The organism is Rhizobium sp. BK275 (assembly GCF_014193555.1).
Classification (GTDB): Bacteria; Pseudomonadota; Alphaproteobacteria; order Rhizobiales; family Rhizobiaceae; genus Rhizobium.
Window position 1 is genome coordinate 515966 of record NZ_JACHZL010000001.1, and the last position, 57426, is coordinate 573391.

General features: G+C 61.4%; 52 protein-coding genes and 1 pseudogene (2 of these 53 only partly in view). 24 read left to right on the top strand and 29 right to left on the bottom strand.

The features are described 5' to 3' along the window. The 11 genes from hyfB to FHT82_RS02370 form a co-directional block, all read right to left on the bottom strand. A protein-coding gene (gene hyfB / locus FHT82_RS02320) for a hydrogenase 4 subunit B (protein ID WP_183725944.1) crosses the window boundary here: on the bottom strand, positions 1-1947 show its 5' portion. 75 nt of this gene lie to the left of the window's left edge; the window shows 1947 of its 2022 coding nt (coding positions 1-1947); it begins with the start codon at positions 1945-1947; its stop codon lies beyond the left edge, outside the window. Further along, positions 1944-2258, bottom strand: a complete 315-nt coding sequence (locus FHT82_RS02325) for a helix-turn-helix transcriptional regulator (RefSeq protein ID WP_348647573.1) — start codon at positions 2256-2258, stop codon at positions 1944-1946. The genes hyfB and FHT82_RS02325 overlap by 4 nt, the downstream gene beginning before the upstream one ends. 219 nt (positions 2259-2477) lie before the next feature. Beyond that, positions 2478-2954, bottom strand: coding sequence for a DUF4149 domain-containing protein (locus FHT82_RS02330; RefSeq protein ID WP_210276642.1), 477 nt, complete (start codon positions 2952-2954; stop codon positions 2478-2480). Positions 2955-2961: 7 nt separating this feature from the next. Then, a complete protein-coding gene (locus FHT82_RS02335) occupies positions 2962-3531 on the bottom strand; it encodes a DUF2478 domain-containing protein (RefSeq protein ID WP_183725946.1) in 570 nt (189 codons plus the stop codon). Positions 3532-3618: 87 nt separating this feature from the next. Beyond that, positions 3619-3903 (bottom strand): hypothetical protein, encoded by a 285-nt coding sequence (locus tag FHT82_RS02340; RefSeq protein ID WP_183725948.1) that lies wholly within the window; start codon positions 3901-3903, stop codon positions 3619-3621. Between the two features lie 9 nt (positions 3904-3912). Then, positions 3913-4800, bottom strand: a complete 888-nt coding sequence (locus tag FHT82_RS02345; protein WP_183725950.1) for a peptidylprolyl isomerase — start codon at positions 4798-4800, stop codon at positions 3913-3915. Positions 4801-4805: 5 nt separating this feature from the next. Further along, positions 4806-5537: a respiratory nitrate reductase subunit gamma gene (gene narI / locus FHT82_RS02350; protein WP_183727226.1), complete on the bottom strand. Its 732-nt coding sequence runs from the start codon at positions 5535-5537 to the stop codon at positions 4806-4808. A 13-nt stretch (positions 5538-5550) separates the two neighbouring features. Then, a complete protein-coding gene (gene narJ, locus FHT82_RS02355) occupies positions 5551-6264 on the bottom strand; it encodes a nitrate reductase molybdenum cofactor assembly chaperone (protein ID WP_246698032.1) in 714 nt (237 codons plus the stop codon). Beyond that, positions 6261-7787 (bottom strand): nitrate reductase subunit beta, encoded by a 1527-nt coding sequence (gene narH, locus FHT82_RS02360; RefSeq protein ID WP_183725952.1) that lies wholly within the window; start codon positions 7785-7787, stop codon positions 6261-6263. The genes narJ and narH overlap by 4 nt, the downstream gene beginning before the upstream one ends. Continuing rightward, positions 7784-11527, bottom strand: a complete 3744-nt coding sequence (locus FHT82_RS02365) for a nitrate reductase subunit alpha (RefSeq protein ID WP_183725954.1) — start codon at positions 11525-11527, stop codon at positions 7784-7786. The genes narH and FHT82_RS02365 overlap by 4 nt, the downstream gene beginning before the upstream one ends. A gap of 15 nt (positions 11528-11542) precedes the next feature. Next, positions 11543-14293, bottom strand: a complete 2751-nt coding sequence (locus FHT82_RS02370) for an MFS transporter (RefSeq protein WP_183725956.1) — start codon at positions 14291-14293, stop codon at positions 11543-11545. Positions 14294-14535: 242 nt separating this feature from the next. Between FHT82_RS02370 and FHT82_RS02375 the strand changes: the two genes are divergently transcribed. Then, positions 14536-15306: a cyclic nucleotide-binding domain-containing protein gene (locus tag FHT82_RS02375; protein WP_183725958.1), complete on the top strand. Its 771-nt coding sequence runs from the start codon at positions 14536-14538 to the stop codon at positions 15304-15306. 190 nt (positions 15307-15496) lie between these two features. Here the strand turns inward: FHT82_RS02375 and FHT82_RS02380 are convergent, their stop codons facing one another. Further along, the gene (locus FHT82_RS02380; protein ID WP_183725960.1) at positions 15497-17002 is read right to left on the bottom strand and encodes an acetyl-CoA hydrolase/transferase family protein; all 1506 of its coding nucleotides are present in this window, start codon (positions 17000-17002) and stop codon (positions 15497-15499) included. 10 nt (positions 17003-17012) lie between these two features. Next, complete coding sequence (locus FHT82_RS02385; RefSeq protein ID WP_210276643.1) at positions 17013-17780, bottom strand: universal stress protein; 768 nt, start codon at positions 17778-17780, stop codon at positions 17013-17015. Positions 17781-18102: 322 nt separating this feature from the next. Here FHT82_RS02385 and panC point away from each other — a divergent pair, with 322 nt between their 5' ends. From panC to FHT82_RS02405, 4 genes are all read left to right on the top strand, one after another. After that, the gene (gene panC / locus FHT82_RS02390) at positions 18103-18978 is read left to right on the top strand and encodes a pantoate--beta-alanine ligase (RefSeq protein WP_183725963.1); all 876 of its coding nucleotides are present in this window, start codon (positions 18103-18105) and stop codon (positions 18976-18978) included. Further along, positions 18975-19796 (top strand): 3-methyl-2-oxobutanoate hydroxymethyltransferase, encoded by an 822-nt coding sequence (gene panB / locus FHT82_RS02395; protein WP_183725965.1) that lies wholly within the window; start codon positions 18975-18977, stop codon positions 19794-19796. The genes panC and panB overlap by 4 nt, the downstream gene beginning before the upstream one ends. A 179-nt stretch (positions 19797-19975) precedes the next feature. Next, a complete protein-coding gene (locus tag FHT82_RS02400) occupies positions 19976-20218 on the top strand; it encodes a DUF982 domain-containing protein (RefSeq protein ID WP_183725967.1) in 243 nt (80 codons plus the stop codon). A 55-nt stretch (positions 20219-20273) separates the two neighbouring features. Continuing rightward, on the top strand, positions 20274-20510 hold the full coding sequence (locus FHT82_RS02405) for a hypothetical protein (RefSeq protein ID WP_183725969.1): 237 nt from the start codon (positions 20274-20276) through the stop codon (positions 20508-20510). A 52-nt stretch (positions 20511-20562) separates the two neighbouring features. Here the strand turns inward: FHT82_RS02405 and FHT82_RS02410 are convergent, their stop codons facing one another. Next, positions 20563-22014, bottom strand: coding sequence for an aldehyde dehydrogenase (locus tag FHT82_RS02410; RefSeq protein WP_183725971.1), 1452 nt, complete (start codon positions 22012-22014; stop codon positions 20563-20565). Positions 22015-22310: 296 nt separating this feature from the next. On the opposite strand from FHT82_RS02410, the gene FHT82_RS02415 reads away from it, so the two are divergent. Then, the gene (locus FHT82_RS02415; protein ID WP_183725973.1) at positions 22311-23207 is read left to right on the top strand and encodes an AraC family transcriptional regulator; all 897 of its coding nucleotides are present in this window, start codon (positions 22311-22313) and stop codon (positions 23205-23207) included. 29 nt (positions 23208-23236) lie between these two features. Here the strand turns inward: FHT82_RS02415 and FHT82_RS02420 are convergent, their stop codons facing one another. The 5 genes from FHT82_RS02420 to FHT82_RS02440 form a co-directional block, all read right to left on the bottom strand. Beyond that, complete coding sequence (locus FHT82_RS02420) at positions 23237-24871, bottom strand: FGGY-family carbohydrate kinase (protein WP_183725975.1); 1635 nt, start codon at positions 24869-24871, stop codon at positions 23237-23239. Positions 24872-24987: 116 nt separating this feature from the next. After that, positions 24988-25716, bottom strand: a complete 729-nt coding sequence (locus FHT82_RS02425; RefSeq protein WP_183725977.1) for an SDR family oxidoreductase — start codon at positions 25714-25716, stop codon at positions 24988-24990. Between the two features lie 25 nt (positions 25717-25741). Next, complete coding sequence (locus tag FHT82_RS02430) at positions 25742-27001, bottom strand: sugar ABC transporter permease (RefSeq protein WP_183725979.1); 1260 nt, start codon at positions 26999-27001, stop codon at positions 25742-25744. After that, entirely contained in the window at positions 26998-27819 is an 822-nt protein-coding gene (locus tag FHT82_RS02435) for an ATP-binding cassette domain-containing protein (RefSeq protein ID WP_210276645.1), read from the bottom strand. The genes FHT82_RS02430 and FHT82_RS02435 overlap by 4 nt, the downstream gene beginning before the upstream one ends. 68 nt (positions 27820-27887) lie before the next feature. Further along, complete coding sequence (locus FHT82_RS02440; RefSeq protein WP_183725981.1) at positions 27888-28934, bottom strand: sugar ABC transporter substrate-binding protein; 1047 nt, start codon at positions 28932-28934, stop codon at positions 27888-27890. Positions 28935-29207: 273 nt separating this feature from the next. Between FHT82_RS02440 and FHT82_RS02445 the strand changes: the two genes are divergently transcribed. Further along, positions 29208-30230: a LacI family DNA-binding transcriptional regulator gene (locus FHT82_RS02445; RefSeq protein WP_183725982.1), complete on the top strand. Its 1023-nt coding sequence runs from the start codon at positions 29208-29210 to the stop codon at positions 30228-30230. Between the two features lie 235 nt (positions 30231-30465). On the opposite strand, the gene hutC (FHT82_RS02450) is transcribed toward FHT82_RS02445, so the two are convergent. Both hutC (FHT82_RS02450) and FHT82_RS02455 read right to left on the bottom strand, forming a co-directional pair. Next, on the bottom strand, positions 30466-31191 hold the full coding sequence (gene hutC / locus FHT82_RS02450; RefSeq protein ID WP_183725984.1) for a histidine utilization repressor: 726 nt from the start codon (positions 31189-31191) through the stop codon (positions 30466-30468). Between the two features lie 57 nt (positions 31192-31248). Then, positions 31249-32595, bottom strand: a complete 1347-nt coding sequence (locus tag FHT82_RS02455) for a formimidoylglutamate deiminase (protein WP_183725986.1) — start codon at positions 32593-32595, stop codon at positions 31249-31251. A gap of 124 nt (positions 32596-32719) precedes the next feature. Between FHT82_RS02455 and hutI the strand changes: the two genes are divergently transcribed. Genes hutI through FHT82_RS02480 form a run of 5 tightly spaced genes read left to right on the top strand, consistent with a single transcriptional unit; the run spans position 32720 to position 38597 of the window. Next, positions 32720-33979, top strand: coding sequence for an imidazolonepropionase (hutI, locus tag FHT82_RS02460; RefSeq protein ID WP_183725988.1), 1260 nt, complete (start codon positions 32720-32722; stop codon positions 33977-33979). Next, the gene (gene hutH / locus FHT82_RS02465; RefSeq protein WP_183725990.1) at positions 33976-35511 is read left to right on the top strand and encodes a histidine ammonia-lyase; all 1536 of its coding nucleotides are present in this window, start codon (positions 33976-33978) and stop codon (positions 35509-35511) included. Before hutI ends, hutH (FHT82_RS02465) begins: the two co-directional genes overlap by 4 nt. Position 35512: 1 nt before the next feature. Continuing rightward, positions 35513-36313 carry an N-formylglutamate deformylase gene (gene hutG / locus FHT82_RS02470; RefSeq protein ID WP_183725992.1) on the top strand — a complete coding sequence of 267 codons (801 nt, stop codon included), beginning with the start codon at positions 35513-35515 and terminating at the stop codon, positions 36311-36313. 16 nt (positions 36314-36329) lie between these two features. Then, the gene (gene hutU / locus FHT82_RS02475) at positions 36330-38018 is read left to right on the top strand and encodes a urocanate hydratase (RefSeq protein ID WP_183725994.1); all 1689 of its coding nucleotides are present in this window, start codon (positions 36330-36332) and stop codon (positions 38016-38018) included. A 3-nt stretch (positions 38019-38021) separates the two neighbouring features. Continuing rightward, entirely contained in the window at positions 38022-38597 is a 576-nt protein-coding gene (locus FHT82_RS02480; RefSeq protein ID WP_183725996.1) for a HutD family protein, read from the top strand. A 57-nt stretch (positions 38598-38654) separates the two neighbouring features. Here FHT82_RS02480 and hutC (FHT82_RS02485) read toward each other — a convergent pair whose 3' ends face one another. Then, on the bottom strand, positions 38655-39410 hold the full coding sequence (hutC, locus tag FHT82_RS02485) for a histidine utilization repressor (RefSeq protein WP_183725998.1): 756 nt from the start codon (positions 39408-39410) through the stop codon (positions 38655-38657). A 191-nt stretch (positions 39411-39601) separates the two neighbouring features. Between hutC (FHT82_RS02485) and FHT82_RS02490 the strand changes: the two genes are divergently transcribed. The 6 genes from FHT82_RS02490 (at position 39602) to solA (ending at position 45422) form a co-directional block, all read left to right on the top strand. Further along, positions 39602-40444, top strand: a complete 843-nt coding sequence (locus tag FHT82_RS02490) for a transporter substrate-binding domain-containing protein (protein ID WP_183726000.1) — start codon at positions 39602-39604, stop codon at positions 40442-40444. Between the two features lie 103 nt (positions 40445-40547). Then, positions 40548-41273, top strand: a complete 726-nt coding sequence (locus FHT82_RS02495; RefSeq protein WP_183726002.1) for an ABC transporter permease subunit — start codon at positions 40548-40550, stop codon at positions 41271-41273. A gap of 10 nt (positions 41274-41283) precedes the next feature. After that, positions 41284-41988 (top strand): ABC transporter permease subunit, encoded by a 705-nt coding sequence (locus FHT82_RS02500; protein ID WP_183726003.1) that lies wholly within the window; start codon positions 41284-41286, stop codon positions 41986-41988. 27 nt (positions 41989-42015) lie between these two features. After that, positions 42016-42792, top strand: a complete 777-nt coding sequence (locus FHT82_RS02505) for an ATP-binding cassette domain-containing protein (protein WP_183726005.1) — start codon at positions 42016-42018, stop codon at positions 42790-42792. After that, positions 42789-44282 (top strand): histidine ammonia-lyase, encoded by a 1494-nt coding sequence (hutH, locus tag FHT82_RS02510; protein ID WP_183726007.1) that lies wholly within the window; start codon positions 42789-42791, stop codon positions 44280-44282. Before FHT82_RS02505 ends, hutH (FHT82_RS02510) begins: the two co-directional genes overlap by 4 nt. 9 nt (positions 44283-44291) lie before the next feature. Next, positions 44292-45422, top strand: coding sequence for an N-methyl-L-tryptophan oxidase (gene solA, locus FHT82_RS02515; protein WP_183726009.1), 1131 nt, complete (start codon positions 44292-44294; stop codon positions 45420-45422). Positions 45423-45562: 140 nt separating this feature from the next. On the opposite strand, the pseudogene FHT82_RS30230 reads toward solA, so the two are convergent. The 3 genes and pseudogenes from FHT82_RS30230 to FHT82_RS02530 all read right to left on the bottom strand — a co-directional run. Then, a pseudogene (locus FHT82_RS30230) lies at positions 45563-45625 on the bottom strand (transcriptional regulator); the annotation flags it as partial. A 277-nt stretch (positions 45626-45902) separates the two neighbouring features. Continuing rightward, the gene (locus FHT82_RS02525; protein ID WP_183727232.1) at positions 45903-46625 is read right to left on the bottom strand and encodes a response regulator transcription factor; all 723 of its coding nucleotides are present in this window, start codon (positions 46623-46625) and stop codon (positions 45903-45905) included. A gap of 13 nt (positions 46626-46638) precedes the next feature. Continuing rightward, a complete protein-coding gene (locus tag FHT82_RS02530; protein WP_183726013.1) occupies positions 46639-47877 on the bottom strand; it encodes a sensor histidine kinase in 1239 nt (412 codons plus the stop codon). 279 nt (positions 47878-48156) lie between these two features. Here FHT82_RS02530 and FHT82_RS02535 point away from each other — a divergent pair, with 279 nt between their 5' ends. The 5 genes from FHT82_RS02535 to FHT82_RS02555 all read left to right on the top strand — a co-directional run bounded on the left by FHT82_RS02535 (position 48157) and on the right by FHT82_RS02555 (position 53520). Beyond that, complete coding sequence (locus tag FHT82_RS02535) at positions 48157-49173, top strand: ABC transporter substrate-binding protein (protein WP_183726015.1); 1017 nt, start codon at positions 48157-48159, stop codon at positions 49171-49173. A 72-nt stretch (positions 49174-49245) separates the two neighbouring features. Beyond that, positions 49246-50697 carry a sugar ABC transporter ATP-binding protein gene (locus tag FHT82_RS02540; RefSeq protein WP_183726017.1) on the top strand — a complete coding sequence of 484 codons (1452 nt, stop codon included), beginning with the start codon at positions 49246-49248 and terminating at the stop codon, positions 50695-50697. Further along, positions 50694-51644, top strand: a complete 951-nt coding sequence (locus tag FHT82_RS02545) for an ABC transporter permease (RefSeq protein WP_183726019.1) — start codon at positions 50694-50696, stop codon at positions 51642-51644. The genes FHT82_RS02540 and FHT82_RS02545 overlap by 4 nt, the downstream gene beginning before the upstream one ends. After that, the gene (locus FHT82_RS02550; protein WP_183726021.1) at positions 51641-52591 is read left to right on the top strand and encodes an ABC transporter permease; all 951 of its coding nucleotides are present in this window, start codon (positions 51641-51643) and stop codon (positions 52589-52591) included. The genes FHT82_RS02545 and FHT82_RS02550 overlap by 4 nt, the downstream gene beginning before the upstream one ends. Positions 52592-52605: 14 nt before the next feature. Next, positions 52606-53520, top strand: a complete 915-nt coding sequence (locus tag FHT82_RS02555; protein WP_183726023.1) for an SMP-30/gluconolactonase/LRE family protein — start codon at positions 52606-52608, stop codon at positions 53518-53520. Positions 53521-53743: 223 nt separating this feature from the next. On the opposite strand, the gene FHT82_RS02560 is transcribed toward FHT82_RS02555, so the two are convergent. The 4 genes from FHT82_RS02560 to FHT82_RS02575 form a co-directional block, all read right to left on the bottom strand. After that, positions 53744-54535, bottom strand: coding sequence for an amino acid ABC transporter ATP-binding protein (locus FHT82_RS02560; protein ID WP_183726025.1), 792 nt, complete (start codon positions 54533-54535; stop codon positions 53744-53746). After that, positions 54532-55200 carry an amino acid ABC transporter permease gene (locus FHT82_RS02565; protein ID WP_183726027.1) on the bottom strand — a complete coding sequence of 223 codons (669 nt, stop codon included), beginning with the start codon at positions 55198-55200 and terminating at the stop codon, positions 54532-54534. Before FHT82_RS02565 ends, FHT82_RS02560 begins: the two co-directional genes overlap by 4 nt. Next, positions 55197-55838, bottom strand: a complete 642-nt coding sequence (locus FHT82_RS02570; RefSeq protein ID WP_183726029.1) for an amino acid ABC transporter permease — start codon at positions 55836-55838, stop codon at positions 55197-55199. The genes FHT82_RS02565 and FHT82_RS02570 overlap by 4 nt, the downstream gene beginning before the upstream one ends. 98 nt (positions 55839-55936) lie before the next feature. Then, complete coding sequence (locus tag FHT82_RS02575; protein ID WP_183726031.1) at positions 55937-56764, bottom strand: transporter substrate-binding domain-containing protein; 828 nt, start codon at positions 56762-56764, stop codon at positions 55937-55939. A gap of 222 nt (positions 56765-56986) precedes the next feature. On the opposite strand from FHT82_RS02575, the gene hutC (FHT82_RS02580) reads away from it, so the two are divergent. Next, positions 56987-57426, top strand: the 5' portion of a protein-coding gene (hutC, locus tag FHT82_RS02580; RefSeq protein WP_183726033.1) for a histidine utilization repressor. 304 nt of this gene lie beyond the right edge of the window; the window shows 440 of its 744 coding nt (coding positions 1-440); it begins with the start codon at positions 56987-56989; its stop codon lies beyond the right edge, outside the window.

Sequence of the window (57426 nt, forward strand, 5' to 3'; positions counted from 1 at the left end):
CAGGAATTGCAGATGGTTGAGCTTTTCGGCAGCAAAGCCAACGGCACCGATGATCGGAAGGTAAAGCCCCTCCCAGATGAGATCATGGGTCTCGACGACAAAACGCGCCGGGCGGAGATCCCCGGGCGCCGGCATATCTACCTTCTCGCGGGCGCGAAAAACCAGCGTTCCGAAAACACGCCGTACGGGCTGGGCGAAGCTGCTCGCGGTATATTGCGTTGCCGGGCTGATCTCCGGAAAGCCGCAGTCCCACGCGGGTGCCCGGCGCAAGCCTCGCGACGCGAAGCGGTGGATGAGATAGGCCGTCAGCGACGCCGAGAACAGGGTGAACAGGAATACCAGAAGACCGTTATAGGAGCTGCGGCTTTCCACGATCGGCACGATCGATAACCACGGAATATCGGTCTGTACGGGCATCCGGTCTCCGATCAGCGACAATGTCACAGGTGCAAGCCCGTCGATGACGATCCCCGGCAGGATGCCTGCCAGAAGACACAACGCGGCCAGTACAGACATCGCCGTAAGCGAAAAGCGATCGACCTCCACCGCCTGCTCGGCCGTGCTGGTACGAGGACGGCCGAGAAAGGTCACGCCGAATGTCTTGACGAAACAGGCAGCCGCGAGCGCTGCCGATAAGGCAAGTATGCCGCCTACCGCCGGCACCAGAATCTTCAAGCCCCATTGTGGTACGGCGGGGCTTTGCAGGATGGCCTGGAACGCCAGCCACTCGGAAACGAAGCCGTTGAATGGCGGCAGGGCCGAGATCGCGACGCAGCCGACGAGGAAGACGACGCTGGTGACCGGCATGCGATGGATGAGGCCACCGAGCTTGTCCATGTTCCGTTCGCCCGTCGCCGTCAGTACTGCGCCGGCGCCGAAAAAGAGCAGGCTCTTGAAGAAGGAATGATTGAGGACATGAAACAGTGCGGCAGTCAGCGCCAAGGCCGCCGCCAGTTCCATACCGTTCGCCTTGAAAGCAAGCGCCAGCCCGAGGCTGACGAAGATCACCCCGATATTTTCGATGGTGCTGTAGGCGAGCAGCCGTTTCATATCGCTCTCCATCAGCGCCTGCAGGATGCCGAGCACAGCGCTCCCGCTGCCGATGATCAGCACGACGATACCCGACCACCAGGTCGGCATGCCGAGCAGATCGAAGACCACCCGGATGAAACCATAGACCGCGACCTTGGTCATGACGCCGCTCATCAAGGCAGAGACATGGCTTGGGGCTGCGGGATGGGCGAGCGGCAACCAGGCATGCAACGGCACGAGACCAGCCTTGGAACCGGCGCCGAGCAGCAGCAGGATAAGCGCGAGTCCGACCGCAAACGGCGTATGCGCGGATCCCCGCATGGCCGCGAAACCATAATCGCCGGCAGATCCTGCAAGCAGGCCGAAGGCGAGCAGCAGGACAAGCGTGCCGAAGCTTGCCATGACGATATAGACGTAGCCGGCCTTCCGATTATCGGCATCGCGATGGTGGGCCATCACCAGCGCCCAGGAAGCAAGCGACATGAACTCCCAGGAAATAAGGAAGGTGAAGGCATCGTCCGCCAGAACCACCAGGTTCATGCCGGCAAGGAAGGCTGGAAAGAACGGCAGCACGCGACGGGGTGCATGCTCATGCCGGCCGTATCCAAGGGCGTAGAGAGCCGAAAGCACACCGCCGAGATTGACGACCATCAGGAAGAAGGCTGCAAGCGCATCGATCCGGAAATGGCTCCCAAGCCATGGCAGACCTAAAGGGAGGACTATTGTCGGCGCCTCGGCCACGGAGAGAGCCGACGCGAGATAGGCGAGCGCAAAAACGAAAGCGACAGCGCAGAAAACCAGGCTTGCGACATAGACGACAGGCGTGGACGCGGCCGAACGACCGATCGGCACGGCAAGTACTGCCGTCCCAAGCAGCGCGGCCACACATGACAACAGGACGGAAACCGATGTCATGGGTCATCCCTCGCTGCTGGAAAGGGCTTTGACGGCTCCCCCGCTCCGCTCTCGGATGACTTGAGTTTCGCCCTGAGCCTTACGCCCCGCCCACCATTCGCGCTGACAGCCCCCTCGTTGATCACCTCGACACCGGCGCTTTCCAACGCAGCCAGCAGACGCATCAGGGAGTCGACATTGCCCCGCACCACGTCGAGGCTCGCCTCCATGCGCTGAATTGTCGGAACAGAAATTCCCGCCAGTTCGGCCAGCTGGCGCTGGTCGATACCAAGAAGAGCCCGGGCGGCCCGCATCTGAGCTGCAGTGATCACGATTGAAACATCGCTTATCTTGCACAGACTCTGACAATTGACGCTTATGATGTGCCTATTGATGTCCAAAATCAATATTCTGATGCATCAGCCTCGTTTTCAGATTGCCGGTTATTTGTTACTCCCGGCTGAGCTAGCCGGCTTGAGACGAAAAACGGGCGAACGCGCTGCGGCGGCGGCGCGCCTACCGCCGTCACGTCTACCGATATCGACGCAGCGCTAGAAGAAATCGAGCCCGTGCGATCCGGCGACGGCGCCGAATGCCGTGATGGCTGCAAGCAGCAGAAGCACTTCGTGCAGCCGGCTTACGCGGCGGAAGGCCGTTTGCGAATCTCGGCGCGCAGTCTCCTGGAACTTTGCATGGAGACGCGGTTCGATCACGAACAGCATGATCATGAAGATGAACCACAGGCCGAACATCGCCGACAGCCACCAGAAATGCAGGTCGGCGAAACGATCCCAGAGCTCCATTCTGTAGGTCATCCAGAGACCGGTTATACCTGCGAGCGGAATCGAGATGCGCACCTGCGCCGAAAAATGGCGCTCGGTGACATCGAACAGCAAATGCGCTTCTTCATTGATCCGTTGCGATCTCGCGATCGGCAATACGACCAGCGTCACGAAACTCAATCCGCCGATCCAATGAATGACGGCAAGGACGTGCAATGCGCGAGCTATCACGATGTCGTCCATCATTTACCCCTCACGCGCCGACCGCCATCGCTTCGTCCGATGGCCAGGATGCCGGGCACAGACGCTCTGCAGCCGCCACCCGATCGGACGCAAAATCCGATAGCTTGATCTCCCTGGCAAATCCGGCCGCGAATTGCCGAAACGGCATCAGGTTGATTTCCGGAATTCCGATCAGAACCGGAATTGAAAGTTCCAGTGCCCTGGTCATCAGCGACCTGAAGCCCCCGCCCTCCACTTCGGTTTTTCCGAACTTGCAGAGGACAAACAGATCGGCCCCGTCAGACAGGCGGGCTTCCACGGCCTCGCAGGCATTCAGCAGCCGGTCGGTATTCAGCACGCATCCGCGAGCATGAGGACCACGATCATCGGAGATCGCGCTGATGTCACCGGTCGAGAGATCCCGCAGATAGATGTCGCATTTCGCGCGGCTGGGCCTTAGCTGGCTGTGCTGGACAAGGCCGGCCAGGCGCAGGCCTCGAGCGGTCATTACATCGGTGACCTCCTGTAGAAAAGCCTCGAAGTCCGAGCCCTTGGGATAGACGATCGCTGTGATCGGGAAGCGTGGCTGAACGGTTTGCATGCATATCTCCTCAAACAGAAGACAGGCCGGAGGATACGATTGCCGACCGGGAATCGAAGCAGGAAGAAGGCAGAGGGGCAGGCATCGTCACAGCGTCCCCTGCTCCAGGACGGTCTTACGCAGGATGGACCGAACGGCGGCAAGCCCCGGATCTTCAGCGCGATTCATGATGCCGACCAGTTGGACGAAATCATCATCCGACGCCATTTCCAGGAATGACCGGACGACCGTCGCAAGATAGTCGGGCGGGTCCATGGCTTCGGCGGCGGCCGCCTTTTCGAGCCGCTCGTCCAAGCCTTCCATGCCGAGCGCGCCGACCAGCGCGGTCATGACCTCAGGATTGTCGAGGGAGGCAATGAGAGCTCCGAACATGACATCTCCTTACTGCACCAGAGGGGTTGCGGCACCATCGAGGGCGATACCGCTGATATCGGCGCGACCGATCAGCAGCGAAATATACTGGGCTGTCGCCTGCCGGCGGACATGCTCCTCGAGATATTCGCCGATGGGGCCTTTGACCGCCTCGAACGGCAGGAGCGAACCGTCAATTTTCCGCACCAGCCGGATGAGGTGAACGCCGTAGCGGGTTTCAACCGGGGCCGATATTTCTCCGGGGGTGAGGCCAACCAGCGCAGCCTCGAATTCCGGTGTCGTGTCTCCGGGGCTGATCTGGCCAAGGCTGCCGCCGACCTCGCGCGAGGGGCAATCCGAACAATCCCTGGCGAGGCCTTCAAAACGCTCCGGCTCCCGCACCAGGACGGCAGCAAGAGAAGCCGCCCGGTCCTGTGCCTCGGCGAAGGCGGCAGCATCCTCGTGCCTCGCTGCGACCAGGATATGATCCGCCTCGAAAAGCGGCGGTGTGATGAAGCGCTTGCGGTTGTTCTCGTAGAAGCGGCGCAGCGTTTCGTCATCTGCGCTCGGAACTTTCACCTCTCGTTCCAGGAGCGCGCGCAGCAACGCATCCTCGTCGGTTTCCCGCCGCCCGTCCGCATCCGCCTGCGGTTCGGCGGCAATAGCGAGACGTCGTGCTTCCTCCAGCAACAGCTGGCGAATGACGAGCGCCCGTGTTGCGGCGTGCCAGGCCGCACCCGGATTGGCGGCCGGGAAATTCTGTGTCTCGGCAGCGATCGCCTTGCGGGAAATCGCAACGCCATTGACGCTCACTGGTGGCATGGTCACGGGCGCGACGGACCGGGGCGGCGCATGCTCGTGCCGGTGATCGTGGCCCTCTTGGGTGGGCGTGGTACGGTCGATGACGATGGAAACCATGGCCGTTACTCCGCCGGATGCCTGTAGGAACGGGCTGGATGCCGTTCACGCGTGAACCGGCTGCGCACGACCTGATAACCGGGACGGCCGAGATACCAGACCGGCGCGCTCCAGATATGGACCAGCCGGGTGAAGGGAAACAACAGGAAGATCGTCATGCCGAGCAGCAGATGCATCTTGAAGATCGGATGCACGTCCGCGACATAGGCCGCCGCAGCCGGCTGCAGGGTCAGGATGCCCTGTGCCCAATTCATGAACTTCACCATCTCATGGCCGTCCATGTGGTTGAGGGACACGAAGATGGTCGAGAGGCCGAGCGAGAGCTGCAGCCAGAGAATGAGCAGGATCGCCATGTCGCCGAAGCTCGAGGTGGCGCGGATGCGCGGATCGAAGAAACGGCGATGCGCAAGAAGCGATATGCCGATGAAGCAGGCGATGCCGGCCAGACCGCCGATGACGATTGCAAGCCCCTGCTTGAAGCTGTGCGGAATGCCGAGCGCATCGAAAATGACGATCGGCGTCAGCAGGCCGCCGGCATGGCCGATGAAGATCACCAATATGCCGATGTGAAAGAGGTTCGACCCCCAGCGCAACTGGCTGCGGCGAAGCAACTGCGAGGAGCCGGTCTTCCAGGTATATTGCTCGCGATCGAAGCGGATCAGGCTGCCGAGCAGGAAAACGGTGAGGCAGAAATAGGGATACCAGCCGAAGAATACGGAATTGATCGTCTCGGACATCATCATTCCTCCTTCAAGGGGCATTGGCGCGCACGTCGCGGCGGGCGGCCCGCATACGGGTCTGAAGTCGTTCGCTGGAACAGCCGTCCATGCCGCTGTTTCCGGGACCGAAGGTGACGGCTGTTTCTTCCCATTCCGCATCGAGTGCCGCGAGATCACTGTCCGGTACCCTGGAGAGATCTTCGTCGTCGGAAACATTAAGCGAGACGCCGGCCACACCGCGAATGGCAGTCAGGACGGCAGCATAGGGAGAGCCCCGGGATGCAAGCCGCTCTTCCAGCGCCCCCAGGATATGGATGGTTTCGGAAAGAAGGTTCAGGGCTTCCTCCAACGGCTGCGTCGATAGATATTCCAGGAAAAGCGGCAGATAGTCCGGCAGTTCGTTGGCGGCGAGCACCAGCCCACCTTTCTCGTAGAGCGCGGCGAGATCGACCATGGCCTGGCCCCGATCGCGGCTTTCGCCGTGCACATGCTCGAAGAGATGCAGCGAGAGGCGCCGCGTCCTGTCGAAGAGCTCGACATAGCGCTCCTGCAGGTCGAAGAGATCGAGCGAACCGAGATCATCGAGAAGCGGCTGTAGTGCGGCTGCGGCGGCTGTCGGCAACAACCTCTCGGAGGCGATTGCGGCTTCGATCTCCGGCACTGCGGCGCAGAGCTCTTCGGACGGATAGGTCAGCAGCGCGGAAAGCGCCCGAAAGGTGAGACTCCCCTGTCTATCGGCCATCATGCGATCTCCATCGGGTTAGAGGCTTTCTTCGTCTGTTTTCCACCGAAGAGATTGGTCTCGCTCGTGCCGTCGGAGCAGCCATTACCGAAGGAGAAGCCGCAGGAGCCGCGCAGATCATAGGCATCCTCGCTCCATTCGCGGTGCGCCGTCGGGATGACGAAGCGATCCTCGTAATTGGCGATCGCCATGATCCGGTACATGTCTTCGATGTCGTCGCCGGTCAGCCCGACCTTTTCCGCGATACGCTCGTCGATGCGCCCGTCGATGGACTTGACGCGCATATAGCCACGCATGGCGAGCATGCGTTCGAGCGCCAGGGCCACCGGTTCCTCGTTGCCGGCCGTCAGCAGATTGGCGAGATATTGCAGCGGAATGCGCAGCGAGCGGACATCCGGCATGTCGCCGTCGAGACCCATCTTGCCGGCAGCAGCGGCCGACTGGATCGGCGAAAGCGGCGGCACGTACCAGACCATCGGCAGAGTGCGGTATTCCGGATGCAGCGGGAAGGCCACCTTCCAGTCCATCGCCATCTTCCAGATCGGCGATGTCTTTGCCGCCTCGATCCAGGCTTCCGGCACGCCATCGGCGCGGGCCTGGGCGATCACCTCCGGATCCTTCGGGTCGAGGAAGAGGTCGAGTTGCGCCTGATAGAGATCCTTCTCGTTCGGCACGCTCGCCGCCGCCTCGATGCGGTCGGCATCGTAAAGCAGCACGCCGAGATAGCGGATGCGCCCGACACAGGTTTCCGAGCAGACTGTCGGCTGGCCAGCCTCGATGCGCGGATAGCAGAAGATGCACTTCTCCGATTTGCCGGAAGACCAGTTGTAATAGATCTTCTTGTAGGGGCAGCCGGAAACGCACATGCGCCAGCCGCGGCACTTGTCCTGGTCGATGAGAACGATGCCGTCCTCCTCCCGCTTGTAGATGGCACCCGACGGACAGACGGCGGCGCAAGCCGGATTGAGGCAATGCTCGCAAAGCCTCGGCAGGTACATCATGAAGGTGTTTTCGAACTGGCCGTAGATTTCCTTTTCGACGCCTTCGAAATTGACATCCTTCGAGCGCTTCTCGAATTCGCCGCCGAGAATCTCCTCCCAATTCGGACCCCATTCGATCTTCTCGATGCGTTCGCCCGAGATGGCCGAGCGTGGACGCGCGGTCGGGAAGGCTTTCGACTCCTTGGCCGTGTGCAAATGCTCATAGTCGAAGGTGAAGGGCTCGTAATAGTCGTCGATTTCAGGCAGGTCCGGATTGGCGAAGATGTTAGCGAGGATGCGCCATTTCGCGCCCATTTTCGGTTCGATGCGGCCATTGCGCTTGCGCCGCCAGCCGCCGTTCCATTTCTCCTGGTTTTCCCATTCGCGGGGATAACCGACGCCGGGCTTGGTCTCGACATTGTTGAACCAGGCATATTCGACGCCTTCGCGGCTGGTCCAGACGTTCTTGCAGGTGACGGAACAGGTGTGACAGCCGATGCATTTGTCGAGGTTCAGCACCATCGCGATCTGGGCACGGATCTTCATTCTGCAGCCTCCTTGGATGCATCCGTTGAGAGCGGCTCTTCGAGCCAATCGATCCTGGACATTTTGCGAACGACGATGAATTCGTCGCGATTGGAACCCACGGTTCCGTAATAGTTGAAACCGTAGGCGAGCTGGGCGTAACCACCGATCATGTGGGTCGGCTTCAGGACCGTACGCGTCACCGAATTGTGGATGCCACCGCGATTGCCTGTTAGCTCGGAGCCCGGCGTGTTTATGATTTTCTCCTGGGCATGATACATCAGCATCATGCCCTGCTTGATGCGCTGAGAAACGACAGCACGGGCTGTCAGCGCGCCATTGGCGTTGAAGACCTCGACCCAGTCATTGTCGACGATGCCGGCAGATTTGGCGTCCACCTCCGAGATCCAGACGACCGGACCGCCGCGATTGAGGGTCAGCATCAAAAGATTATCGCTATAGGTGGAGTGGATGCCCCATTTCTGATGCGGCGTCAGGAAATTAAGGACGATTTCCTTGTTGCCGTTCGGCCGGCGATCCTTGACGACGCCGATCGTCTTCAGGTCGACAGGCGGCTTCCAGGTGACGAAGCCCTCGCCGAAGGCCCGCATCCAGAGATGATCCTGATAGAGCTGCTGGCGGCCGGTAAGAGTGCGCCATGGGATCAGCTCGTGTACGTTCGTATAACCAGCATTGTAGCAGACCTTCTCGCTCTCGATGCCCGACCAGGTGGGCGAGGAGATGATCTTGCGAGGTTGCGCCTGGATGTCGCGATAGCGGATCTTCTCGTCTTCCTTGGGAATGGCGAGATGGGCATGGTCGCGGCCGGTCGCCTTCGACAGGGCCTCCCAGGCCTTCACCGCCACTTCGCCATTGGTCTCCGGCGCGAGCATCAGGATGACTTCGGCGGCATCGATATCGCTATCGATCTTCGGCAGACCCTTTGCTGCGCCTTCCGAATGCACGCCGTTGAGGGCGCCAAGGGCCGCGACCTCATGTTCGGTCTTCCAGTTGATGCCTTTGCCGCCATTGCCGATCGAGGTCATCAGCGGCCCCAGCGCCGTATAGCGGGCATGGATGTTCGGGTAGTCGCGCTCGATGACGGCAACCGATGGCATGGTGCGGCCCGGAATCGGCTCGATCTCGCCGCGTTTCCAGTCCCTGACGTCGAAAGCCTGGGCCATCTCACCGGGACTGTCGTGCTGGATCGGTGTCAGGACCACGTCCTGCTCGACGCCGAGCACCTCCGGAGCAACACGCGAAAAGGCCTTGGCGATCCCCTTGTAGATCTCCCAGTCGGAGCGTGCCTCCCAGGCCGGATCGACCGCCGCCGACAGCGGGTGGATGAAGGGGTGCATGTCGGACGTATTGAGGTCGTTCTTTTCGTACCATGTGGCGGTCGGCAGAACGATGTCGGAATAGACGCAGGTGGTCGACATGCGGAAGTCCAGCGTCACCAGAAGATCGAGTTTGCCGCGCGGTGCCTCGTCGTGCCAGGCGACCTCCTTGTTGCGGACGGCGCCTTCAGGCCCGAGGTCTTTGCCCATGACGCCGTTTTCGGTGCCGAGCAGATGCTTGAGGAAATATTCATGGCCCTTGCCCGACGAACCGAGCAGGTTCGAACGCCAGACGAACATGTTGCGCGGCCAGTTGGCCGGATCGTCAGGATCGTCACAGGAGAGTTCGAGCTCGCCGGATTTCAGCGCTTTCGCCACATAATCCTTCGGCTCGAGACCGGCCGCCTTCGCCCTGCCGGCGATCGAGAGCGGATTGGCTTTCAATTGCGGTGCCGATGGCAGCCAGCCCATGCGCTCAGCACGGACGTTGTAGTCGATGAAGCTGTTTTCCCAATCGCCTTCCGGCGCGGTCGGCGAAAGGATCTCGGCCGCCGTCAGTGTCTCGTAGCGCCACTGATCCGTATGGGCATAGAAGAAGGAGGTCGAATTCATGTGACGCGGCGGGCGAGCCCAATCGAGGGCGAAGGCGAGCGGCGTCCAGCCGGTCTGCGGCCTGAGTTTCTCCTGGCCGACATAGTGGGACCAGCCGCCGCCCGACTGACCGATCGCTCCACAGAAGACCAGGAGATTGATCACGCCGCGGTAGTTCATGTCCATGTTGTACCAATGGTTCATGCCGGCGCCGATGATGATCATCGAGCGTCCCTGGGTCTTTTCGGCATTGGTGGCGAACTCGCGGGCAACAGTGATGATCGCGTCGCGCTTGACGCCGGTGATGCGCTCGGCCCAGGCCGGCGTGAACGGCAGGTCGTCATTATAGTCACGGGCGACGTTTTCACCGCCGAAGCCGCGATCGAGGCCGTAATTCGCCATCATCAGATCGTAGACGGTCGCAACCTTGACCAGCTTGCCGTCGGCATCGGCAATCGTGCGGACAGGGACGCGGCGGGTGAGGACTTCGCCATGGTCCGTCGCGACGAAATGCTCGGTGGCGCGACCGCCGAAATAGGGGAAGTCCACGTCTTCGACGGCTGCGTCCTGGTTTGCAAGCGTGAGCTTGAGACGGACGTCTCGGCCCTGCCCATCCTTTTGGTCGAGGTTCCACTTCGCCTGTTCGCCCCAGCGATAGCCGACCGAGCCCAGGGGAGCGACGAGCTCGTTCGTCTTTTCATCGATGGCAACGGCCTTCCATTCCGGATTGTTGGTCTCGCCGAGCGCACCGTCCAGCTCGGAAGCACGCAGCAGGCGCTCGGGGACCAATCTGCCCTCCCGCTCGACGAGCCGGACGAGGAACGGCATGTCGGTATAACGTCGGGTATAATCGTCGAAATAAGGAACGGACCGGTCGAGATAATATTCCCGCAGGATGACGTGACCCATGGCAAGCGCGAGTGCCGCGTCGGTTCCCTGCTTCGGATTGAGCCAGATATCGGCAAATTTCGTCGCCTCGGCATAGTCGGGGCTGACGACGGCGCTCTTGGTGCCCTTGTAGCGGACCTCGGTGTAGAAATGCGCATCCGGCGTGCGGGTCTGCGGCACGTTGGAACCCCAGACGATGATGAAGCCGGCATTGTACCAGTCGGCACTTTCGGGCACGTCGGTCTGTTCGCCCCAGGTCTGCGGGCTTGCAGGCGGCAGGTCGCAATACCAGTCGTAGAAGGACATGCAGACGCCGCCGAGCAGCGACAGATAGCGCGAGCCCGCAGCATAGGAGACCATGGACATGGCCGGGATCGGCGAGAAGCCGATGATGCGGTCCGGACCATGCGCCTTGACCGTATAGGCATTCGCAGCCGCGACGATCTCGGTGACTTCATCCCAGCTGGCGCGGACAAAGCCGCCGTGACCGCGGATGGACATGTAGGACTTGCGCTTTTCGGCATCCTCGACGATCGACGCCCAGGCCGCAACCGGCGACATGGTCCCCCGCGCCTTACGCCACAGTTTCAGGAGCCGCCCGCGGATCATCGGATATTTCACACGCGCGCCGGAATAAAGATACCAGCTGTAGGAAGCGCCACGCGCGCAGCCGCGCGGCTCATGGTTCGGCAGGTCCGGCCGCGTGCGCGGATAATCCGTCTGCTGGGTCTCCCAGGTCACGATGCCGCCCTTGACGTAGATCTTCCACGAACAGGAGCCCGTGCAGTTCACTCCATGCGTGGAGCGAACGATCTTGTCGTGCTGCCAGCGCTTGCGGTAGCCGTCCTCCCAGGAGCGATCCTCGCTGGTGACGATGCCGTGGCCGTTGGAGAACTGGCCGACATTCTTCCGGAAGAAGGCGAGCCGGTCGAGGAAATGAGACATGTTTTTCTCCTGGTCTTATTCAGCCGCAGCCGCTTTGCCGGCAGCGCTGCGCTTGCCGCGCTCGATATCGTGGAGGAGGCCGCCCTTGCGGGTATAGGCGGCCCAGGTGAGGACGAGGCAGCTCACATAGAAGATGAGGAAGGCCCAGATCGCGGATTGGGCTCCGCCAGTAAACGTGATCGACAGGCCGTAGCCCATCGGGATGAAGAAGGCGCCGAAGGCAGCGATCGCGGAGGTGAAGCCGGTGATGGCGGCCGATTCCTTCTCCGCCTGCAGGCGGCGGGTCTCCGGCCTGGCATTCGGCATCAGCCGGGCCATTTCCTTGCCCATGATCGTGGGGATCATCTGAAAGGTCGAGGCGTTGCCGACGCCGGTCGCGAAGAACAGCACGAGGAAGGAGATGAAGAAGCCCCAGAAAGCTCCCGGCTGATCCTTGGTCGCGATGAACCACAGCACGCCGCCCGCGCCGATCATCATCAGGACGAAGACCCAGAAGGTTACCCGCGCGCCGCCGAAACGATCGGCAAGCCAGCCGGTTCCCGAGCGGGAGAGTGCCCCGACGAGCGGCCCCAGGAAGGCGAACTGAAGCGCGTTGACATCGGGAAACAGGGTTTTGGCAAGCAGCGGGAAGCCGGCCGAATAACCGATGAAGGAGCCGAAGGTGCCAGTATAGAGCCAGCACATGATCCAGTTATGCCGGCGCTGGAAAATGACTGCCTGCTCGGCAAAGGAAGCCTTGGCCGAGGCGATGTCGTTCATGCCGAACCAGCAGGCGAAGGCCGAAAGCGCGATGAAGGGCACGAAGAAGAAGCCGGCATTCTGCAGCCACAGCGGCGCTTCATCGACCGGCCCCTTTGTCATTGCCGGATCCCCGCCGAACCAGCCGAAGATTCCCGCGGTGATGACGAGCGGCACGACGAACTGAACGACGCTGACACCGAGATTGCCGAGACCGGCATTGAGTGCCAGTGCGTTGCCCTTCTCCGACTTCGGGAAGAAGAAGGAGATGTTCGACATCGAGGAGGCGAAGTTGCCGCCGCCGAAACCGCAGAGCAGTGCCAGCAGAAGCAGCACGATATAGGGTGTCTCGGGATTCTGCACGGCAAAGCCGATGCCGAGCGCCGGAATGATCAGCGACCAGGTGGTCAGCGTGGTCCATAACCGCCCGCCGAAGATCGGCACCATGAAGGAATAGAAGATCCGGAAGGTGGCGCCCGAAATGCCGGGAAGGGCGGCCAGCCAGAAGAGCTGGTCGGTGGTGAAGGTGAATCCGACGAGCGGGAGCTTTGCCACCACCACGGACCAGACCTGCCAGATCGCGAAGGAGAGCAAAAGCGCCGGAATGGAGAGCCACAGGTTTCGGCGGGCAATGGGTCTTCCCGTCTCAGCCCAGAAGGTCGGATCTTCCGGCCGCCAGTCGGTGAGCACCGAGCCTTTGCGTCGCGTCTCGATCTGCGGGGCTGGCATGCCCTGCATTTCCGGGAAGGGCGGCAGAGCATCGAGCGCCTGTCCGGCAGCTTTGCGCTCCATCTGCCGGACGGCCACGTGCATCCACACAAGTGCGACGGTGACCAGCAGGAAGAGCGCCATGAAGCAGCTGGTCCAGAGGCCCGTCAGATCTAGGAGTATCCCGAAGAGGATCGGCAGCACGAAGCCACCGAGGCCGCCGATCATGCCGACCAGCCCGCCGACGGCACCGACATGTTCCGGATAATAGACCGGAATATGTTTGTAGACCGCCGCCTTGCCGAGCGCCATGAAGAAGCCAAGGATGAAGACAACGACCGTGAAGCCCACCAGCCCCATCTCGATATGAAAGGTGGCGGGGCCGTTGAGGGTGCGAACGGTATAGTCAGCCGGTGGATAGGCAAGGATGAAGGTCGCCACGACCGAGACCAGGAACGTCCAGTAGAGGACGCGGCGCGCGCCATAAACATCGGACAGGCGGCCGCCATAGGCGCGCAACAGACTTGCCGGCACGGAGAAGAAGGCTGCGATCACGCCGGCAGTGCGGATGTCGAGGCCATAGACGCCGATGAGATATTGCGGCAGCCATAAGGACAGCGCGACAAAGGCGCCGAAGACGAAGAAATAATAGAGCGCGAAACGCCAGACCTGTACGTTTTTCAGCGGTTCAAGCTCGAGCCAGGCGCTCTTTGCCTTCTGGCCGGTGCGGCGGCGTTCGGCATGGACCGGATCGTCCTTTGTCATGAACCAGAAGATCAGCGCCATGATCACCAGCGCTGCCGCCCAGATCTCGGCGACGGCATGCCAGCCCCAGGCGACCAGGACCAGGGGGGCAAGCAACTTGGTCACGGCCGATCCGACATTGCCGGCTCCGAAAATGCCGAGAGCCGCGCCTTGCTTGCCCGGCGGATACCACCGCGATACATAGGCGACACCGACCGCGAACGAACCGCCGGCGATGCCGACGCCGAGTGCGGCGAGCAGCATCTGGGGGTAGGTTTGCGCATAGGTCATCAGGAAGGTCGCGAGTGCGGCCGCCAGCATGGTCGTCACGAAGACGAGGCGCCCGCCATAGATATCGCTCCAGATACCGAGTACCACGCGGATGAGAGATCCGGTCAGTATGGGCGTTCCGACCAGAAGCCCGAATTCGGTTTCCGTCAGCCCCAGCTCCTGGCGGATTCGGATGCCGATGATGGCGAAGATTGTCCAGGCCGCAAAACAGACCGTGAAGGCGATCGTGCTTGCGGCAAGTGCGTTGCGTTGTTCTCTGCTATCGACTTCCTGGGGAGCCGGCATGGCCATGTTCCGTTCGTGACAAGATGATCCTTCTTCGGTCTCGACATCGGTAACTGGGAATGCGTGCTGCGACTTTGATTTCAGTCAAACAGAGAGGTTCAAGTGTAATAAAGTCAAAAGCATAGAAAGAATTGCTTGCGAAATGATAAATATAACCTCATCGATTGATCTATCTATTCTTTCTGCTTGATAATAATCAATCGCATGCAAAAATACCGTTATGCGGCTCGGAGAAACATACGATGCGACCGGAAAATACCGCTCAGATTCGACAGTTGGAACTGTTCGCGAAGGTGAGCGAGGAAACGTTCCGGGCGCTGACCGAAACGAGTTTTCTTCAGCGGTTCCCACGCGGCGTTGTGCTCATTCGTGAAAATGAACCGGCCGATTTTCTCCATGTCGTGCTCGGCGGGGCGGTGGAGATGTTTGCGGGGACGGAGACGCGGGAAACCACGCTGGACATTATCAGACCGATCGGCGTCTTCATTCTTGCAGCCGTCCTCAACGACGAAGTCTATCTGCAATCCGCCCGTACGCTGGAACCATCGGACATCTTTATGATTCCAGCGCAAAAAGTGCGTTTTGCAATGGAGACCGATGCCGCCTTTGCGCGCGCGATTGTGATGGAACTTGCCAGAAGCTACCGGCGCACCATCAAGGATCTGAAAGGTATGAAGCTGCGAACCGGTACCGAGCGGTTGGCAAACTGGCTCCTACGTGCCGACAAGGAGCAGGGAGGCTCAGGCCAGGTCGAGATCCGCATGGAGAAACGCACGCTGGCCTCGCGTCTCGGCATGACGCCCGAGAATCTGTCGCGCGCCTTCTCGACCTTGAAATCGCATGGCATCGAGATCGACGGATCCAAAGTGGAAATCGTTGAGCCCGCCATCCTCATCGAATTCGCAAGACCGGATCCACTTGTCGATGACCCGGAGGATCCTTTTCCGGCAGCAGATGGCGGAACAAACCGAAAGGACGCTCAGATCGCCGATCGGGGACAGCGCGGACAATGACATCCGCTGCCAGTGTGCGGTACTGCATAATTCCTCAAATCGGAATCGATTTGAGGATGAAATTATGCAGCAATTCAAAGTGCTACAGCGTCCTTTGCGCGTCTGAAAAGACGCGCGGCGCTGTAGGCTTTCCACCTCCTGTCGATCCGCCTTGACCTTCCGCAACAGCGCGCAGGCTGCTTCCGTCGATCTAGGCGTCGCCCGTTTCCGGCAACATTCGTCCGATCCGACGAAGATTGTCGTGCCACGCTAACGCTTCCTCGATCAGATGTGGCGTATGGCCGCCGCGGAGGACGGCGCGCCTGTAGTAATCCGCCAGAACGTCCCTGTATTTGGGATGAACGCAGTTGTCGATGATGACGCGCGCCCTCTCCCGTGGGGCAAGGCCACGCAGGTCGGCAAGCCCGATCTCGGTGACGAGAATATCGACGTCGTGCTCGGTGTGGTCGACATGGCTCACCATCGGAACGACGCGTGAGATTGCGCCCTCTTTCGCAAGCGACTTCGTGACGAAGATCGACATGTAGGCGTTGCGTGCAAAATCGCCGGATCCGCCTATGCCGTTCATCATGTGTGTGCCACCGACATGGGTAGAGTTCACGTTGCCGTAGATGTCGAGTTCCAATGCCGTGTTGATGGCGATGATGCCGAGACGCCGGATGACCTCAGGATGATTGCTGATCTCCTGCGGCCGAAGCACCAGCCGGGCCTTGTATCGCTCGATATCGGCAAGAACCCGCCGATGCTTCTCCGTCGACAGTGTCAGGGACGATCCGGAGGCGAAGTTCAGTTTTCCGGCATCCATGAGATCGAATGTCGAGTCCTGCAGCACCTCGGAATACATGGTGAGGTCGTGGAAGGGTGTATCCGCGAATCCTTGCAGGACCGCGTTCGCGATCGTCCCTATGCCAGCCTGCAGGGGCAGCAGCTTCTCCGTGAGACGTCCACGCCGTACCTCGTTCATGAGAAACTCGGTAAGGTGTCCGGCAATCGCGGCGGTCTCGGCGTCTGCAGGCTCAACTGTAGAGGGGCTGTCGCTGCTTTGCGTCACGACGATCGCCGCGATCTTCTCCGGAGGAATGGGTATGAACGGCTGGCCGATCCGGCTTTCGGGAGCGACGACCGGGATCACTTCGCGGGTTGGCCTTTTCGTCGGGATGTAGATATCGTGCAAGCCTTCGAGCGCTTCCGGCTGTAACAGGTTGATCTCGACGATCACCTTCGGTGCCAGGATGGCGAAACTGGCCGAATTGCCGACCGAGGTCGTCGGCACGATACCACCTTCCTCGGTAATAGCCGTTGCCTCGACGACTGCAATGTCGACTGGAGGAAGCTGGCCACTGCGCAGAAACTCGACAGTCTCCGACAGATGCTGATCGATGAACATGACCTCGCCGGAATTGATCGCCTTGCGCATGACGGCGTCCGACTGAAACGGCATCCTGCGCGCGACTGCATGGGCCTCGGCAAGCGTCTTGTCGAGATTGTTGCCGAGCGAGGCACCGGTCATCAGCGTGATCTTTAACGGGTCGCGACGCGCGCGCTCGGCCAGTGCCAGAGGAACGGCCTTCGCCTCTCCTGCCCGCGTGAAACCACTCATCCCCACCGTCATGCCGTCGCGTATCAGCGCGGCGGCGTCTTCGGCGTCTACGATACGGTCCCGGAGCTTGGCGCTCCGGAGGCGATCCTTGAACATGCGTGTACCCTTAGTGAGATAGCAGGACGGGCAGGAGGACGTTGGTCAGCACCGATTTCGTGGCGCCGCCAAGGACGAATTCGCGCAGTCGAGAATGGCCGAACCCGCCCATGACGAGAAGATCCGCCCGCAGTTCGAAGGCCTGCGTCTGCAACACATCGCCGATCGGTCTATCGGCGGCGTGGACGCGGACCATCTCTGCCGCGACACCGCTCCTGCGGAAGTTTTCAATTAGATGGTCGCCGGCCTCGTCGTTGACGATCTTTTCGTCGGTGACGCAAACCAGGTGGACTTTGGAGGCGCGCTCGATAAACGGCGCAGCATTGTGCACCGCGCTCGCAGCAGCCGCGCTGCCGTCCCAGGCGATAGCCACATGGTCTATTCTGCCGCCAAAGCTCTGACGAGGATAGAGCACCAGCGGCCGACCTGATTCAAACAGCGCCGCCTCGACGACGGGGCGATACAGGCCAGCCGCCTCGAGCAGAACGAGGTCATAGGCGCGTGCGGCTTCCGAAAGCATGTCTGCGACGAATGGTTCTCCGGCCGTCATGTTTCGCATCCGGATTTCGACGGACGCAGCCTTCGCTTCTTCGAGCGTCTTCCTGGCTAAAAATGAGCCGCGCTGCCGGCTCAACGCCTCGGCCTCCTGGGTGAGCTTGGCCGTATCCACGATCAGCGAGCCGAGCGCAGGAGAAACATGCGGGATTGCGATCTCGACGGTACACGCGGTCAGGCTGGCCTTCATGTGCCTGGCGAGCGCCACACCATTGGCGATCATGAATTCCGAGGTATCGTCGGGATATGTGAGAAGCGGCAGGAAGAAATGCTGTTGCACCGGAGGCTACCTTGTCTGGCCGATTTCGATTGCGAACGATGATGTCGCCTCGACTGCGCCGCGCATTGACCTGGCGCAAACCGGCATAAGAGCGCTTGAAGCCGTCAAAGAGATGGCCGATAAGCGGACCTGTGTTTACCCGTGGCGCAGAGGATGAACCGACACCGATTGCATATGGATGGTCATGGCGTTTCATCCGGCCGGAGCCGCGCCATTGACCTGGGACGACAATTGCAGTCTGCATGATCGCGAAGTGGAGGAAGCGGTGCGAATATTTTCTAAAATCAGCGAGTTGCGCTCAGCACTTGAGGCGTTGAGACGACATGACCGGACTGTCGGCTTTGTGCCCACCATGGGATACCTGCACGCCGGCCACATGGAACTGGTTTCGCGCGCGCGGGTCCACAACGACATTCTGGTGGCATCGATCTTCGTCAACCCGCTGCAGTTCGGGCCGTCGGAAGATCTCAGCAAATATCCGCGTGATCTCGAACGTGACGCGCAGATGCTGAAACAGGCGGGAGTCAATATGCTTTTCGCTCCTTCTGTCGACGATATGTATCCGCAACCGATGCTGACGACGGTCGATGTGTCTCAGATCGGTAACGAGCTGGAGGGCGCTGTGCGCCCGGGGCATTTTGCCGGCGTGGCGACCGTCGTCTGCAAGCTGTTCAACATCGTACAGCCGCATAGGGCCTATTTCGGCGAAAAGGACTATCAGCAGGTCGTTGTCATCAAGCGCATGGTCGCCGACCTGGCATTGCCGGTGGAGATCATCGCGGTTCCGACGATAAGGGACAAGGACGGCCTCGCCCTGTCGTCGCGCAATGTCTATCTCAGCGAGGCGGAGCGAAAGGCTGCAGTCATTGTCCCGAAAACGCTTGATGAGGCCGAGCGGCTGGTTGCTGATGGCATCAGAGACCCTGGGGAACTCGAAGATCGCCTGACGGCGTTCCTCGGTCAGGAACCCTTGGCCAATCCAGAGATTGTTGCTGTCAGGGATGCATCGAACTTGCAGCCGGTCGCCGACATCAAGGATCCAGTCGTCGTTGTCCTCTTCGTGCGAATCGGAACGACGCGGCTTCTGGACAACAGAGTGATCGGCGGGCATGGCTTGATAAGAATTGGAGCGGAGCGATGAGTACGCCCGGATTTCAGAAACGCCTTACGCCGTCGCGCATCACCGCGATGAAGGGAACGGCACCGATCGTCTGCCTCACGGCCTATACGACGCCGGTCGCCCGCCTCCTCGACGACCATTGCGATCTGCTGCTGGTCGGCGACTCGCTCGGGATGGTGCTCTATGGCATGGAGACCACGACCGGCGTCACGCTGGACATGATGATCGCTCACGGCAAGGCGGTCATGCGCGGCGTCAGCAAGGCCTGCGTCGTCGTCGACATGCCCTTCGGAACCTATCAGGAATCGAAGGAAGTCGCGTTTCGCAATGCGGTTCGTATCCTGCAGGAAACGGGCTGCGATGCCGTCAAGCTGGAGGGTGGCGAAGAAATGGTTGCGACGATCGGCTTTCTGACGGCGCGCGGCATTCCTGTCCTTGGCCATATCGGCCTGATGCCACAGCTGGTCCATACCGCAGGCGGCTATCGTTCGGTCGGCCACAGCGAACACGAAGCCGCGAAAATCCGGCGAGACGCGCATGCCATCGGCGGATCCGGGGCGTTTGCCTTTGTCGTCGAAGGAACGGTCGAACCCCTGGCACGCGAGGTGACTGCCGCCACCCCTGTGCCGACAATCGGCATCGGAGCCTCATCCGCATGCGACGGCCAGATCCTGGTTTCCGACGATATGCTCGGGCTCTTCAACGATTTTACACCACGCTTCGTCAAACGTTACGACGAACTGGGAAAACGCGTTTCTGCCGCAGCGGCAGACTACGCCGCAGACGTGCGCGCCAGGCGGTTCCCGGCGCTGGAGCATACGTTCAAGAAACGATCCTGACGGCACCGCGCTGAAAGCGGCCGGCCTCCGCCTGGCGATTTCTGCAAAAAACATGGCATTTCGGAGCAATTGCAACTTGCTGCCGGGTCGGCAAAAGCCGCCGTTAACCAACTGATCGAGGGGGCGGGAACAAATTTCTCATCTGCGACGTTGTGGCGCCCGGGACAGGAGGAGAAAAAATGCCCAACGCACAATGGAGTGAACCAATCGAAATCAAGTTCGGTCACGCGGGATCGCAAATCGTCAGAGGTCCGTTCGACGCGCTCATTTGTCTTCAAGACATGTGGCCGCAGCGAACGGGAGCAAAATTCGTCAAGGCAAGCAATGCCTGCAAGGGCGCCGTCGAAGGACGCGTCAGCATGGAAACGGCAAGAGCACATTTTCTCGCCGCTGCGGAAGAGGCAAAGCTGACCAAGCACTGAACCTTTCAAGCGGACGCGCAGGCCGCATCCGCTCTTTCTTAACGGAGGAGGCCGCATGCGCGCCTTGATGATATCGCTCTTATCTCTGGCCATGATGGCGGCTGCCACCCTCCCGGCCATGTCTGCCGACATGATTCAAGGTTATGAGCGGTCGTCTGTCGTCAAGCATCGTTCGAGGCCCGTCATTCGCGCGCACTATGTCGAGCGCCGGCGTCTCGATTGCAGCGATATGATTGTCGAATATCGCTACATACCGCGTACCGAGGTCGTGACCGTATGCCACCGCCCGTGAGGCGGAACCCTTATATTATACCCTCCAAGCCGCTCCCCGAAAAATCCGATCCTCAGATCGGGTAATGTCCGGGCTGCGACGCCACCGTGATCCATCGCAAATCGGTGAATTCGTTGATACCGGCCTTGCCGCCGAAGCGGCCGTAGCCGGAGGCCTTCACTCCGCCGAAGGGCATCTGCGCCTCGTCATGCACGGTCGGGCCGTTGACATGGCAGATGCCGCTTTCGATCCGCCGGGCGACCTCCATCGCACGGGCAGCGTCCCGGCCAAAGACGGCAGCGGACAGGCCATACTCGGTATCGTTGGCGACACGGACCGCCTCATCAAGCCCGCGCACGCGCACCATGCAGGCAACCGGGCCAAAGCTTTCCTCGCTGTAGATCCGCATTGACGGCGTGACATGGTCGAGCACCGTCGCATCCATGAGCGTCCCGGCTCCGCGCCCGCCGGCAAGCAGGCGGGCGCCCTTGGAGACGGCATCCTCGATCAGGCCATTGACCCGATTGACCGCTTCAAGGCCGATCATCGAGCCGAGCGGCGAATTGCTCTGACGCGGATCACCGGCAACGAGCGTCGAGGCCTTGCGGGCGAACTGATCGGCAAAGCTATCGGCCACTGCCTCGTCGACCACGATCCTTTCGGTCGACATGCAGATCTGGCCCTGGTTCATGAAGGCACCGAACGCGGCAGCTTTCACAGCTTCGCCGATATCGGCGTCATCGAGAACGACGAGGGGCGCCTTGCCGCCGAGTTCCAGCAGGACGGGCTTCAGGTGGCGGGCGCAGACCTCGGCGATAATCCGACCGACGCGGGTCGATCCAGTGAAATTGACGCGGCGCACCGCCGGATGGGCGATGATCTTTTCAACGATCGTCGCGGCGTCGGCAGGTGCATTGGTGAGCACATTGACGACACCCTCGCCAAGACCCGCCTCCTGCAATGTCTCACCGATCAGATGATGCGTCTTTGGGCAAAGCTCCGAGGCCTTGAAGATGACGGTGTTGCCGCAGGCGAGCGGCAGGGCGACAGCGCGCACGCCGAGAATGACGGGGGCATTCCAGGGCGCGATCCCGAGAACGACGCCAGCCGGCTGCCGCACGCCCATAGCCAACAGGCCGGGCTTGTCCGAGGGGATGACCTCGCCCGTGATCTGGGTGCACATGGCGGCGGCTTCGCGCAGCATATTGGCGGCGAGATAAACGTTGAAGCCCGCCCAACCGGCAGTGGCGCCGGTTTCCTCCGCCATGGCGGCGATGAATTCGCCGGTACGGGAATCCATGATATCGGCGGCTTTCGAAAGGCGCTTGCGGCGTTCGGTCGGGGCAAGCGCCGACCAGGCCGGAAAGGCTGCGGCTGCGGCCGCAGCAACTGCATGTGCATCTTCCAGTGTTGCCGCTGCAGCCGTAGTTGCCGGCTGCCCGGTAATCGGGTTCAACCGTTCGAAAGTCGCGCCGTTCGAAGCGGGCATGGCACGGCCGCCCATGAGAAGCATCAGGTCAACCATCTCGTTCCCTTTCAGATATGCGCCCGGTTGCCCTCGCAAAGGGGATCGGCGCGATGATGTCTGCTGGTTTCCGGCAATCGCCGGGACTCATGCGAATCCGGCGTTCACGCCAAGAGATCGACGTTTTTCATTGAAAGTTCCTCGCCTATCGCCTGAATTTCAGGCTCTCCTCAGCATTGAGTAGGAACCAGTCGGCCCGGAAATTGAATGGATTTTTCTGGCAGTTTGTTGCACTTTTCTATGATTTTCCGGCCAAGAATATCGCTGCGCGCCCGGATCTAATGCTGAGGCTCGTCATGGCTGAAAAACTGCTCGATATGCCGGCTCTTTCGGTCACGGCTTCAACGATTGCCGCCGGCCTCGGCAGTCAGACCTGGAGCCTCGGCGCCCGTGACAGCCGCCCCCTCTATCAAGCCTTCTTCGTCTCGCGCGGCCGGGCGACATTGTCCATCGACGGCCAGGAGGAGCTCGAGCTTCCCGCACCCGCCGCGCTCTGGCTGCCGCGACGGGTATCGGGAACATTCGTTCTGGCTGCCGGCAGCGAGGGGGCGATGCTCTCGGCTGCCGAAGACTTTGTCTGGAGGATGGTCGGCGACAGTCCGGCTGCCGTGCAGCTGCATGACATGATCGAGCGTATTGTGGTGGCTCGGAGTGAAAGTCTTGCGCGGCATGCGGATGATATCGGCCGCGCCTTCGACGTGATGACCGACGAGGGGCGTGATCGCCTGCCAGGCGGGGCTGCGGTTGTCGGCGCTTATTTTTCCGTAGTGCTGCTGCGGATATGGCGCGCCTCCGGAGCGTCGACGCCGACGAAGACATCGGGCACGGGGGCCACAACGCTGCAACGCTTCCGGCAGATCGTCGAATTGCGCTATCGCGAGCAGCCGGCGATCGCCGATATCGCCCGCGCCATGGGCATTACCTATGACCATCTGCACCGGGCTTGCATTGCCGGCACCGGGAAAAGCCCGATGGAACTGATCCATGAGAGGCTGATCGCCGAGGCGAAGCTTCGCGTCGGTCAATCGGAACAGTCCGTCGAGCAAATCGGCTTCGGACTCGGCTTTCGCGATCCCGGCTACTTCAACCGCTTCTTCAAGAGTCGCGTCGGCGAACCGCCGGGCGCCTACCGTCGCCGGATAGCTGCTCAATCGGCAAAGGATGTCGCGCCATCCTTTGCCGCCTGGCCGTGAATCATCGGCGGCCGGCGGCAGTTACCATGTCAGAATTGCCGCAAGGTGCGCGTCAGCGCCTGAAGTTGCTTGAAGCCCTCGTAGCGCTTGGCATGAAGACCGGCGACCACATCTTGCGTCGGCTGATAGGTTACCTCGGCCGCCGAGAGTTTCGTCATCGCCGCACGCATATCCGTAAACAGACCGCCAGCGACGGCGCCGAGGATGGCGGCGCCCAGCAGAACGGGCTCCTCGGCCGTTGTCGCGATAACAGGCTTGCCGCTCGCGTCGGCAAGCATCTGCCGAACGAAATCATGTTGGCCGGCGCCGCCGCTGATGACGATGTTTTCGACGGTCACGCCCGCATCCGCCTGCGTGTCGATGATTTGTCTCAGACCATAGCCGATGCCGCAGAGGCCGGCGACATAAAGCGAAACCAGACTGTCGAGATTCCTTTCCATATCGAGGCCGGCGATGACGGCACGCGCGTAAGGATCGGCAAAGGGGGCGCGATTGCCAAGGAATTCGGGAACGACATGCAGCCCCGCGACGAGCTTGATAGCGTCGGATGCATGGCCCGCCTTTTGCGCAGCCATATCCGCCAGCAGCACCGGCAGGGGAACACCATTGCGCTTCGACAGCTCCCGCGCCTCGGCGGCAGCCGGATGGAAGGAAAGCAGGTGGTCGATGGCCGCACCTGCCGCGCTCTGGCCGCCTTCGTTCAACCACATGCCCGGCACCATGGCCGAATAATAGGGACCCCAGACGCCGGGCACGAAGACGGGCTCTGATGTCGAGGTCATGGTGCAGGACGAGGTACCGAAGACATAGCCGAGATTGGCCTGTGGGCCGGCGCCAATACCAACGGTTCCGATCCCGCCCGCATGGGCATCGATCAGGCCGGCAGCAACCGCTGTTCCCGCAGTAAGGCCAAGTTCCTCGGCTACCGCTGCAGTCAGGCCCTGACCGACCGCCGAACCTGGCTCCACGATCGTCTGGCCGATGCGGGCGAAGCCCTCGTCGGCCAGCGCACCGAGACCGATCTGGTGGAAGTAGGACGCATCCCACCGCTTCTCATGGGCAAGATAGGTCCATTTGCAGGTGACCGTGCAGGTGGAGCGCGACAGATCGCCTGTCGCCCGCCAGGTGAGGAAGTCCGCGAGATCGAAAAACTGCCAGGTGGTATCGAAGATCTGTGGGCGATTTTCCTTGAGCCACAGGACCTTCGGCGTTTCCATCTCAGGCGAGATGCGGCCGCCGACATAACGCAGCACGTCATGGCCGAGCGCGTTGATTCGCTCCGCCTGAGGAACGGCGCGATGGTCCATCCAGACGATGATGTTGCGGTCCGGATCTTCGGAGGGACCGACGGGAAGCGGCCTGCCCCCCTCGCCTAGCACGACAAGCGAGCAGGTCGCGTCGAAACCGAGACCCGCCACGGATGCCGGATCGATACCGCTCGCGGCAATGACCTCGCGGACAGCAGCACAGACGGCCGCCCAGATCTCGGTGCTCGACTGCTCGACGATCGAGCCGGTCTCATGAAAGAGCGTGATATCCCGCTTGGCGGAGGCAAGCATCCGGCCATTGAGGTCGAACAGGCCCGCACGGGCGCTGCCGGTACCGACATCGACGCCGATGACATGTTTGGCACCCGCTCCTGACGTGTGTGAAGTGTCGCTCATGATCTCTCGATTCAAATCGGCAATATCAGGTTTCTAGAGCATTTCCGTTTTCTTCTGATAACGGAAATGCTCTATCTCTTTGTTTTCACGCAATTCCGGAACCGAACCTGTCAACCTCAGAGGTCGACGCTGTTCGGCAGGATCACCAGATCGCGAACCGTCACATTGCGCGGCCGCGACAGCATGAACAGCACGGCATCGGCCACTTCCTTGGGCTGCATCAGGCTGCCATTGGCAAGCGCCTCTTCCATCTTGGCCTTCGGCCAATCGTCGAGCAGGGCTGTGACGACCGGACCCGGCAGCACCGCGCCGACACGCACGCCATGCTGGGCGACCTGGCGGCGGGTGGAGTGCACGAAAGCCTGAACGGCAAATTTCGACGCCGTATAGATCGGCTCCCAGACGACGGGTACGACACCGGCGATCGAACTCGTGAAGAGAATGTCGCCGGACTTCTGCGCGATCATGTGCGGCAGTACCGCATGGACCGAGCGGAAGGCTGCATTGATGTTGAGGTTGAGCATGCGGTCCCAGGCATCCGGATCGCCTTCAGCGACAGGGCCGCCGATATAGGCACCGGCATTGGCGTGGAAGATATCGAGACGGCCGGCCAATTCCAGAATGCGCGGCAGCATGCCGGAGACCTGCGGGCCATCGAGAAGATCGACGACGAGCGGCAGGGCGCCCTCGCCGATCCCCTTGCAGAGCGCCTCGAGCTTGTCCTTGGCCCGATCGATCAGCACGACGGTTGCGCCTTCGGCATGAAGCGTACGGGCGCACTCCAGGCCGATACCCGACGCTGCACCTGTGATGGCGGCAACCTTGCCCTTCATGAGATCAGTCATGCGAATACTCCTTGAAAATGCGTAATCAGGCGCGGCCGTGGCTGACACGGGACCTGCGGGCAAGCGAATCGACGATGACGGCGATCGCGAGAACAGCGCCTGTGATCATGTAGCGGAGCGACGAGCTGAGATTGAGAAGCGTCAGCCCGTTGGAAATCGCCTGGATGACGATGATGCCGAGCAGAGCGGAGTAGGCGCTGCCGCGGCCGCCGAACAGGCTAGTGCCGCCGATGACCGCCGCCGCGATTGCGTTGAGGTTCACGTCCCCCGTGCCGGCCTGCTGGCTGGAGGAGGCAAGCCGCGAAGCCGACAGAATGCCGCCGATCGTGGCAAGCGTCGAGCAGAGCACGAAGGCACTGAGGTAGATACGGCGCACATTGATACCGGCGCGGCGTGCCGCCTCACGATTGCCGCCGACGGCAAACATCGAACGTCCCCATTTGGTGCGGGTCAGCGCATAATTCAGGACGACGGCGATGGCGACGAAGAGACCGAACATCCACGGCACGCCACGGCCGAGATTGAGGTAATAGACGGCAAATTCGAGAGCTGCCGTCAGCACGATCGCCTTGATCGCCAGCGCGCCGATCGGCGGCGAGGAGAGGTTGGAGGCCTGACGCTGGCGACGCTTGCGCATTTCGTTGACGACAAGGGTGACACCCGGCAGCAGGGCCAGCAGATAGGAGAGCCAGTCGGGCATCACGAGGATCTGGCCGAAGCGGACGAGCGGCGAGGCATAGGGCAGATTGATGCTGCCTGTCGGCCCGAGGATATAAAGCTGCATGCCGAGAAGCGCGAGCAGGCCGGCAAGCGTGGCGACGAAACTTGGCATGCCGAGCCTGTTATAGAGCACCGCATAGAGCGAGCCGACGACGATGCCGGCGGCAATCGCAACCAGGATCGCGAGCGGAATCGGCCAGCCCATATTGACCCAGAGCACGCCGAGGATAGCGGAGGAAAGCCCGCTCATCGAGCCGACGGAGAGGTCGATTTCGCCGAGCATCAGCACGCAGACGATGCCGAGCGAGATGACCCCGACGGTGGCGCAGTCGAACAGCAGGTTGACGAGATTGTTCGGCGCGAGAAATACCGGATTGAGCAGCGAAAAGACCGTCGAAATGACGATCAGGCCGACGAAAACTGGCAGCATGCCGAGATCACCCGACCGCACGCGGTCGAAGAAGGCCTTGGTCATGCCCGTAATGTTGTCATCGTGGCGTACGCGCTCATCACTGCGGTCGAGAGCGGCCGGCTGGCGGATAGTCTCTGACATCTTCTGGCTCATGCGGGCCTCCCGCTAGTTTCGTGGGCAGCGCCCGTCTTGCGCTCGATCCGCCGGGAGACGGCGTTTTCGGTTGCGCCGGTAATGGCGGCGACGAGTTCCTGGTTGGATGAATCGGGCGTGAAGACGCCGTTGTTGCGCCCGAGGCGCAGCACGACGATGCGGTCGGCAACCGCGCGCACATCTTCCATATTGTGGCTGATGATAATGACGCCGAGACCGCGCTCGCGCACCCGCTCGATGAGGTTCAGCACTTCGGCGGTCTGGGCAACGCCGAGAGCTGCGGTCGGTTCGTCGAGCATGATGATCTTCGGATCGAGCAGCAGCGAGCGCGCAATGGCGACCGTCTGGCGCTGGCCGCCCGAAAGGGAGGCGATCGGCTCGCGCACCGAGGGGATGCGGGCAGCAAGTTCTCTCAGCAGCGTCCAGGCGCGCACTTCCATGGCGACCTCGTCGAGGCCCCAAGGGGAGATTTCATGGCCGAGGAAGAGGTTGGCGACGACATCGAGATTTTCGCAGAGCGCGAGATCCTGAAAGACGGTGGCGATGCCGAGCTCCAACGCTCTGCCCGGACTATCCAGCGTGACGTTCTGACCGCAGAATTCGATCGTTCCAGACGAGGGTTGATGCACGCCGGCCAGAACCTTGATCAATGTCGACTTGCCGGCACCATTGTCGCCGACCAACGCCACGACCTCACCGGCCTTCACGTCCAGCTCGATATCGGTCAGCGCCGACACCGCGCCAAAATTCTTGGAAATATTGCTCAACCGGAGGATCGTCTGACCCTTCTCCGGCATATCCTTCACATCCCTGCTCATGGGGCAGTCCTTCTTGCCATAGGGGCATCCGGCCGCAACAGGCGCGGCCGGAGCTCACTCAAGCGCGTTTAGTTTGTGATGCCAAGCTTCTTGCAGCCTTCGGCATATTCGCCGGTGCAGATCTGCTCGGGCGTCTGGATCTTCTTGTCGAAGATTTCGGCCTTGATGTTCTCGGCGGTCACGACGGCGGGGATGAAGAGCTGCGACGGCGTATTGTAGAGCGTCGTCTTGGCTTCCGGCTTTTCGCCCTTGATCATCTGCACAGCAATATTGGCAGCCGCAGCAGCAACGATTTCGGATGGTTTCGAAATCGTGTTGTACTGGTCGCCGGAGATAATGAGCTGAAGGGCCGCGATCGTCGCATCATTGCCGGTAACCGGCGGAACCGGCTTTACGCCAGCGGCCTTGAAGGCGGCAATCGCACCACCGGCCGTGCCATCATTGGCAGCAACGACACCCTTGATGTCGGCGCCAAAACGGGTGATTTGACCGGCAGCCCATTCCTGTGCCTTCGGCGGTGCCCATTCCGGCGTATCGTACTCGGCGAGCGTCTTATAGGCGGATTCCTTGAGGCCGCGATGAATACCGTCGCGGATCAGGCCGGCGGCCGCATCGGTCGGCGAGCCGTTGATTTCGAGCACACCTGCGCCATCGGCAACACCGGCAGCCTTCAAGTGCTCGACGAGCGACTTGGCAATCGCGTAGCCGATGCCTTCATTGTCGAAGGAAACGTAGTAATCAGCCGGCTTGTCCGGGATCGGTCGGTCGTAGGCGATGACCTTCACGTCCTGCGACTGGGCGATCTCGACGAGACCGGCGGCAGCGGCCGAATCGACGGGGTCGAGAACGACCACTTTGGCACCCTGGGCGATCACCGAGTTGAACTGCTGCTGCTGCAGAGAAGCATCGGCGTTGGCGTTCTGATAGATCACGGTGCACTTCGGGCACAGCTTTTCCATCTCGGCCTTGAAGCCGGGGAAATCGTGCTGCTCATAGCGGGTGGATGCCTGGTCGGGCATCAGGAAAGCGACGGTCGCAGCTTCCTGAGCCGAGGCGGCACCGGCAAGACCCATGAAAACGGTCGCCGACGCCATAAGCAAATTGCGATAATTCATTTTCTCCTCCTTGGTGTGATTAAAAGACAGGCCCAGGCATTGCTGGAAGTCACTACGGTTCGCCCGCTTGCCGCCGCCTTCGCCGCCATGAAAACGACGAGCAAAGCGCCCCTGCAAAAGCACAACCTTTCCGCAGCTTCTTAGAAATACCTCCCTGTGCCGACTTTTCCGGTCGGCTTGTATCATCGATTGTGCAAGCTTGCTCAATCGATGAAGCAAGAATTGCCACTTCCGTCGATTGATGTCAAGTTACCGTCAAACGGAGAAGACATTTTGAATCAGGTGAGGCAGACGAAGAGGACGACGATCTATGATCTGGCGGAGCTTGCCGGCACATCGGCGAGCGCCGTCAGCGCAGTGCTCAACGGCAACTGGAAGAAGCGCCGGATCAGTGCCCAGCTTGCCGAAAAGATCATGCGGATCGCCGAGGAACAGGGTTATGCGCTGAACATGCAGGCGAGCCTTCTTAGGCGCGAAAAGTCCCACATTATCGGCATGATCGTGCCGAAATACGACAACCGCTATTTCGGCTCGATCGTCGAAACCTTCGAAGACATGGCGCGTGCGCGCGGCCTCTTCCCGATCATCACCTGCACGCGGCGTGACCCCCAACTGGAGGTCGAGGCGGCGCGCACTATGCTCTCCTATCAGGTCGAATGCCTGATCGCGACGGGCGCGACCGATCCCGACCGGATCACTGAAATGTGTGCGGCGGCCGGCGTGCGCAGCCTTAATCTCGACCTGCCCGGCGCCCTTGCCCCGTCGGTCATATCGGACAATTTTGCCGGCGCGCGGGAGCTGACGCGCCGTATTCTGAAAAACAGCGAGCTGAGGCTCGGGAAGATGGAGCCGTTGCTCTTCATTGGTGGGCGCGGCAGCGACCACAACACGGCCGAACGTATAAGAGGCTTTCGCGAGGCGCATGCGGATCTCGGTGTCGCCGTTCACGAGGAGAATATCCTTGCCTGCGGTTACGCGCCGGAAAAAGCCGAAAAGGCGCTGGACGAGCGTGCGCTTGGCGGCGACGCGCCGAAAGGCATGTTCGTCAACTCGACGATCTCCCTTGAAGGTGTCATGCGCTGGATCCGCCGCTCCGGCCACCTCGACGACCGCAGCCTGGTCCTCGGCTGCTTCGACTGGGATCCTTTCGTCACCCTGCTCGGCAACGGCATCGAGATGGTGCGCCAGGATGTACCGGGCATGCTGACGAAAGTGTTCGAGCTCATCGAATCCGGGGCGAACAAACCTGTCGTCATCCAGGTGCCGCCGCTCATTCCGGAAGCGCAGGAGGCTTAAACGCTCCGCGCTGGCCCAGTCGCTTTGTCGATTCTTCGTTCTGTCGACCGGATCACCCGGACCGATGGTCGTCCACCGTTTGATCGTAAGCGTCGACTTTCTCAATACCCTTGTTTAGTGATGTTGACGCCAGGAAAATCGTTTTCTATGGGAAAGCCGTCGACCCATTGCGGCGGCAACAACAGGCGTTCGGTCATACGAGGTGACCGGACGCTTTTTCATTTGAAAATCAAGCCTATTTCACTGTTTCCGGTGTGAAGCGCGCGTAGAGCGCGTGTCGATTTCCGGGATAGACGAAGCGCACATGCGTCACCGGCCCGGACTTGTTCCAGGTGCGTCGTTCGACGACGAGACAGGCCGTTGCCTCGGGGATGGAAAGCATGGCACCTTCGTCTTCATCGATACCAATAGCAAAGATCTTATGCTCGGCGGCACTCCAGGGAACCTGGCTCAGAAGCCACGGGCCGGGCGCCGTATGCTCGAACTCCTCATTCGCTGCTTCCGGCACGGTTTGAAGGTTGATCAACCTCTTTTCCAGGCAAAATGGCTTCGATCCGGCGTAATGCGTACAGATGACTTCGATGAGGCTGGAATTTTGCTGCAGGTCCAGCATCTGGCGGTCCTGCGCCTGTGCTTTTCTGCGAACGCGCTTTGCGACCTTGTAGGAATAGGCGAGATTGAGGGACTGGACCTCTGCCTTGATATCATGGATCTCAAGCACTGCAGCCTGGGCCTGCGGTTGCATGACGAAACTGCCGGATTTCTTGCGGCGCTCGATGAGACCCGCCTTCACCAATTGGGTCAAGGCCTTGTTCACTGTCATACGGGAACAGTCGTATTGCTTCGTCAGTTCCACTTCGAACGGAATGCGGTAGCCTGGCGGCCATTCGCCCGAGACGATACGGCCCTCGATATCGCTAAGTATACGCTGGTGTAAGGTCGTTTCCTTGGATTCATTCATCGTCGCGCTCCGGCTCTTCTCCCGCTGTACCGCCTGGGAAGCACCGAGGAAAGATCGTCATGCCGCCAACAGCTCGTTCATTGCGGCGATGAAGCGCCGATCGATCAGGTCGCGTCGCAGATGGCGACCGTTTTCGACCTGCTTTCGGCCGAGCGCCCAGACGCTGTCGACCGCCACACCACCGGCAAAGATCCAGTGATCGAGCAGCCGATCCTCGGAAAGGTAGGAAACGGCGCTGCTATCGAGCGATACGATGTCGGCATAGTTGCCGGCGACAAGGCCTGATGGTGCCTTCAGCGCCGCACCGCCGCCTGCAAGCGCCTGCTCGAAGAGGGCCTGGCTGGTGGAGCCACCCGTCGATGCAATGACATTGCGCGCACGCAGCGCCAGGCGCTCGGAATATTCGAGCTGGCGAAGCTCCTCAGCAACGGAAATCAGAATATTGGAATCCGAGCCAATGCCGAAGCGCCCGCCTTCCGACAGGAACAGGGGCGCGGAAAAAGTGCCATCGCCGAGATTGGCTTCAGTAATCGGGCAGAGGCCGGCAATGGCGCCGCTCTTGGCCATCCGGCGCGTTTCGTCGTCGGTCATATGGGTTGCGTGGATCAGGCACCAGCGCTGATCGACCGGCGCATGGTCGAGCAGCCATTGGACAGGCCTTGCGCCGGACCAGGCAAGGCAATCCTCGACCTCCTTGACCTGTTCGGCGACATGAATGTGGATCGGACCATCGCCGGCAAGCCGGATGGCAACAGACAGTTCGTCCGGCGTGACGGCACGCAGACTGTGCGGCGCAACACCAATCTCTGCGCCGGAAAGCCTGCCCGTGACCTGCCGGCAACCATCCATCAGCCGCGCAAAATCATCGGCGGAATTGATAAAGCGGCGCTGTCCCTCGATGGGATCTGCCCCGCCGAAGCCGGAATGGGCGTAGAGCACCGGCAGCAGCGTCAATCCAATGCCGGTTTCAACACTTGCCGCACCGATGCGTTCCGCCATTTCGGCGATATTGGCGTAAGGGCTGCCATCCTTGTCGTGATGCAGATAGTGGAACTCGCCGACGCGGCAGAAACCGGCTTCCAGCATTTCCATGTAGAGCTTGGCGGCCACCGCCTCGACATGGTCGGGCGTCATCGACAGTGCGAACTTGTACATGACTGTGCGCCAGCTCCAGAAGCTGTCATTGGCCGGACCGCGGACTTCGGCAAGCCCCGCCATCGCCCGCTGAAAGGCATGGCTGTGGAGGTTCGGCATTGCCGGCAGGAGAAGAGCATGGCGCTCGTCTCCGCTATCAGGCGCGACATCCGTCTCAATTGCGGCAATCTGGCCGTCTGCGAGCGTCAGGCGCACATTCTTGCGCCAGCCCTCGGCCAGCAAAGCCGTCGCTGCATGAAGTCTTGTCATGATCGCTCTCCCGTTTCATGAGTGACCCGTCCGCTTGTCTTTATGCGAAAGGCCATAAATTTCTACTTGTCACCCTTTCGATTATGTATATACATATTCAACCATAAAGAAAGGCGTAAAGCTGATGAGTGGGAACAAATTTTCCGGATTGGGCCGTAATTCCAGCGCCCGCTCGCTTTGGCGCAATGCGCGCCTGGCGAGCCTGCGAGAGGACCTGCCTGGCCTCGGCATTATCGAAAAAGGCGCCATCGTTTACGAAGGCGGGCGCATCCTTTTTGCCGGGCCGGAAGGCGAGTTGCCGTCCTGGCTGATCGAGACGGCCGAGATTACCGATCTCGAAGGTCGCTGGGTCACGCCCGGCCTCGTCGATTGCCACACGCATATCGTCTATGGCGGCAACCGCGCCCGGGAATTCGAGATGCGGCTCGAAGGCGCGACCTATGAAGAAATTGCGCGTGCCGGCGGCGGCATCGTCTCCTCCGTGAAGGCGACCAACGCATTGTCCGTCGAAGGGCTCGTCGAGGCAGCGCTGCCGCGACTCGACACGCTGATCTCGGAAGGTTTGACCACCATCGAGATCAAGTCCGGCTACGGGCTCAATATCGAGGCGGAACTGAAGATGCTGCGCGCCGCCCGCGCACTTGAGGACATCCGTCCGGTGCGGGTCGTTACCTCCTATCTCGGCGCCCATGCGACGCCCGTCGAATACAAGGGACGGAATCAGGATTACATTTCCGATGTCGTCCTGCCGGGCCTGGAGCGGGCACGTGCAGAGGGCCTCGTCGATGCCGTCGACGGTTTCTGCGAAGGCATCGCTTTCTCGGTCGATGATATCGCACGGGTCTTCGACAAGGCTCGTTCGCTTGGGATTCCTGTCAAGCTTCATGCCGAGCAGCTCTCCAATCTCGGCGGCGCGAAACTCGCAGCCTCCTACGGCGCTCTCTCGGCCGATCATCTGGAATATCTGGATGAGGATGGCGCGCGGGCAATGGCGGCAGCCGGTACGGTTGCCGTTCTGCTCCCAGGCGCCTTCTACGCGATCAACGAAAAGCAGAAGCCGCCTGTCGAGGCTCTGCGGCAGGCGGGCGTCCATATCGCTGTTGCCACTGACTGCAATCCCGGCACCTCGCCGCTCACCTCGCTGCTGCTCACCATGAACATGTCGGCGACGCTGTTCAGGCTGACGGTGGAAGAGTGCATTGCCGGCGCAACCCGCGAAGGCGCCCGCGCCCTCGGCCTACTTAGCGAGACCGGCACGATCGAGGCCGGCAAGTCGGCTGATCTGGCGATCTGGGACATCGAAAGCCCCGCCGAGCTGGTCTACCGCATCGGCTTTAACCCGCTTCACGCACATATTTTCAAGGGCCAGAGGATCGACCGATGACCATTACCCTCCATCCAGGTTCCGTTTCGCTTCGGGACCTCGCGACCATCTACTGGACGGGCGTTCCGGCAAAGCTCGACCCATCCTTCGACGCCGGTATCGTCAAGGCGGCCAACCGCATCGCAGAGATCGCCGCCGGCAATACACCTGTCTACGGCATCAATACCGGCTTCGGCAAACTTGCCTCCATCAAGATCGACAGCGCCGATGTGGCGACACTCCAGCGTAACCTCATCCTCTCTCATTGCTGCGGCGTCGGCGACCCCCTGCCGGAAAATGTCGTGCGTCTCATCATGGCGCTGAAGCTCGTTTCGCTCGGTCGCGGCGCCTCCGGCGTGCGGCTGGAACTGGTGCGGTTGATCGAAGCGATGATGGCGCGTGGCGTCATCCCGGTCATTCCGGAAAAGGGTTCGGTCGGCGCCTCCGGCGATCTTGCACCGCTTGCCCATATGACAGCCGTGATGATGGGCCATGGCGAAGCCTTCTTCGGCGGTGAACGGCTGCATGGCGCAACGGCGCTTGTCAAAGCCGGGCTGCAGCCAGTCGTGCTCGCCGCCAAGGAAGGGCTGGCGCTCATCAACGGCACGCAGACCTCGACGGCGCTCGCCCTCGCCGGCCTGTTCCGCGCCCACCGTGCGGCGCAATCGGCGCTGATTACCGGCGCCATGTCCACCGATGCGGCCATGGGTTCGTCGGCGCCGTTCCATCCCGACATCCATACCCTGCGCGGCCATCGCGGCCAGATCGATACGGCAGCCGCGCTGCGCGCCCTGCTTGATAGCTCGCCGATCCGCCAGAGCCATATCGAGGGTGACGAGCGCGTTCAGGACCCCTATTGCATCCGCTGCCAGCCGCAGGTCGACGGCGCCTGCCTCGACCTGTTGCGCTCGGTTGCCCGCACGCTGGAGATCGAAGCCAATGCCGTGACCGATAATCCGCTGGTCCTGTCGGACAATTCCGTCGTGTCAGGCGGCAATTTCCACGCCGAGCCCGTTGCCTTCGCGGCCGACCAGATCGCGCTTGCGATCTGCGAGATCGGCGCGATCGCCCAGCGCCGTATTGCGCTGCTCGTCGATCCCGCCCTCTCCTACGGCCTGCCGGCCTTTCTTGCGAAGAAGCCGGGCCTGAATTCCGGTCTGATGATCGCAGAGGTCACGTCTGCCGCGCTGATGAGCGAGAACAAGCAGATGTCGCATCCGGCCTCCGTCGACTCGACCCCGACATCGGCCAATCAGGAAGACCACGTCTCCATGGCCTGCCATGGCGCGCGCCGGCTTTTGCCGATGACCGAAAACCTCTTTGCGATCATCGGGATCGAGGCGCTGAGCGCCGCGCAAGGGGTAGAGCTTCGCGCACCACTTGCAACCAGCCCCGAGCTCAAGAAGGCGATTTCCGCCATCCGTGTTGCCGTGCCGTCGCTGGAGGAGGATCGCTATATGGCGAACGACCTGAAGGCGGCTGCCACGCTCATTGCCAGCGGTAGCCTCAACGCATCCGTTTCAAGCGGCATCCTACCCGCTCTGGAGGTCTGACATGTCCGTTTTCGAGGTCAAGCAAGGCACCTCGCCCGTTATCCTCGGCTTCCCCCATACGGGTACCGATGTTCCCGCCGATATCTGGGAGCGGCTGAACGACAACGGCCGGCTGCTTGCCGATACCGACTGGCATATCCACCAGCTTTATGACGGCCTGCTCGACAATCCGACCACAGTGCGCGCCACGTTCCATCGCTATGTGATCGACGCGAACAGAGATCCGTCGGGCACGAGCCTCTATCCCGGCCAGAATACGACCGGGCTGATCCCGGAGACCGATTTCGACGGCAAGGCGATCTGGAAGGATGGCGCCGGACCGACCGAGGCCGATATCGCCCAGCGACTGCGGGATTTCCATGCGCCCTACCACGCCGCACTTCTGGCCGAGATCGAACGGGTCAAATCCATTCACGGCATTGCCGTTCTCTATGATTGCCACTCCATCCGTTCCCACATCCCTTTCCTCTTCGAGGGCAAGCTGCCGGATTTCAATATCGGCACGGATATGGGCAGGACCTGCGATCCGGCGATCGAGCAGGCGACCATCGCCATTGCGTCGACTGCGGCAGGCTATGACAGCATCCTGAACGGTCGCTTCAAGGGCGGCTGGACGACGCGCCATTACGGCAGGCCGGAAACCGGCGTCCACGCCATCCAGATGGAACTCGCCCAATCCACGCATCTTGCAAGCGAAGCGCCGCCCTTCGCCTATGACGGCGAAGAAGCCGACAATCTGCGCATCCATCTCAAATCCATTCTGACGCGGATCGAAGAGATCGCGCTCGGTCTGAAACGCTAAACGAGGGAACATCATCATGACCGTAAACCCGCGCCACAATATCCGCGAGATCCGCGCCCCCCGTGGCAATGAGCTGAACGCCAAGAGCTGGATGACCGAAGCGCCGCTGCGCATGCTCATGAACAATCTCGACCCCGACGTTGCCGAAAACCCGCATGAGCTCGTCGTCTATGGCGGCATCGGCCGTGCGGCCCGCACCTGGGAGGATTTCGACCGCATCGCCGCGACGCTGAAGACGCTGAACGAGGACGAGACCCTGCTCGTGCAGTCCGGCAAGCCGGTCGGCGTGTTCCGCACCCACAAGGATGCGCCGCGCGTGCTGATTGCCAATTCCAATCTCGTACCGCACTGGGCGACCTGGGACCATTTCAACGAACTCGACAAGAAGGGCCTTGCCATGTACGGCCAGATGACGGCCGGTTCGTGGATCTATATCGGTACGCAGGGCATCGTGCAGGGCACTTACGAAACCTTCGTCGAGGCCGGTCGCCAGCACTATGGTGGCAACCTTACGGGCAAGTGGATCCTGACCGGTGGCCTCGGCGGCATGGGCGGCGCCCAGCCGCTCGCAGCCGTCATGGCCGGCGCCTGCTGCCTGGCCGTCGAATGCGACGAGACGCGCATCGATTTCCGTCTGCGCACCCGCTATGTCGATGAAAAAGCCCATACGCTGGACGAAGCGCTGGAAAAGATCGAGCGCTGGACCAAGGCCGGTGAAGCAAAATCGGTCGGCCTCGTCGGCAATGCTGCTGAAATCTTCCCGGAGCTGGTGCGTCGCATGAAGGCCGGCGGCCCGCGCCCGGATATCGTTACCGACCAGACCTCGGCGCATGACCCGCGCAACGGCTATTTGCCGGTCGGCTGGACCGTTGCCGAAGCCAAGGCTAAGCGCGAAACCGATCCGAAGGCCGTCGAGGCCGCCGCCCGCGCCTCGATGAAGGCGCATGTCGAGGCCATGGTCGCCTTCTGGGATGCCGGTGTGCCGACGCTCGACTATGGCAATAATATCCGCCAGGTCGCCAAGGACGAGGGCCTTGAAAACGCCTTCGCCTTCCCCGGCTTCGTGCCGGCCTATATCCGCCCGCTCTTTTGCCGCGGCATCGGGCCGTTCCGCTGGGCCGCCCTGTCCGGCGATCCCGAAGATATCTACAGGACCGACGCCAAGGTGAAGGAACTGCTGCCCGACAACAAGCACCTGCACAATTGGCTCGACATGGCGCGCGAGCGCATTGCCTTCCAGGGCCTGCCGGCACGCATCTGCTGGGTCGGTCTCGGTGACCGCCACCGCCTGGGTCTTGCCTTCAACGAGATGGTCAGGAACGGCGAGCTGAAAGCGCCTGTCGTCATCGGCCGCGACCACCTCGATTCCGGTTCCGTCGCCTCGCCGAACCGCGAGACGGAAGCGATGAAGGATGGCTCGGATGCCGTCTCCGACTGGCCGCTCTTGAATGCTCTTCTGAACACTGCCTCGGGCGCCACCTGGGTGTCGCTGCATCATGGTGGCGGTGTCGGCATGGGCTTCTCGCAGCATTCCGGCATGGTCATTTGCGCCGACGGCACCGATGATGCGGCCCGCCGCCTCGGAAATGTTCTCTGGAACGATCCGGCGACCGGTGTCATGCGCCATGCCGATGCCGGCTATGACATCGCCATCGATTGCGCCAAGGACAAGGGCCTTCGCCTGCCCGGCATCCTCGGGAACTGAGCCATGAAGGTCCTGCGCGCCGCCGATCACAAGCGCATGCCGTGGAAGAACGGCGGCGGCGAAACGGTGGAGATCGCCATTTCGCCTGATGGTGCGGGGCTTGCCGAGTTCGACTGGCGGGTCAGCACCGCAACCGTTGCTTCCGACGGGCCTTTCTCCGTCTTTCCCGGGATCGACCGCACGCTGTCGATCCTGGAAGGCAAAGGTATGCGGCTATTCATCGAGGGGCGTGAGCCGGTGCTCCTGACGCGGGAGAGTGACCCCCTCGCCTTTGCCGCCGATATCGCGGTCTCGGCAACGCTGCCGGATGGCACAATCACCGACCTGAACGTGATGACCCGGCGGGGTGCCGTGAGGCACGCAGTCGCGCGGCATTTCATCGATGGCGAGAAGAGCCTGGCGTCTGCGAAGGGGATTTTCCTGCTCTTTTGCGCCAAAGGAGCTCTGGCGGCGCGAACAGGTGCGCAGAGCATCGAACTCGACGCTGGCGATGCAATACTGCTTGAAGAGAGTGATGGAGGCAGGCTCGATCTTTCGGGCCAGGCGCTCTGCTACGCCATCTCGATCGAGAAGGCGTAAAATCATGAAATCGGTTAGGGAAATCGTTTTTTGAGGATAGTTCCATATACAACTAGCCTATTCCTCAAACATCTTGCCGCTGCGCGTTTCCAACCTGTAGCGGTGTCCGGGATAGACGAGACGAGCGGTCGAAACCACCTGACGGGCCGACCAGGTGCGTCGGCGGATAGCAAGGCACGGCTCATTCTGCAGGATTGTCAGCAGCTTGCATTCCCAGGTGCGCGGCACCACCGCCTCGACGATATGCTCCGATGCGCTGAGCGGCGCCGCCGCCGTCAGATAGGCATTGGGCGTCAGCGTCGAAAAGTCCTGCGCCAGATAGTCGGGCGCCGCCCCCGGATTGACGAAACGGTCTTCGATCTGCACAGGCACGCCATTCTCGTTGTGGACGATCAGCGAGTGGAAAACCGGCGCGCCGATCTCAAGCTCCAGCGCATCGGCAACCTCCGGAGAGGCCGTCTCCTCAGCCAGAACGATAACATCAGCCTCGTGAACATGGCCGCGCTCGGCGATCTCGTCGGCGATATTGCGCACCTCGAAGAGCGCCGAATAGCCCTTGCGTTCCGCGACGAAGGAACCGACGCCCTGGATGCGGAGGAGTTCGCCCTCGTTCGCCAGTTCCCGGAGCGCCCGGTTGGCAGTCATCTTGCTGACGCCGAGCTCCACCACCAGCTCGTTTTCCGAGGGCACGCGGTGTCGCGGCGGCCATTCGCCGCTGCGGATCCGATCGAGAATGACCTGCTTGACGCCGGCATAAAGCGGGCCGCCGTCATTTTCCGCCAATTCGCGCTTCATCTCGCCAGCACGCTTCATTGCCTATTCCCTTTGCACGAATGGAATCTGCCTTTTAAATCGACTTTCCACTTGCATATCACAAAATATCTCATATGGTACCCTATACAACCTGCCGATCCAAGAATGAAACAATGGATCAGGACGGGCAAGCCGGCGAAGATCGGCATTCATACCGCAAGGTCTGTCCAATCTCAGAGGAGATCACATCAATGAAGCTCAGCACAATTCTTCTTTCCTGCGCGATGACGGCAGCCGCCTTTGCGACTCCTGCCTCCGCCAAGGACTGGACGAAGGCGACCATCACGCTCGAAGGCGCCTACGCTCCCTGGAACCTCACCAATGCCGACGGCTCGCTCGGCGGTTTCGAACCGGAACTCGCCAAGGTTCTGTGCGAACGCGCCAAGATCGAATGCACGCTGGTCGCATCCGACTGGGACGGCATGATCCCGGCGCTAAACGCCGGCAAATTCGACGTCATCATGGACGCGCTGTCGATCACCGAAGAGCGCAAGCAGGTCATCGACTTCACCATTCCCTACGCTGCGACGCCGGCCGCCTTCGCCACCGCCAAGGATAGCCCGCTTGCCAACGCTTCCGGCACCGGCGCGACGATCAAGATGACGCCCGGCCAGACCGGGGTGAAGGAAATCGAAGCCTTGAAGGAAGCCTTCAAGGGCAAGACGATCGGCATTCAGGCAGCAACCGTCTATGCCAAGTTCGTCTACGACAATTTCGGCAGCATCGCCGAGATCCGCGAATACAAGACGGGCGCCGACCGCGACCTCGACCTGCAGAACGGCCGTATCGACCTCGGCTTCGACGATGCCGTCTACTTCAACAACGCCTTTGAAGCCGCCAATGGCGCGCTTGCCTTTACCGGTCCGGAAATCGTCGGCTCGATCTGGGGCGAGGGCGAAGGGCTCGGCATCCGCAAGGCCGATACCGACCTGCGCGACAAGTTCAACGAGGCGATCAAGTCGGCCCTTGCCGACGGTACGGTCAAGAACCTCTCGATCAAGTGGTTCAAGGTCGACGTCAGCCCGCAGAACTAAGCGTTCGAGGGAATCCGCGTTCCGTGGTCTCCGCTTTGTAATCGGAGACCACGTGCTATTCTGACCGCCCGTCATCACGACGAAGACAGCGCTGGGAAGGCCCATGGCGACACTCGAACTCATTGGTTTCGGTTCAACCGGATGGGGGGCGTTCCTCCTCCTCGGTGCTTTGCTGACGCTCTGCGTAACCGCGGCGGCGCTGGCGATCGGCGCCGTGCTCGGCGCGATCATCGCGGCGGCGAAACTGTCAGGCAATTTCGTGCTCATCATGATCGGCCACGTCTATACGACGGTCTTTCGCGGCGTGCCGGAACTGTTGATTATCTACTTGATCTATTTCGGCGGCTCGACGGCCGTGACCGCGATCGGCCATTCCCTGGGTTATGATGGTTTTCTCGGGCTACCGCCTTTCGCCACCGGTGCACTCGCCGTCGGTATCATCTCCGGCGCCTACCAAGCGGAAGTCTATCGCGGCGCATATCTCGCCATTTCCAAGGGCGAGCTTGAGGCCGCCTCGGCGATCGGCATGCATCGCGGCCTCAGGTTCCGCCGTATCGTCATTCCGCAGGTTCTGCGCCTTGCCATTCCCGGCCTTGGCAATGTCTGGCAACTGAGCTTGAAGGATTCGGCACTAGTTACGGTCACCGGCCTCACCGAACTGATGCGCTCGAGCTATGTCGCAGCAGGCTCGACTCGCCAATATTTCCTTTTCTATATCGTTGGCGGCGCCCTCTACCTGATCCTCACCAGCCTATCGGACCGAGTTTTTAACGGCGCCGAGCGCAAGGCCAATCGCAGCATGCCGACTGCGGCCATGGGCCAGGCATAGGAGGGACCAGATGGATATCGCCTTCCTTTCAAGCACCATGGTCACGCTGCTCAAAGCCGTGCCGACGACACTTATCCTGTTCTTCCTGTCGATCTTCTTCGGCGGCCTTCTGGCGCTTGTCGTCGTCTCGATGCGCGTCAGTGGCAATCCGATCCTCTCCGGCTTCGCCAAAGGCTACATCTTCATCTTCCGCGGCTCACCGCTCTTGATCCAGATGTTTCTGGTCTTTTATGGTCTCGCTCAGTTCAGTGCTATCCGCAGTTCCTTTCTCTGGCCCTTCCTGCGGGAGCCGATTGTCTGTGCGGTTCTCTCGCTCGCTCTCTGCACCGCCGGCTACTCGGCCGAAATCTTCCGCGGTGGCATTCGCGCGGTCTCGCCGAAGGAAATCGAGGCGGCCCGCGCCATCGGCATGTCGGGCTTCCTGATGGTGCGCCGCATCCTCGCACCGATCGCCTTCCGTCATGCGCTGCCGGCCTATTCGACCGAGATCGTGCTGATGATGAAATCGACCGCGCTTGCGAGCCTTGTGACGGTCTGGGAAGTGACGGGTGTCGCGCAGCGGCTGATCTCCCAGACCTACCGCACGATGGAAGTCTTCCTCTGTGCCGCCATCATCTACCTCGTTTTAAACTTCATCATCCTGCAGGCCATGGCTCTGCTGGAATACTGGCTGTCCCGACATCGCCGCGCCGTTCCGCAGGCTTTGAAGGCTTGACCCTGACTGAACGTGATTGGAGCTTCCATGCCCGGCGTAACCCGACTTTCGGTCCGCAATATCCGCAAGAGCTTCGGCACCCACGAGGTGCTGCGTGGCATTTCGCTCGATGCCGAGGATGGCGACGTGATTTCGCTGCTCGGCGCGTCGGGCTCCGGCAAATCCACCTTCCTGCGCTGCATCAATCTGCTGGAGATCGCTTCCGATGGCGAGATCTGGGTCGATGGCGAACATATCGAGATGATCCACAAGAACGGCAAGACGAAGCCGGCAAGCCAGAAGCAGGTCGACCACATCCGCTCCGAACTCGGCATGGTCTTCCAGTCCTTCAATCTCTGGTCCCATATGACGATCCTGCAGAATGTCATCGAAGGACCGGTGCATGTCTTGAAGCGGCCGCGGGCCGAATGCATCGCCGAAGCCGAAGCGCTTCTCGAAAAAGTCGGCATTGCCGACAAGCGCCATGCCTATCCCGCGCATCTCTCCGGCGGGCAACAGCAGCGGGCGGCGATCGCCCGTGCGCTCGCCATGAAGCCGAAGGTCATGCTCTTCGACGAGCCGACTTCGGCGCTCGATCCGGAACTGGTCGGCGAAGTGCTGCGCGTCATGCGGGCACTTGCCGAAGAGGGCATGACGATGCTCGTCGTCACTCACGAAATGAGCTTTGCCCGCAATGTGTCGAACCGCGTCGTCTTCATGCGCGAAGGGCTGGTCGAAAGCAGCGGCACGCCGAACGAAATGTTCGGCGGCGGCGCATCGCCGGCTTTCCGTCAGTTCATCGGCCATTTCGGAAGCGGCCAATGACCATCACCATCGATAAAGTTGCCGGCTGGCGCGATATCGCACGCGTAGCCGAGGGGGAAACGCTTGCCCTGTCGCAAGCGGCCTGGGATCGCGTTATCAATGCAAGCCGCATCGTCGAGCGGATCGTTGAGACCGGCGTGCGCGCCTATGGCATCAATACCGGCGTCGGCGCGCTGTCAGATACCGTGGTCGACAGAGCCTCGCAAAGCAGGCTGTCGCGCAACATCATCCTCAGCCATGCCGTTGGCGTCGGCGAACTCCTGGCGCCGCGCGAAGTGCGCGCGATCATCGCCGCGCAGATCGCCAATTTTGCCCATGGGCATTCCGGCGTGCGCCCTGAAATCGTCCGCTATCTCGCCGCCTTCCTTGCAAAAGGCTGCATTCCAGACATTCCCTCGAAGGGGTCTGCCGGTTATCTCACCCACAATGCGCACAATGCGCTGGTGCTGATCGGCGAAGGCAGCGCCAGCGTTAATGGCAGCCGCATGAGCGGCCGGGATGCGCTTGCCGCTATCGGTCTCGAACCGCTGGTGCTCGGTGCCAAGGAGGGTCTGAGCCTCGTCAACGGCACCGCCTGTGCGACCGGACTTACAAGCGTTGCGCTCGCCCGCGCCGAGAGGTTGCTCGACTGGGCCGATGCGATCGCCGCGCTCACTCTTGAAGCTGCCGGCTGCCAGATGGCGGCCTTCGACGAAGCCGTTCTGGCGCTACGCCCCTCCAAGGGCATCGCCCATGTCGGCGCTGCGCTGCGCGCCCGACTTGCCGGCAGCGGTCTGGTGGCAACTGCCCTCGGTCGACGAACACAGGATGCGCTCAGCCTACGTTCCATCCCGCATGCCCATGGTGCCGCCCGCGATGTCTTCGATACCGTGGCCTTTGTCGTCGATCAGGAGCTTGCCTCAGTCACCGACAATCCCGCCGTGTCGGGCACGCCGGAACAGCCGATCGTCTCCTCGGAAGCCCACGCCGTGGCACCCGCTCTCGCGCAGGCCGCCGATAGTCTGGCGATGGCGCTTGCGCAGATCTCCGCCATGAGCGAACGGCGCACGGACCGCCTCGTCAATCCGCTGGTGAGCGGTCTGCCGCCCTTCCTGGCAAGCGATGCCGGCAGCAATTCCGGCCTCATGATCGCGCAATATACGGCCGCCGCTCTCGTCAATGAGAACCGGCGGCTTGCCGCACCGGCTTCTACCGATGGCGGAATCACATCCGGCCTGCAGGAGGATTTCCTGGCGCATCCGACAGCCGCCGCCAACAAGCTTCTCGCGCTGATCGACAATGCCGAATATATCCTGGCGATCGAATTGATGGCGGCTGCGCAGGCCCACGAATTCCTTGCCGGCACCGCGTCGAGGGCGACGGGTACGGATGCCATCTACAAGGCCGTTCGCACGATCGTGCCTGCCTATGCCGACGATCGGCCGCTATCGCGCGACATCGAGGCCCTGCGCGGACTGGTCCGTGAGGCCGCAGCACCAGCAATTCCCTGAGGAGACTTCATGACCGCCAGCTTCGACGTCGCCGTTATCGGCCTCGGTGCCATGGGAAGTGCCGCGCTCGCCTTTCTGGCAGCCCGCGGTGTCAAGGCGATCGGCTTCGATGCCTATTTTCCCGCCCATGTTCTGAGTTCCTCGCATGGTGACAGCCGCCTGATCCGGCTCGGCTATTTCGAGGACCCGTCCTATGTTCCGCTGCTCAAGCGCGCCTATCAGAACTGGCGGTCGCTGGAAGCGCGCCTGCGCACCGATATCCTGACGATAACAGGCGTGCTGCAGATCGGCGCGCCCGACGGCAAGGTCGTCTCCGGCACGCGCTCCTCCTGTGACCTGCACGGACTTGCCCACGAAGTGTTCGACAAGGCGGAGATGGCGCGCCGTTTTCCGGCCTTCCAGCTCGATGACCATGAGATTGGTCTGCTTGACCCGCAGGGCGGCTATCTTCGCCCGGAAGCGGCTGTGATGGGTTATCTGAGACTGGCTGTCGAGGATGGCGCGGTCCTGCATTTCGGCGAGAAGGTGACAGCGATCGAACCCGATGATGCCGGGGTGACGATTACGTCCGAGACCGGACGCTATCACGCGGGAAAGATCGTGGTGGCGACCGGATCCTGGATTGCCGAACTCGTGCCCCAACTGAAGCAGGCAGCGGTGCCGATCCGCCAAGTCGTCGCCTGGTATCAGCCGCAGGATGGCTTTGTCACTCAGCCGCAGCGCATGCCCTGCTTCCTGCGGGATGAAGGTGCCGAAGGCTCCTATTTCGGCTTTCCGGCCATCGGCATCGATGGTGTGAAGATCGGCAAACACGCACATTTCCGCGAGCCGATCGATCCCAACCAGCCGAACCCGCCCGTCAACGATGCCGATAGGGCCTTGCTCGACAGTTTTATCAAGAAGCGCGTTCCGGGTGCAGCCGGTCTCCGTATGAAAGAGACGACCTGCCGCTATACCATGCTGCCGAGCGAGGATTTCCTTCTCGACCATGTGCCGGGCGAGAAGAACATTGTCGTCGCCTCCCCCTGCTCCGGCCACGGCTTCAAGTTTACCAGCGTCGTCGGCGAAATCCTGGCGGATCTTGCCGTTGATGGGCAGACCGACCTGCCCATCAACGCCTTTTCCTTTGCCAAGATGTAGAACCGCGGGCGGCAGCTCGCGAGTGGCGCCCGCAGGGCATCGGCGGCTCAGAGTGCCGCCTGGGGGAAGAACTTGTGGACATGCTGCGCAGGTCAGGCAATCCCAACTCGAAAACCGCGGTTCGACAGATCCTGCGTCTATTCCGGAACGAAACCGATGCCAAGGCCGGCCGAGACAAGCGACACCAGCGAGAAGATGTCGTCTCAGTCATGTTCCGTAACGCTCTGGTTGAGGCCGAGCAAATGGGTGCCCGCATCGTTCATATCCAAAATCCTGCTTGTGCCGCATCCGGCGAAGTGAGTCCGGCGGAACGCGCCTTGCCTGCGCGGGATCTCGAATAGTCCCGCGGGGCGTCGTTTAGCAGCCACATCATCGTCGCAATGGCGCTTACGCGCAGGGGATAGCTTTGTCGATGAAGAGGCTACTGCGTTGTCGCGTTATCTTTGATTGTCACCGACAAACGTGACAACGCCACGGAAACTACTTTCCATCAAGCCACTCCTGCAGTTCTGCCTCAGCCCGCTCCAGAGCGCTGTAGTTCAGGAGTTTGCGCAGGAAAGCGACGGTCACGGCGCGGGCGCGGAGATTGAAACGGCCGTCCTCGTGGTCGTCGCCGGCGCTCTGGTAGACGTCGAGCTTGTCGTAGAGTTGCTGTAGGCGGTTCTGTACGCTGCGTAGCGAGAGGTTCCGACGTTTAGCGATGGCCCGGTCCGTGAGGCCCAGCGCGATATCGACAAGGATCTCGTATTCGGAATCGGTGAAGCCGTTCGTCTGGCCGAGGCTCTTCTGCTGCAGACCGCGCACCTCGCGATCGATGACGCACTGGCTCTCGATGAAGATCGAGCGCAATGCAAGCCTTAGCCGTTCGTCTGAGGCGGATTTCAGGACGTAGCCATAGGCGGCGCCATCCGGGACGATGCGCGAGACACCGCGCACATAGGCTTCGTCCGAATAATTCGACCAGAACAGGATGCGGGTCTCCGGCCGCTCCTTCCAGATCGTGCGCGCCGCCTCGATGCCGTTGCGGTTGGCCATCTGCAGGTCCATGACGATATGCGCCGACTTGTGGTCGCGGGCGAGTTTCTCGCCGACAGTGCCGTTCTCCGCCTCGATCACCGTGTCGCATTCCGGCAAGGCCGCGTTGACAGCCTCGTGCAGATAGGACCGGTGCAGTGGGTCGTCCTCGACGATCAGAACCTTCATCACGCCGTTCTCCTCAGTTTGGCCTGCTTGCCGGGTCGTGCGGGCCAAGCGGCAGCACGACCCGCACCGCAGTTCCGCGATTGTTGTGGCCGGGTCCGGTCGTGAAGCGCGCCGAGATCAGCCGCGCACGGGTCTTCATATTGTCGATGCCGCCGCCGATCCGTCCCCGCGCCTTAGCGAGCCCGGTGCCGTCGTCGGAGATTTCGATCGACAGACGCTCGTCGTCCGCCTCGAGCCGCACCATGACGGTGAGCGGGGCGGCATGGCGCACCGCATTGTTGATCGCTTCCTGGGCGATACGGAACAGCGCGACGCTGACGGTCGGCTCCAGTTGCTCCAGTGCGCCATGCGTCTCGTCGACGAGACCCCATTCGATGGCCGATCCGGCATCGCGGGTCGATCGGTCGAGATGATGTTCGATCGCCTGGGCGAGGCCGAAGAGCTGGAGCACGGAGGGTTTTGCCTGCTCGATGATCTGTCGCAGATCCTGCATGCAATGCTGCAAGGAACGGGAGACCGGCTCCAGCGCCTCGGGCGCGACCTCGCCGTTGCGCGACAGCCGGTCGATCCGGCGGGCGAGCCGCGTCAGGTCGGCCAGCGTCTGATCGTGGAGGTCCATGCCGATCCGCTGGCGTTCCTGCTCCAGCGCTTCGGTCAGCTTCAGCGCGCCTTGCCGCAACCCCTCCTCGCGGGCGCGGGCCTCTGCCTCCACGATGGCCGAGCGTTGCGCGTGCTCGGCCGCCCGGAGCGCGAAGAAATAGGGTGTCAACAGGTCGGCAATGATACGGGCGCGTTCGATATCCTCCATCGTGTAAATGCCGGCCTTTTGCGAGGAACAGGAGAGTGCGGCGATGATCGTGCCCTGCACCTTCATCGGCACATGCAAGCGGCTCCTCAGCGACTGTTCGACGATCGGCCGTTTGAACGCGCCCTCGAAGTGGAAACGCGGGTCCGTCATGGCGTCGTCCGTCAGCAGAAAATCCACTTCGCCCCAAAGCAGCGAGCGGATGGGGCTGTTGACGACAGGCGCACCTGCAAGTTCCCCCCAGGCAGTCTCGATGCCTGTCTCGTAAGCCGTGTGGTAGTTGCCGCCTTCGAGCAGCACGCAAACATCGAGATGGTCGTGGGGGATAATATGGGCGACTTCGGCGGCGACGGAGCGGATGGCCGAGCGGAAATCGAGCTGGCCCGCCAGCAGCCGGGAAATGCCGAGATAGTGGTCGAACATGGCTGCGGGTGCGAGATGCAGCATCGTCAATTCCTCCCCGTGACGGCAGCGGGCTCCTCAACCCGCCGCGATCCTTTCCCAGTAAGCGCCGCGGAAGCGCCGCCGTCTTGCGTAAACCCGCAGCTTGTTGCGCAAAACCCGCAAACGACTTGCCGCCTTGCCCCTGTACAGGCCCCGAGATCTCCCGCATCCTGCCCTTACTGAGAGGAGGAAGCTCAGTGCAAGAACAATTTTCACTCGACCCCAAGTGGGACAGGCAGGAGTGAAGCGATCCGCCAACCGGCGATCATGAGGGAGGAAGACATGACAATCCGTAAGATGCTTCTGGCATCGGCCGCTATTGCTTGCGGCGCGCTGCCCGTTTCCGCTTTTGCCGATACTTCGGCCAAGAAAATCGCCCTTTCCAACAACTATGCCGGCAATTCGTGGCGCCAGGCCATGCTGACGAGCTGGGGCAAGGTGACGGGCGAAGCCGTGAAATCAGGCGTCGTCGCGGCAGCCGACCCGTTCACTACCGCTGAGAACCAGGCGACGGAACAGGCCGCACAGATCCAGAACATGATCCTGCAGGGCTATGACGCGATCGTGCTGAATGCCGCTTCGCCGACGGCATTGAACGGCGCGGTCAAGGAAGCCTGCGACGCAGGTATCACCGTCGTCTCCTTCGATGGCATCGTGACCGAACCCTGCGCCTGGCGCATCGCGGTCAACTTCAAGGAAATGGGCCGCAGCGAGGTGGAGTACCTCTCGAAAAAGCTCCCCCAGGGCGGCAACCTGCTCGAGATCCGCGGTCTTGCCGGTGTCTTCGTCGATGATGAGATCTCGGCCGGCATCCACGAGGGCGTCAAGCAGTTCCCGCAGTTCAAGATTGTCGGCTCCGTTCACGGCGACTGGGCGCAGGACGTGGCGCAGAAGGCTGTTGCCGGCATTCTGCCGAGCCTGCCCGACATTGTCGGCGTCGTGACGCAGGGCGGCGACGGTTACGGCGCCGCGCAGGCGATCGCCGCGACCAATCGGAAGATGCCGGTCATCATTATGGGCAACCGCGAAGACGAACTGAAATGGTGGAAGGAGCAGAAGGACGCGAAGGGGTATGAGACCATGTCCGTGTCCATTGCGCCCGGTGTCTCTACGCTCGCCTTCTGGGTCGCCCAGCAGATCCTCGACGGCAAGCAGGTCAAGAAGGACCTCGTCGTGCCCTTCCTGCGCATCGACCAGGACAATCTCGAAACAAACCTCGCCAATACCCAGGCCGGCGGCGTCGCCAACGTGGAATACACGCAGGCGGACGCAGTCAAGGTCATCGAGTCGGCAAAGTAAATTTCCCGGTGACTGGCGCGCGGCCGCAAATGGCTGCGCGGCATTCTTTGCAAAGCAGATGTGGCAGGCAGCATGAATGAGGTTTTGCAGGCGGTGATCGCCGTCGATGGCGCCAAGGTGAGCTTCGGTGCGGTCAGGGCGCTCGACGGCGTGACGCTCCGCGTCATGCCGGGCGAATGCGTGGGGCTTGTCGGCCATAATGGCGCCGGCAAATCCACGATCGTCAGCGTGATCAACGGCGGTCTCACGCCCCACGAGGGAAGCATTGCGAGCGACGGCGAGCGGCTGGAGCGTTACGGCATCAACGCGGCGCGCGCTCGCGGCGTGCGCTGTGTCTTCCAGGAACTTTCGCTCTGCCCCAATCTCTCCATCGTCGAGAATACGCGCATCATGCACCGCGATCTCGGCGGCTTCGGCTGGCGCAAGCGCGCCGCGAAAATTATCGAGAAGAGCCTCGATATGGTCTTTCCCGGCCATGGCATCGCCAGCGGCCGGGTCGTTGGAGATCTTTCGATCGCCGAGCGGCAGATGGTCGAGATCGCCATGGCTTTTTCCGACGCCGGCATTGCGCCGCGGCTGGTGATCCTCGATGAACCGACCTCGTCGCTCGATGCAAGTCTTGCCCGTCAGATGCTCGGTCATGTCCGCCGTTTCGTCGCCGCCGGCGGCTCCGTTATCTTCATCTCGCATATTTTGCACGAGATCCTCGAAACCTCCGACCGCATCGTCGTCATGAAGGACGGCCGCGTCGTCGCCGAACGTCCGGCGAACGGCTTCGATCACCACGGCCTCGTGGAAGCCATGGGTACCGTCGCGAAGGAAGAGACCGGCCAGCGCTCGGCGCGCGAACAATCCACCGCGCCGCTCATTCTGTCCCACCAGGCGGCGGGCCTTGCCTTTGCGGCGCGCCAGGGCGAGATCATCGGACTGGCGGGGCTGGCGGGCCACGGGCAGACCGAGCTGTTGCTGGCTCTCCATGCCGCCCAATCCGGTCACTGGCTGCCTGAGCGCGACCCGCTCGTCACCTTCGTCGCCGGCGACCGCCGCCTCAACGGCGTCTTCGAACTGTGGAGCATCCTGCGCAACTTTTCCATCGCCTCGCTTGGTGACCTGTCGCGGCGCGGCCTCATTCTCGCAAACGAGGAGGAAGCCAAGGGCGCCGACTGGAAGCGGCGGATCGAGATCCGCACGCCCGATATGGCAAACCGCATATTGTCGCTTTCCGGCGGCAACCAGCAGAAGGTGCTCTTTGCCCGCGCCCTTGCGACACGCGCGCCCGTTGTCCTGATGGACGATCCGATGCGCGGCGTCGACGTCGGGACGAAGCAGGAAGTCTACGCCATCATCCGTGAGGAAGCCGCGCGCGGCCGTACCTTCATCTGGTATTCGACCGAAATGGACGAGATCCGTCTCTGCGACCGCGTCTATGTCTTTCGCGAAGGCCGCATCAAGGCCGAACTCGCCGGCGATGCCGTCAACGAGACGAATATCATCGCGGCCTCCTTCGAAGGGGTCGCCGCATGACGTTCCGGCTCTCGTCCGACGCCATGCGTCTCACCATTCCCGCCTTATCGCTGACCCTGCTGCTCGCCGCCGTTTTCTGGCTGCAGCCGCGTGCCATGAGCTATGTCGGGCTCAACCTGCTGTTCAATCTGGCTGTGCCGATCGCGCTAGCGACGATCGCCCAGATGCTTGTCATGGCGGTCAACGATCTCGATCTGTCGATGGGCACCTTCGTCAGCTTCGTCGCCTGCGTGAGCGCGACCTTTCTGCGCGATGATCCTGTAATCGGCGTCCTGATCCTTGCAGGCGCAATCGCAGCCTATGCGGGCCTCGGCGTCATCATCTACCTGCGCGACCTGCCGTCCATCGTCGTCACTCTCGGCATGAGCTTCGTCTGGGGCGGCCTTGCCGTGCTGCTGCTGCCAGCGCCGGGCGGGCAGGCGCCGGATTGGGTGCGCTGGCTGATGACCGTCAAGCCGCCGCTGGCGCCGATGGCGATCGTCGCCAGCATCATCATCGCCGCCGTCGCCCACCTTCTCGTCATGCGCTCCTCACTCGGCGTACTGATCCGCGGCATAGGCGGCAACCAGCGCTCGGTCGAGCGCGCCGGCTGGTCGATCGTCGCCGCCCGCGCCGCCGCCTATGGGCTGGCCGGCCTCTTCGCGGTGCTTGCGGGTATCGCCCTCGTCGGTCTGACGACGTCAGCGGATGCGAATATCGCGCTGCGCTACACGCTGCTGTCGATCGCCGGCGTGATCCTCGGCGGCGGCGAATTCATCGGCGGCCGTGTCTCCCCTGTCGGCGCCGTCATCGGCGCGCTCACGCTGACGCTCGCCGGCTCCTTCCTGTCCTTCCTGCGCATATCGCCCGACTGGCAGATCGGAGCCCAGGGCGCGATCCTGATCATCGTCCTCGCGCTTCGCCTGATGCTGAACCGCCTGGAGAAACGGGAGAAACGTCGCCGATGACCCCTCTCCTCAGCCTTTTCGGCAAACCCTGGATCTGGTCATGGCTTGCCGCCTTCGTCGTGTGGTTCCTGACGATCATGGTGACGCTCGGCGCCAGCACGCTAGGCCTGTCGCAGGCAGCCCTCACCTTCGCGGCCTTCTCGGTCATCGTCGGCATCGGCCAGATGTTCGTCATCACGCTCGGCCCCGGCAATATCGACCTCTCGGTTCCCGCCACCATGACGCTTGCCGGCACCGTGGCGCTGAAGCTGATGAACGTTGAAAACGGCATGATACTGCCCGGGCTTCTCGTCGCCATCGTCATAGGCCTCGTCGTCGGCCTCTGCAACTACGCGCTCATCAAGGCGCTGCGCATTCCGCCGATCATCGCCACGCTTTCCGTGAGCTTCATCGTACAATCGGCGGCGATCTGGACGAACCGGGGCTTGCGCATCAAACCTCCGAGCGTGCTGGCGGAATTCACCACGTCGAACACGCTCGGCGTACCCAACGTCGCGATCGTTGCTCTCCTGGTCTCGCTCTTCGCCTGGTTCCTGCTGGAGAAGACGATTTATGGGCGCTGGATTTCGGCGATCGGCCAGAGCATGCCGGCCGCGCGCATGGCCGGGATACCGGTTGATGGCACGCGCTTCGTCACCTATCTCTTCTGCGCCGTGCTCGCATCGGTCGCAGGCTATCTGCTCGCCTGCTTCTCCGGCGGGGCGGCGCTCAACATGGGCTCGGAATATCTCTTGATGTCGATCGCCGTCGTCGTGATCGGCGGCACGGCGGTCGCCGGCGGCGATTCCAACGTGCCGGGCATCTGGGGCGCATCGCTCTTCATGTTCCTTGTTGTTTCCATGCTTAACACCTACGGGGTCGGCGCGGGCATCCGCCTCATCATGACCGGTCTCATCATCATCAGCGTCATCATGCTCGCCGGCGGCCGTCGGGCCGGCATGCGATAATTGGGAAGACCGCCATGGCCGAGGCCAGCACCTATGAAATCTATGATCCGCGCTTCCGGCAGTTGATCGTGACGAGCGCCGGCCTTGACGAACTCTATTCCGGTTGCCGCTGGGCGGAGGGTCCCGTCTGGTTCAACGATGCCAACCAGCTGCTGTGGAGCGACATTCCAAACCAGCGGATGCTGCGATGGACGCCCGAAGGCGGCGTCTCCGTCTACCGGCAACCCTCCAACTTCACAAACGGCCACACGCGCGACCGGCAGGGCCGGCTCATCTCCTGCGAGCATGGCGGACGCCGCGTCACGCGCACCGAGATCGATGGATCAATCACCGTGCTCGCCGACCGTTTCGAGGGTACGCCGCTCAATTCGCCGAACGACGTGGTGGTGAAATCGGACGGCACGATCTGGTTCACCGATCCCACCTACGGCATCATGTCGGATTACGAAGGCTACCAGGCCGAGCCGGAGCAGGCGAGCCGCAACGTCTACCGGCTCGATCCCACGACTGGGGAACTTGCGGCCGTCGCCACGGATTTCATCCAGCCGAACGGCCTTGCCTTCTCGCCGGACGAAACGATCCTCTACGTTGCGGATTCGGCAGCAAGCCATGATGAAAGCCTGCCACGCCACATCCGGGCGTTCGACGTGGAGGACGGCAGACGACTCGCAAACGGCCGCGTCTTCTGTCTCATCGACGCAGGCATTCCCGACGGCATCCGTACAGACGTGAACGGGAACCTCTGGTCGAGCGCCGGCGATGGCGTGCATTGCTTCGACCCGACGGGCACACTGATCGGCAAGATCCGTGTACCGCAGACCGTTGCGAACCTCACCTTCGGCGGACCCAAACGCAATCGGCTGTTCATCGCGGCAACGCGCTCGCTCTATTCGCTCTACGTCGCCGTGACCGGCTCTCAGCTGCCGTAAGGTCAGATGTTCGCTCTTGAACGGGTTGGCGACCTCCCATCTGCCGCCACTTCGGACATTTTTCGATCGTCAAAACAAATCAAGAGGAACAGACCCTTGAATAGCTCGCGGAACCCATAAGCCGTTTGCCTTCGTGCATTCCCCGGTGAGAATGCAGATCAGGGTTGGGGAAGATTTTAGGTGTTCAACTTAGCCTGCCAGACGATCTGGAAGGACATAGATATTACAGCAACATCGAGGCACCACGGTCGAGATAGGTATCGAGGAATTGTTCAAGACGAGGATTTCTCGGTTTCTTAAAGACCTCCTGGGGCGATCCGCTGAAGAGCACCTTGCCGTGGTCGAGAAAGATGATCTGCTGGCCGACGGTCGCGGCAAAACCTATCTCGTGCGAGACGACGACCATGGTCATGCCCTCGGCGGCCAGATCGCGCATGACGTTCAAGACTTCGCCAGTCAACTCCGGGTCAAGCGACGAGGTCGGCTCGTCAAACAGCATGATCTTGGGCTTCAGTGCCAGGGCACGGGCGATCGCCACGCGCTGCTGCTGCCCGCCTGATAACTGCGAGGGATAGTGCCCTGCCCGGCCCTCGAGGCCAACCTTGACGAGCTGGGCCATTGCCCGCTCCTCTGCATCCTTGCGGCTCATCTTGTGAACCGTTTTCAGTGCCTCGCTGACATTGCCAAGCGCCGTCATATGCGGCCAGAGATTGAACTGCTGGAACACCATGCCGATTTGGGCGCGGATCGCACGGTTGGCGGCAGCCGAAATGCGCTCGCGCCGCCCTTGAGAATCCTCGGTAAAGCCAAGCACCTCGCCGTTGATGGAGATCGTCCCGCGTGTTGCCTCTTCAAGAAAAGCCATGCAGCGTAAAAGCGTACTCTTGCCGGAGCCGGATGGGCCGATGAGGCAAGAAACCTGCCCGGGCTCGATGGCGAGATCGACATCGTGCAGGACCGTGGTCTCTCCAAAAGTCTTGACGAGATTCCTGACTGCTATTGCGGGGACGCTCATGCGTTGAAAAACCTGAATCTGGATAGTTTCGTTTCAGCAAGGTTGCCGAGCCAGCCAGTGACTTCGACGAGCACCCAATAGAAAAGCGCCAATGCGGAGAGTGCTTCGACGAAGGCATATTGCTGCGAGCCGATTGCGCTCAGCGTCGCCGTCAGCTCCGGCACGGTGATAATGGACAAAACCGCCGTCTCTTTCATCAGGATGACCACCATATTCACGGATGGCGGCAGCACCAGCATCGTCATTTCCGGCAATAGAATGCGCCTGACGATCTGCCCCTGAGTCAGACCGACACATTCGCCGGCCTCGATATGTCCCCTCGGAACAGCCTGGAAGCCGGAGCGGAAGATCTCGCTGAAATAGGCCGCCCCATAGATCGAAAGGCCGATCAATCCAGCCGGCAAGGGATCGAGATCGAGGCCGACAAAGGGGCCGCCGTAATAGACCAGAAATATCTGGATGAGAAACGGCGTGCCGCGCAGTACCGTTACGACGGCGCCCAGCGCCTTGTCGATCAGCATGCCGCCATATTGCCTGGCGACTGCCATCAGGAAGCCGACGACGGCCGCAGCGATGGTGCCGAGGATCCAGATCATGATCGTCACGCCGGCACCGCTGACGATGGCGGGCCACTGCCCGATGAGGACATTGATGTCGAAGGTCACCGCGGCGCCCCCGGGAGTCTATTTTCGATCAGGCCGCCGGCAAGGGCCACCAACCAATTGATCACCAGATAGATGAGACCGGCGGATGCGAAAAGCTGCAGCGGCAGGAAGGTGCTGCCGGCAAGGTCCTGCGCCATGCGCGTCAGTTCGACGATGCCAACGACTGAAACCAACGACGACGCCTTGAGAATGAGGATCGCCTCGTTGACGAGAGCTGGAAACGTGAGGCGCAGTGCAATCGGAACCTTGACGCGTCGGAAGATCTGGCGCGGCGTCAAACCAACCATTTCCGCCGACTCCACCAGGCCTGAAGGCACGCTGGCAAAGCCGCCGCGCAGGTTCTCAGCCTGGTAGGCTGCGGTGCAGAGCGACAGGCCGATGATCGCGGCCACGATGCTTGGCACATTGATGCCGATGACCGGAAGAAGATTGTAGATCAGCAGCAGTTGCACCAGCAGCGGCACGCCGCGGAAGAAGCTGATGAAAATCTGGGCAGGTCGCACGAAAAGCCCTCGCCTCGACAGCAGCATTCCCGAAAGAAGGATCGCAATCGCAAAGCCGATAAGGATCGACACAACACTGATGGTCACCGTGTAGATCGATGCCTGCAAAAGCAACTCGAAGAGTTTAACGGACATTGTTCAGATTTCGCTCGCTTGGCGGTGAGGAAGATCCGGTCGTTTTCCTCGGCCATGCCCCAGCATCCCCGCAGGCATGGCCGATTTCCGATGGCTGATCAGAATGCCGGATCCTTAACGGAATCCGGTGTGTCGAAGCTCGCGCCGAACCACTTCTTCTGCAGCGTCGCCATCCGGCCGTCAGCTTTGATCTTCAGCATGGCGGCGTCGATTGCGTCCATCAGTGGCGCATGATCTGCATCCTTCAGGCCGATAAAGCCGAAATAGGATTTCTTGCCAAAGGGCGGCAGCACGACTTCGAACGTGCCTTCGCGCTGCTTCGCGACGAAAGCAATGTTCGGCAGTGAGTTGGCAACACCGGCGATGCGGCCGGCCGCGAGATCCGCATAGGATTCAGTGAAGGCCGGATATTCGCGGATATCAACCTTTGTCGGCAGGGCTTCGGAAAACTCCTTGAGCTGATCCAGCTGAGCGGTCGCCTTGCCGACGCCAATCTTCTTGCCAGCGATATCCTCCGGCTTGCTGATCGTCTGGTCGCCCGCCTTCTTCAGGATCGCGATGGTCGCCTCAGCAAGCGGCGGTGTGAAACGATAGCGCTCCAAGCGCTTCTTGGTGATCGTCGCTGGGCCTGCGACGACGTCGAACTTGCCGGCCTCGAGCGCCGGGAAGACGCCATCCCAGGGGAGCGTGACCCATTCGATTTTTACCCCGAGTTCCTTGCCGATCTCGTTAAAAAGATCGACGTTCAAGCCGACATGTTCGCCAGCGTCGATAAAATCGAACGGTGCGAAGGCCGTCTCGGTACCGACCTTCATGGTGCCAGCGGCCTTCACCGCGGCAAGCGTGTCGGCCGCATGGGCGGAAATCGTTACGCCGAACAGAAACGCAGCGCCGACCAGCCCCTTCAGAAGCGAATTCTTCCTCATGTTTTTCTCTCCAGTTTTTACCCTTCCGGTGGAAGGTCCAAGTTCCCCAATCGTTGTCCCCGCCGAGCGGATTTCTCTGATCCGCTTTTGTCTATACAAATAGATACAGACCGGCCTACACTGTCAAACGCTAAACTCGACGCACGCAAGATTTGTGCCGCATAGTGCCGGTTGCGGCGGCTTTGGTGGAAATTGAATGTCATCGCTGGATCGAGGTGAGTTTTGGTCTCAATTCATCAGAGAATTTTCGAAGACATCGAAACCAGGATCATGGGCGGCGTCTGGCAACCTGGTCACCGCATCCCTTTCGAACACGAGCTGGTAGAAGAGTATCAATGTTCCAGAATGACCGTGAACAAGGCTCTTTCGGCCCTGGCGCAACGCGGCATGATCACACGCCGCCGCAAGGTTGGCTCCTTCGTCGCCTCCCGGCAGATCGACCGCACGGTGATGGATATCCAAGACATTTCGACGGAAGCCGAATTGGCGGGGCATGACCACAGCTACAGGATCCTGCGGCGAAAGATCGAGACACTGGATGCTGCCACCGCCGCACAGCTCGGCGAGACGACGGGAGCGGACATCCTGCGGCTTCACTGCCTGCATACAGTGGACGGTAAGCCAAATGCGCTGGAGCGGCGCATCATCATGCTCGCCATGGT

Coding starts and splice junctions, on each gene's coding strand:
- FHT82_RS02385 (WP_210276643.1), bottom strand. CDS start 17,780: ATGATCGCCAATGGTGTGGCGCTCGCCAGGCACATGAAGGCCAGCCTG.
- FHT82_RS02435 (WP_210276645.1), bottom strand. CDS start 27,819: ATGAGCAGGGATGTGAAGGATATGCCGGAGAAGGGTCAGACGATCCTC.
- FHT82_RS02335 (WP_183725946.1), bottom strand. CDS start 3,531: ATGCAAACCGTTCAGCCACGCTTCCCGATCACAGCGATCGTCTATCCC.
- FHT82_RS02505 (WP_183726005.1), top strand. CDS start 42,016: ATGCCCGGCGTAACCCGACTTTCGGTCCGCAATATCCGCAAGAGCTTC.
- FHT82_RS02345 (WP_183725950.1), bottom strand. CDS start 4,800: ATGGTTTCCATCGTCATCGACCGTACCACGCCCACCCAAGAGGGCCAC.
- hutG (WP_183725992.1), top strand. CDS start 35,513: ATGTCCGTTTTCGAGGTCAAGCAAGGCACCTCGCCCGTTATCCTCGGC.
- solA (WP_183726009.1), top strand. CDS start 44,292: ATGACCGCCAGCTTCGACGTCGCCGTTATCGGCCTCGGTGCCATGGGA.
- FHT82_RS02525 (WP_183727232.1), bottom strand. CDS start 46,625: ATGAAGGTTCTGATCGTCGAGGACGACCCACTGCACCGGTCCTATCTG.
- narJ (WP_246698032.1), bottom strand. CDS start 6,264: ATGATGGCCGATAGACAGGGGAGTCTCACCTTTCGGGCGCTTTCCGCG.
- narI (WP_183727226.1), bottom strand. CDS start 5,537: ATGTCCGAGACGATCAATTCCGTATTCTTCGGCTGGTATCCCTATTTC.
- FHT82_RS02400 (WP_183725967.1), top strand. CDS start 19,976: ATGCCCAACGCACAATGGAGTGAACCAATCGAAATCAAGTTCGGTCAC.
- hutI (WP_183725988.1), top strand. CDS start 32,720: ATGAGTGGGAACAAATTTTCCGGATTGGGCCGTAATTCCAGCGCCCGC.
- FHT82_RS02480 (WP_183725996.1), top strand. CDS start 38,022: ATGAAGGTCCTGCGCGCCGCCGATCACAAGCGCATGCCGTGGAAGAAC.
- FHT82_RS02560 (WP_183726025.1), bottom strand. CDS start 54,535: ATGAGCGTCCCCGCAATAGCAGTCAGGAATCTCGTCAAGACTTTTGGA.
- FHT82_RS02575 (WP_183726031.1), bottom strand. CDS start 56,764: ATGAGGAAGAATTCGCTTCTGAAGGGGCTGGTCGGCGCTGCGTTTCTG.
- FHT82_RS02420 (WP_183725975.1), bottom strand. CDS start 24,871: ATGAGCGACACTTCACACACGTCAGGAGCGGGTGCCAAACATGTCATC.
- FHT82_RS02340 (WP_183725948.1), bottom strand. CDS start 3,903: ATGTTCGGAGCTCTCATTGCCTCCCTCGACAATCCTGAGGTCATGACC.
- hutH (WP_183725990.1), top strand. CDS start 33,976: ATGACCATTACCCTCCATCCAGGTTCCGTTTCGCTTCGGGACCTCGCG.
- FHT82_RS02370 (WP_183725956.1), bottom strand. CDS start 14,293: ATGCCGGCTCCCCAGGAAGTCGATAGCAGAGAACAACGCAACGCACTT.
- FHT82_RS02405 (WP_183725969.1), top strand. CDS start 20,274: ATGCGCGCCTTGATGATATCGCTCTTATCTCTGGCCATGATGGCGGCT.
- FHT82_RS02365 (WP_183725954.1), bottom strand. CDS start 11,527: ATGTCTCATTTCCTCGACCGGCTCGCCTTCTTCCGGAAGAATGTCGGC.
- hutH (WP_183726007.1), top strand. CDS start 42,789: ATGACCATCACCATCGATAAAGTTGCCGGCTGGCGCGATATCGCACGC.
- FHT82_RS02425 (WP_183725977.1), bottom strand. CDS start 25,716: ATGACTGATCTCATGAAGGGCAAGGTTGCCGCCATCACAGGTGCAGCG.
- hutC (WP_183725984.1), bottom strand. CDS start 31,191: ATGAATGAATCCAAGGAAACGACCTTACACCAGCGTATACTTAGCGAT.
- FHT82_RS02330 (WP_210276642.1), bottom strand. CDS start 2,954: ATGATGGACGACATCGTGATAGCTCGCGCATTGCACGTCCTTGCCGTC.
- narH (WP_183725952.1), bottom strand. CDS start 7,787: ATGAAGATCCGTGCCCAGATCGCGATGGTGCTGAACCTCGACAAATGC.
- FHT82_RS02555 (WP_183726023.1), top strand. CDS start 52,606: ATGGCCGAGGCCAGCACCTATGAAATCTATGATCCGCGCTTCCGGCAG.
- FHT82_RS02500 (WP_183726003.1), top strand. CDS start 41,284: ATGGATATCGCCTTCCTTTCAAGCACCATGGTCACGCTGCTCAAAGCC.
- FHT82_RS02430 (WP_183725979.1), bottom strand. CDS start 27,001: ATGAGCCAGAAGATGTCAGAGACTATCCGCCAGCCGGCCGCTCTCGAC.
- FHT82_RS02455 (WP_183725986.1), bottom strand. CDS start 32,595: ATGACAAGACTTCATGCAGCGACGGCTTTGCTGGCCGAGGGCTGGCGC.
- FHT82_RS02415 (WP_183725973.1), top strand. CDS start 22,311: ATGGCTGAAAAACTGCTCGATATGCCGGCTCTTTCGGTCACGGCTTCA.
- panB (WP_183725965.1), top strand. CDS start 18,975: ATGAGTACGCCCGGATTTCAGAAACGCCTTACGCCGTCGCGCATCACC.
- FHT82_RS02495 (WP_183726002.1), top strand. CDS start 40,548: ATGGCGACACTCGAACTCATTGGTTTCGGTTCAACCGGATGGGGGGCG.
- FHT82_RS02380 (WP_183725960.1), bottom strand. CDS start 17,002: ATGTTCAAGGATCGCCTCCGGAGCGCCAAGCTCCGGGACCGTATCGTA.
- FHT82_RS02545 (WP_183726019.1), top strand. CDS start 50,694: ATGACGTTCCGGCTCTCGTCCGACGCCATGCGTCTCACCATTCCCGCC.
- hutC (WP_183725998.1), bottom strand. CDS start 39,410: ATGAAGCGTGCTGGCGAGATGAAGCGCGAATTGGCGGAAAATGACGGC.
- FHT82_RS02490 (WP_183726000.1), top strand. CDS start 39,602: ATGAAGCTCAGCACAATTCTTCTTTCCTGCGCGATGACGGCAGCCGCC.
- FHT82_RS02570 (WP_183726029.1), bottom strand. CDS start 55,838: ATGTCCGTTAAACTCTTCGAGTTGCTTTTGCAGGCATCGATCTACACG.
- FHT82_RS02535 (WP_183726015.1), top strand. CDS start 48,157: ATGACAATCCGTAAGATGCTTCTGGCATCGGCCGCTATTGCTTGCGGC.
- hutU (WP_183725994.1), top strand. CDS start 36,330: ATGACCGTAAACCCGCGCCACAATATCCGCGAGATCCGCGCCCCCCGT.
- FHT82_RS02440 (WP_183725981.1), bottom strand. CDS start 28,934: ATGAATTATCGCAATTTGCTTATGGCGTCGGCGACCGTTTTCATGGGT.
- FHT82_RS02375 (WP_183725958.1), top strand. CDS start 14,536: ATGCGACCGGAAAATACCGCTCAGATTCGACAGTTGGAACTGTTCGCG.
- FHT82_RS02410 (WP_183725971.1), bottom strand. CDS start 22,014: ATGGTTGACCTGATGCTTCTCATGGGCGGCCGTGCCATGCCCGCTTCG.
- FHT82_RS02550 (WP_183726021.1), top strand. CDS start 51,641: ATGACCCCTCTCCTCAGCCTTTTCGGCAAACCCTGGATCTGGTCATGG.
- FHT82_RS02540 (WP_183726017.1), top strand. CDS start 49,246: ATGAATGAGGTTTTGCAGGCGGTGATCGCCGTCGATGGCGCCAAGGTG.
- FHT82_RS02530 (WP_183726013.1), bottom strand. CDS start 47,877: ATGCTGCATCTCGCACCCGCAGCCATGTTCGACCACTATCTCGGCATT.